The sequence below is a fragment of the Pseudomonas yangonensis genome (assembly GCF_009932725.1).
GTDB classification, from domain to species: domain Bacteria; phylum Pseudomonadota; class Gammaproteobacteria; order Pseudomonadales; family Pseudomonadaceae; genus Aquipseudomonas; species Aquipseudomonas yangonensis.
The window spans coordinates 1-56,240 of sequence record NZ_BLJU01000012.1; the positions used below are offsets into that span (position 1 = coordinate 1).

The 56,240-nt window shown below is 63.6% G+C and carries 52 protein-coding genes and 1 pseudogene (1 of these 53 running past the window's edge); 41 read left to right on the forward strand and 12 right to left on the reverse strand.

What is annotated here, in order from left to right:
- Positions 1 to 84 precede the first annotated feature (84 nt).
- Entirely contained in the window at positions 85 to 561 is a 477-nt protein-coding gene (gene tadA / locus GYB81_RS14715) for a tRNA adenosine(34) deaminase TadA (RefSeq protein WP_161868058.1), read from the forward strand.
- 33 nt (positions 562 to 594) lie between these two features.
- Positions 595 to 1,050, forward strand: coding sequence for a hypothetical protein (locus GYB81_RS14720; protein ID WP_161868059.1), 456 nt, complete (start codon positions 595 to 597; stop codon positions 1,048 to 1,050).
- 4 nt (positions 1,051 to 1,054) lie between these two features.
- Here the strand turns inward: GYB81_RS14720 and mltF are convergent, their stop codons facing one another.
- On the reverse strand, positions 1,055 to 2,521 hold the full coding sequence (gene mltF, locus GYB81_RS14725; RefSeq protein WP_161897868.1) for a membrane-bound lytic murein transglycosylase MltF: 1,467 nt from the start codon (positions 2,519 to 2,521) through the stop codon (positions 1,055 to 1,057).
- Positions 2,522 to 2,688: 167 nt separating this feature from the next.
- Here mltF and purL point away from each other — a divergent pair, with 167 nt between their 5' ends.
- The 3 genes from purL to GYB81_RS14740 all read left to right on the forward strand — a co-directional run bounded on the left by purL (position 2,689) and on the right by GYB81_RS14740 (position 7,611).
- Positions 2,689 to 6,585 (forward strand): phosphoribosylformylglycinamidine synthase, encoded by a 3,897-nt coding sequence (purL, locus tag GYB81_RS14730; protein ID WP_161897869.1) that lies wholly within the window; start codon positions 2,689 to 2,691, stop codon positions 6,583 to 6,585.
- 376 nt (positions 6,586 to 6,961) lie between these two features.
- Positions 6,962 to 7,138: a CDGSH iron-sulfur domain-containing protein gene (locus tag GYB81_RS14735; protein ID WP_233787598.1), complete on the forward strand. Its 177-nt coding sequence runs from the start codon at positions 6,962 to 6,964 to the stop codon at positions 7,136 to 7,138.
- 155 nt (positions 7,139 to 7,293) lie between these two features.
- Entirely contained in the window at positions 7,294 to 7,611 is a 318-nt protein-coding gene (locus GYB81_RS14740; RefSeq protein WP_161867909.1) for a YqfO family protein, read from the forward strand.
- A 122-nt stretch (positions 7,612 to 7,733) separates the two neighbouring features.
- On the opposite strand, the gene GYB81_RS14745 is transcribed toward GYB81_RS14740, so the two are convergent.
- Both GYB81_RS14745 and GYB81_RS14750 read right to left on the reverse strand, forming a co-directional pair.
- Positions 7,734 to 8,237 (reverse strand): L,D-transpeptidase family protein, encoded by a 504-nt coding sequence (locus GYB81_RS14745; protein ID WP_161867908.1) that lies wholly within the window; start codon positions 8,235 to 8,237, stop codon positions 7,734 to 7,736.
- An 18-nt stretch (positions 8,238 to 8,255) separates the two neighbouring features.
- Positions 8,256 to 8,810 carry an NUDIX hydrolase gene (locus GYB81_RS14750; RefSeq protein ID WP_161897870.1) on the reverse strand — a complete coding sequence of 185 codons (555 nt, stop codon included), beginning with the start codon at positions 8,808 to 8,810 and terminating at the stop codon, positions 8,256 to 8,258.
- A gap of 150 nt (positions 8,811 to 8,960) precedes the next feature.
- On the opposite strand from GYB81_RS14750, the gene GYB81_RS14755 reads away from it, so the two are divergent.
- From GYB81_RS14755 to GYB81_RS14775, 5 genes are read left to right on the forward strand one after another with little or no spacing between them, the layout of a single operon-like run.
- Entirely contained in the window at positions 8,961 to 9,566 is a 606-nt protein-coding gene (locus GYB81_RS14755) for a CoA pyrophosphatase (RefSeq protein WP_161867917.1), read from the forward strand.
- A gap of 21 nt (positions 9,567 to 9,587) precedes the next feature.
- Positions 9,588 to 10,112, forward strand: a complete 525-nt coding sequence (locus tag GYB81_RS14760) for a gamma carbonic anhydrase family protein (RefSeq protein WP_161867915.1) — start codon at positions 9,588 to 9,590, stop codon at positions 10,110 to 10,112.
- Positions 10,105 to 10,302 carry a DUF1289 domain-containing protein gene (locus tag GYB81_RS14765; RefSeq protein WP_161867916.1) on the forward strand — a complete coding sequence of 66 codons (198 nt, stop codon included), beginning with the start codon at positions 10,105 to 10,107 and terminating at the stop codon, positions 10,300 to 10,302. The genes GYB81_RS14760 and GYB81_RS14765 overlap by 8 nt, the downstream gene beginning before the upstream one ends.
- A 22-nt stretch (positions 10,303 to 10,324) precedes the next feature.
- Positions 10,325 to 11,506, forward strand: a complete 1,182-nt coding sequence (purT, locus tag GYB81_RS14770; protein WP_161897871.1) for a formate-dependent phosphoribosylglycinamide formyltransferase — start codon at positions 10,325 to 10,327, stop codon at positions 11,504 to 11,506.
- Positions 11,503 to 12,237 carry an SGNH/GDSL hydrolase family protein gene (locus GYB81_RS14775; RefSeq protein WP_161897872.1) on the forward strand — a complete coding sequence of 245 codons (735 nt, stop codon included), beginning with the start codon at positions 11,503 to 11,505 and terminating at the stop codon, positions 12,235 to 12,237. The genes purT and GYB81_RS14775 overlap by 4 nt, the downstream gene beginning before the upstream one ends.
- On the opposite strand, the gene GYB81_RS14780 is transcribed toward GYB81_RS14775, so the two are convergent.
- Complete coding sequence (locus tag GYB81_RS14780; RefSeq protein WP_161897873.1) at positions 12,209 to 13,495, reverse strand: HlyC/CorC family transporter; 1,287 nt, start codon at positions 13,493 to 13,495, stop codon at positions 12,209 to 12,211. The genes GYB81_RS14775 and GYB81_RS14780 overlap by 29 nt on opposite strands.
- Before the next feature lie 10 nt (positions 13,496 to 13,505).
- Positions 13,506 to 14,306, reverse strand: a complete 801-nt coding sequence (locus tag GYB81_RS14785) for a cytochrome C assembly family protein (protein WP_161897874.1) — start codon at positions 14,304 to 14,306, stop codon at positions 13,506 to 13,508.
- Positions 14,307 to 14,463: 157 nt separating this feature from the next.
- Between GYB81_RS14785 and ffh the strand changes: the two genes are divergently transcribed.
- From ffh to GYB81_RS14815, 6 genes and pseudogenes are all read left to right on the forward strand, one after another.
- A complete protein-coding gene (ffh, locus tag GYB81_RS14790; RefSeq protein WP_161897875.1) occupies positions 14,464 to 15,843 on the forward strand; it encodes a signal recognition particle protein in 1,380 nt (459 codons plus the stop codon).
- A gap of 142 nt (positions 15,844 to 15,985) precedes the next feature.
- Positions 15,986 to 16,237 (forward strand): 30S ribosomal protein S16, encoded by a 252-nt coding sequence (gene rpsP / locus GYB81_RS14795; RefSeq protein WP_017363869.1) that lies wholly within the window; start codon positions 15,986 to 15,988, stop codon positions 16,235 to 16,237.
- A 9-nt stretch (positions 16,238 to 16,246) separates the two neighbouring features.
- The gene (gene rimM / locus GYB81_RS14800) at positions 16,247 to 16,783 is read left to right on the forward strand and encodes a ribosome maturation factor RimM (RefSeq protein ID WP_161897876.1); all 537 of its coding nucleotides are present in this window, start codon (positions 16,247 to 16,249) and stop codon (positions 16,781 to 16,783) included.
- Between the two features lie 5 nt (positions 16,784 to 16,788).
- On the forward strand, positions 16,789 to 17,532 hold the full coding sequence (trmD, locus tag GYB81_RS14805; RefSeq protein WP_161868072.1) for a tRNA (guanosine(37)-N1)-methyltransferase TrmD: 744 nt from the start codon (positions 16,789 to 16,791) through the stop codon (positions 17,530 to 17,532).
- 42 nt (positions 17,533 to 17,574) lie between these two features.
- Positions 17,575 to 17,925, forward strand: a complete 351-nt coding sequence (rplS, locus tag GYB81_RS14810; RefSeq protein WP_003246155.1) for a 50S ribosomal protein L19 — start codon at positions 17,575 to 17,577, stop codon at positions 17,923 to 17,925.
- Positions 17,926 to 18,006: 81 nt separating this feature from the next.
- Positions 18,007 to 18,418, forward strand: a pseudogene (locus tag GYB81_RS14815) (acyl-CoA thioesterase).
- 5 nt (positions 18,419 to 18,423) lie between these two features.
- Here the strand turns inward: GYB81_RS14815 and GYB81_RS14820 are convergent.
- Positions 18,424 to 19,104, reverse strand: coding sequence for a cyclic di-GMP-binding domain-containing protein, MshE-related (locus GYB81_RS14820; protein ID WP_161897877.1), 681 nt, complete (start codon positions 19,102 to 19,104; stop codon positions 18,424 to 18,426).
- A gap of 232 nt (positions 19,105 to 19,336) precedes the next feature.
- On the opposite strand from GYB81_RS14820, the gene xerD reads away from it, so the two are divergent.
- Positions 19,337 to 20,233 (forward strand): site-specific tyrosine recombinase XerD, encoded by an 897-nt coding sequence (xerD, locus tag GYB81_RS14825; protein ID WP_161897878.1) that lies wholly within the window; start codon positions 19,337 to 19,339, stop codon positions 20,231 to 20,233.
- Positions 20,234 to 20,324: 91 nt separating this feature from the next.
- Here the strand turns inward: xerD and GYB81_RS14830 are convergent, their stop codons facing one another.
- Positions 20,325 to 20,585, reverse strand: a complete 261-nt coding sequence (locus tag GYB81_RS14830; protein ID WP_161897879.1) for a DUF2790 domain-containing protein — start codon at positions 20,583 to 20,585, stop codon at positions 20,325 to 20,327.
- 58 nt (positions 20,586 to 20,643) lie between these two features.
- Positions 20,644 to 21,069, reverse strand: a complete 426-nt coding sequence (locus GYB81_RS14835) for an organic hydroperoxide resistance protein (protein WP_090336184.1) — start codon at positions 21,067 to 21,069, stop codon at positions 20,644 to 20,646.
- Positions 21,070 to 21,371: 302 nt separating this feature from the next.
- On the opposite strand from GYB81_RS14835, the gene GYB81_RS14840 reads away from it, so the two are divergent.
- The 3 genes from GYB81_RS14840 to thrC all read left to right on the forward strand — a co-directional run bounded on the left by GYB81_RS14840 (position 21,372) and on the right by thrC (position 25,152).
- A complete protein-coding gene (locus tag GYB81_RS14840) occupies positions 21,372 to 22,097 on the forward strand; it encodes a thioredoxin fold domain-containing protein (protein WP_161865250.1) in 726 nt (241 codons plus the stop codon).
- Positions 22,098 to 22,345: 248 nt separating this feature from the next.
- Positions 22,346 to 23,650 (forward strand): homoserine dehydrogenase, encoded by a 1,305-nt coding sequence (locus GYB81_RS14845; protein WP_161865249.1) that lies wholly within the window; start codon positions 22,346 to 22,348, stop codon positions 23,648 to 23,650.
- 92 nt (positions 23,651 to 23,742) lie between these two features.
- A complete protein-coding gene (thrC, locus tag GYB81_RS14850; RefSeq protein WP_161865248.1) occupies positions 23,743 to 25,152 on the forward strand; it encodes a threonine synthase in 1,410 nt (469 codons plus the stop codon).
- A 46-nt stretch (positions 25,153 to 25,198) separates the two neighbouring features.
- Here thrC and GYB81_RS14855 read toward each other — a convergent pair whose 3' ends face one another.
- Positions 25,199 to 25,450, reverse strand: coding sequence for a hypothetical protein (locus GYB81_RS14855; protein WP_161865247.1), 252 nt, complete (start codon positions 25,448 to 25,450; stop codon positions 25,199 to 25,201).
- A gap of 292 nt (positions 25,451 to 25,742) precedes the next feature.
- Between GYB81_RS14855 and bacA the strand changes: the two genes are divergently transcribed.
- The 9 genes from bacA to GYB81_RS14900 all read left to right on the forward strand — a co-directional run bounded on the left by bacA (position 25,743) and on the right by GYB81_RS14900 (position 39,543).
- Positions 25,743 to 26,363 carry a biofilm formation regulator BacA gene (bacA, locus tag GYB81_RS14860; protein ID WP_161865246.1) on the forward strand — a complete coding sequence of 207 codons (621 nt, stop codon included), beginning with the start codon at positions 25,743 to 25,745 and terminating at the stop codon, positions 26,361 to 26,363.
- A gap of 14 nt (positions 26,364 to 26,377) precedes the next feature.
- Positions 26,378 to 27,073, forward strand: coding sequence for a PspA/IM30 family protein (locus GYB81_RS14865; protein ID WP_161865245.1), 696 nt, complete (start codon positions 26,378 to 26,380; stop codon positions 27,071 to 27,073).
- 50 nt (positions 27,074 to 27,123) lie between these two features.
- Positions 27,124 to 27,765: an OB-fold-containig protein gene (locus tag GYB81_RS14870; RefSeq protein WP_161865244.1), complete on the forward strand. Its 642-nt coding sequence runs from the start codon at positions 27,124 to 27,126 to the stop codon at positions 27,763 to 27,765.
- Positions 27,766 to 27,843: 78 nt separating this feature from the next.
- On the forward strand, positions 27,844 to 29,889 hold the full coding sequence (locus GYB81_RS14875) for a flotillin family protein (RefSeq protein WP_161865243.1): 2,046 nt from the start codon (positions 27,844 to 27,846) through the stop codon (positions 29,887 to 29,889).
- Between the two features lie 68 nt (positions 29,890 to 29,957).
- The gene (locus GYB81_RS14880) at positions 29,958 to 30,197 is read left to right on the forward strand and encodes a hypothetical protein (RefSeq protein ID WP_161865242.1); all 240 of its coding nucleotides are present in this window, start codon (positions 29,958 to 29,960) and stop codon (positions 30,195 to 30,197) included.
- Between the two features lie 143 nt (positions 30,198 to 30,340).
- Entirely contained in the window at positions 30,341 to 35,581 is a 5,241-nt protein-coding gene (locus tag GYB81_RS14885; RefSeq protein ID WP_161865241.1) for a DNA repair ATPase, read from the forward strand.
- Positions 35,578 to 36,129, forward strand: coding sequence for a rhomboid family intramembrane serine protease (locus tag GYB81_RS14890; protein WP_161865240.1), 552 nt, complete (start codon positions 35,578 to 35,580; stop codon positions 36,127 to 36,129). Before GYB81_RS14885 ends, GYB81_RS14890 begins: the two co-directional genes overlap by 4 nt.
- A 13-nt stretch (positions 36,130 to 36,142) precedes the next feature.
- Entirely contained in the window at positions 36,143 to 36,832 is a 690-nt protein-coding gene (locus tag GYB81_RS14895) for a phospholipase D-like domain-containing protein (protein WP_161865239.1), read from the forward strand.
- Positions 36,832 to 39,543, forward strand: a complete 2,712-nt coding sequence (locus GYB81_RS14900; protein ID WP_233787590.1) for a DEAD/DEAH box helicase — start codon at positions 36,832 to 36,834, stop codon at positions 39,541 to 39,543. The genes GYB81_RS14895 and GYB81_RS14900 overlap by 1 nt, the downstream gene beginning before the upstream one ends.
- Here GYB81_RS14900 and GYB81_RS14905 read toward each other — a convergent pair.
- Positions 39,540 to 41,294: a tetratricopeptide repeat protein gene (locus tag GYB81_RS14905; protein WP_161865238.1), complete on the reverse strand. Its 1,755-nt coding sequence runs from the start codon at positions 41,292 to 41,294 to the stop codon at positions 39,540 to 39,542. The genes GYB81_RS14900 and GYB81_RS14905 overlap by 4 nt on opposite strands.
- 192 nt (positions 41,295 to 41,486) lie before the next feature.
- Between GYB81_RS14905 and GYB81_RS14910 the strand changes: the two genes are divergently transcribed.
- A complete protein-coding gene (locus tag GYB81_RS14910; protein ID WP_161865237.1) occupies positions 41,487 to 42,026 on the forward strand; it encodes a YaeQ family protein in 540 nt (179 codons plus the stop codon).
- Positions 42,027 to 42,218: 192 nt separating this feature from the next.
- Positions 42,219 to 43,928, forward strand: coding sequence for a single-stranded-DNA-specific exonuclease RecJ (recJ, locus tag GYB81_RS14915; protein WP_161865236.1), 1,710 nt, complete (start codon positions 42,219 to 42,221; stop codon positions 43,926 to 43,928).
- On the opposite strand, the gene dapA is transcribed toward recJ, so the two are convergent.
- The gene (gene dapA, locus GYB81_RS14920) at positions 43,925 to 44,794 is read right to left on the reverse strand and encodes a 4-hydroxy-tetrahydrodipicolinate synthase (RefSeq protein ID WP_161865235.1); all 870 of its coding nucleotides are present in this window, start codon (positions 44,792 to 44,794) and stop codon (positions 43,925 to 43,927) included. The two genes, recJ and dapA, sit on opposite strands and share 4 nt — an antisense overlap.
- Before the next feature lie 383 nt (positions 44,795 to 45,177).
- Here dapA and GYB81_RS14925 point away from each other — a divergent pair, with 383 nt between their 5' ends.
- The 10 genes from GYB81_RS14925 to GYB81_RS14970 all read left to right on the forward strand — a co-directional run bounded on the left by GYB81_RS14925 (position 45,178) and on the right by GYB81_RS14970 (position 55,320).
- Positions 45,178 to 45,912: a tellurite resistance TerB family protein gene (locus GYB81_RS14925; protein WP_161865234.1), complete on the forward strand. Its 735-nt coding sequence runs from the start codon at positions 45,178 to 45,180 to the stop codon at positions 45,910 to 45,912.
- Positions 45,913 to 45,994: 82 nt separating this feature from the next.
- Positions 45,995 to 47,668, forward strand: a complete 1,674-nt coding sequence (locus tag GYB81_RS14930) for a GMC family oxidoreductase (protein WP_161865233.1) — start codon at positions 45,995 to 45,997, stop codon at positions 47,666 to 47,668.
- A gap of 193 nt (positions 47,669 to 47,861) precedes the next feature.
- Positions 47,862 to 48,957, forward strand: a protein-coding gene (gene prfB, locus GYB81_RS14935) for a peptide chain release factor 2 (RefSeq protein WP_161865232.1) whose coding sequence is annotated in 2 segments (ribosomal slippage) — positions 47,862 to 47,933 and positions 47,935 to 48,957 — 1,095 coding nt in all. Because the reading frame shifts where the segments join, the coding sequence is not laid out codon by codon here.
- Positions 48,958 to 49,037: 80 nt separating this feature from the next.
- Complete coding sequence (gene lysS / locus GYB81_RS14940; protein ID WP_161865231.1) at positions 49,038 to 50,540, forward strand: lysine--tRNA ligase; 1,503 nt, start codon at positions 49,038 to 49,040, stop codon at positions 50,538 to 50,540.
- Between the two features lie 166 nt (positions 50,541 to 50,706).
- Positions 50,707 to 51,420 (forward strand): TetR/AcrR family transcriptional regulator, encoded by a 714-nt coding sequence (locus GYB81_RS14945; RefSeq protein WP_161897880.1) that lies wholly within the window; start codon positions 50,707 to 50,709, stop codon positions 51,418 to 51,420.
- Positions 51,421 to 51,462: 42 nt separating this feature from the next.
- Entirely contained in the window at positions 51,463 to 52,014 is a 552-nt protein-coding gene (locus GYB81_RS14950; protein ID WP_013716785.1) for a hypothetical protein, read from the forward strand.
- Between the two features lie 8 nt (positions 52,015 to 52,022).
- Positions 52,023 to 53,312: a flavohemoglobin expression-modulating QEGLA motif protein gene (locus tag GYB81_RS14955; RefSeq protein ID WP_161865229.1), complete on the forward strand. Its 1,290-nt coding sequence runs from the start codon at positions 52,023 to 52,025 to the stop codon at positions 53,310 to 53,312.
- A 58-nt stretch (positions 53,313 to 53,370) separates the two neighbouring features.
- Positions 53,371 to 54,117: a TIGR00266 family protein gene (locus tag GYB81_RS14960; RefSeq protein ID WP_013716783.1), complete on the forward strand. Its 747-nt coding sequence runs from the start codon at positions 53,371 to 53,373 to the stop codon at positions 54,115 to 54,117.
- Positions 54,107 to 55,000, forward strand: coding sequence for an alpha/beta hydrolase (locus GYB81_RS14965; RefSeq protein WP_161865228.1), 894 nt, complete (start codon positions 54,107 to 54,109; stop codon positions 54,998 to 55,000). Before GYB81_RS14960 ends, GYB81_RS14965 begins: the two co-directional genes overlap by 11 nt.
- The gene (locus GYB81_RS14970) at positions 54,997 to 55,320 is read left to right on the forward strand and encodes a PA3694 family proteiin (protein WP_161865227.1); all 324 of its coding nucleotides are present in this window, start codon (positions 54,997 to 54,999) and stop codon (positions 55,318 to 55,320) included. Before GYB81_RS14965 ends, GYB81_RS14970 begins: the two co-directional genes overlap by 4 nt.
- 202 nt (positions 55,321 to 55,522) lie before the next feature.
- Here the strand turns inward: GYB81_RS14970 and lptF are convergent, their stop codons facing one another.
- Positions 55,523 to 56,240: the 3' portion of a lipotoxin F family OmpA-related lipoprotein LptF gene (gene lptF / locus GYB81_RS14975; protein WP_161865226.1), read on the reverse strand. Its footprint extends 68 nt past the window's final position; only the last 718 of its 786 coding nucleotides appear in the window; the start codon falls outside the window, past its right edge — the gene reads right to left on this strand; its stop codon occupies positions 55,523 to 55,525.

Sequence of the window (56,240 nt, forward strand, 5' to 3'; positions counted from 1 at the left end):
CTGAAGCCTGAAGCCTGAAGCCTGAAGCCTGAAGCCTGAAGCCTGAAGCCTGAAGCCTGAAGCCTGAAGCCTGAAGCCTGAATTATGAAAAGACCGCAGATCATCGACCGCTCGCATGACGAGCACTTCATGCGCCTGGCGCTGGCGCAGGCGCGCCTGGGCGCTGAGCAGGGTGAAGTGCCGGTCGGTGCCGTACTGGTGCAGGATGGTGAAGTGGTGGGCGAGGGTTTCAATTGCCCGATTCTGCGTCACGACCCAAGCGCTCATGCCGAAATGGTGGCGATCCGCGCGGCGGCGCAAGGCGTGCAGAACTATCGGCTGCCCGGTAGCACGCTGTACGTCACCCTGGAGCCTTGCAGCATGTGCGCCGGCCTGATCGTGCATGCCCGTATCGCTCGGGTGGTATTCGCCGCCAGTGAGCCGCGCGCTGGCGTGGCGATCAGCCAGGGGCAGTTCTTCGACCAGGGCTTTCTCAATCACCGCGTGCTGGTGGAGGGCGGGTTGCTGGCCGAGGAGAGCGGGGCGCTGTTAAAAGATTTCTTCAAGGCTCGGCGTGGCTGAGCGTCCTGACAAGGAGCGATCATGAACAAAGGGATGCTGGGCCTGCTCATGCTGTTGGGCTCGCCGCTTGCCGCAGCGCAGCCTGAGGTGTACCTGGTCGCCAGCGTGCAGTTGGGCGGCTCGAATCTGGCGCAGAGCATTTTTCTGCACGAGCCTCAGATCACCACGCTGGAGGAGTGCCAGGAGGCCGTACGTATCGGTCAGCGTGATCGCGACTGGCAGCGCTATCACCACATCTTCATGCGTGATCGCTTTCAGGGCTTTACCGGCCATCTGGACTACCGCTGCGTATTCGCCACTCAGCGTTTCAGCGGCTGGAACGACCGCGCACGCTACAACCATCCCTACCTGATCAGTGTCGATGCGCAGTCCAATCTGCAGGTCGAGCGGATGCAGAGTCAGGCGCAGTGCGCGACGCGCTTGAAAGGGCTGCCGCCGGCGCGCCAGGCGATCAGCCGCTGCGCGGCGGGTAATCAGAACCTGTTGTAGCGCGTTACAGCGGCGGGGTTTCTTCTTCGGGTTTGCGCTTGTCGATGCCGGGCAGGTGGATACCGCTCTCGGCCACTTGCGTGCCTTCCAGCTGCGGTTGGGTCACCCAGGTGAGAATGTCGTAGTAGCGGCGGATGTTGCGTACGAAATGTACCGGCTCGCCGCCGCGGGCATAGCCGTAACGGGTCTTGCTGTACCACTGCTTCTGCGCCAGGCGCGGCAGGATCTTCTGCACGTCGGCCCACTTGTTCGGGTCCAGTCCTTCTGCTTCGGTCAGCTTGCGCGCGTCTTCCAGATGACCGCCGCCGACGTTGTAGGCGGCCAGGGCGAACCAGGTGCGGTCCGGCTCGGCGATGCTTTCCGGCAGTTGCTGGTGAATCTGGATGAAATAACGCGCCCCGCCCTCGATGCTCTGCTTGGGATCCAGCCGGTTGGACACGCCGACCGACTGAGCGGTGCGCTGGGTCAGCATCATCAGGCCGCGCACGCCGGTCTTGGAGGTGGCGTTGGGCTGCCACAATGATTCCTGATAACCCATGGCTGCCAGCAGGCGCCAGTCCACCTGGTGGGTATGGCCGGCCTGGCGGAACATTTTCTCGTAACGCGGCAGGCGCTGCTGCAGGTGCTGGGCGAAGGTGTAGGCGCCGACGTAGCCAAGCACGTCGACATGGCCGTAGTAGCGTTCCTTGAGGCGCTGCAGGGTACCGTTGGCCTCGGAGCGCTCGAGGAAGGCGTCGATTTCTACCAGTAGGCTGTCGTCGTCACCGGCAGCCACCGCCCAGCGCATGGTATTGGTGTCGCCCAGGTCGAAGGCGACCCGCACGTTGGGAAAGTACACCTGGTTCATCGCCAGTTCGTTGGAGTCCACCAGGGTCAGATCGATCTGCCCTTCGTCGACCATGCGCAGCAGGTCGACCACCTCGACGGCGTCGGAGACTTCGAACTCCAGTTCCGGCTGTTCCAGCTTGAGGGCTTCCAGCTGTTCGGCGTGGCTGCTGCCTGCCAGTACGAGAATGCGTTTGCCGACCAGATCTTCAGGCTTGGTCGGGCGGGTTTCGCCCTGGCGATAGATGATCTGAGGCGTGACCTCCAGATAGGGAATCGAGAAGCGCGCCTGACGTTGGCGCTGTGGCGTGTCAACCAGGCCGGCTGCAGCCATGACCGGGCCATTGACGCGTCCCAGGCTGGCAAACAGATTGTCGAGGTTGTCCGCGGTTTCGATCTTCAGTTCCAGACCCAGATCGGTAGCGAAGCGCTTGGCCAGTTCGTATTCGAATCCGGTGGCGCCGTTGCGGTCCTGGAAGTAGGTGGCGGGGCTGTTACGAGTGACCACGCGCAGCTCACCCTCCGCCTTTGCCTGCTCGAGAACGCTGGGTTTGGCTTCTTCGCCACAGCCAGCAAGCATCAGGAGGGTTCCAATCGCCAACAGCCTTGTGGCGCAACGCATGCGTATCGCAGGTCGTGCAAACATCGGCGCAGTATACGCAAAGCGCAGGCAGCGCCATATCTCGACAGCGCTTCGCTTCTCTGCTAGCGCGCGTTCGTCCTTTAAGCGCCTGGCTACAGGTGCCGCAGGCCGCCACTTTAGGATAGAATGCCCGGCCTCCAGCACACCCCTTCCCAGAGGCTGTTCCGACGATGTTGATCCTGCGCGGCGCTCCCGCCCTTTCCGCTTTCCGCCATGGCAAATTGCTTGAGCAACTGACCAGCAAGGTGCCGGCCGTGACCGGGCTGTACGCCGAGTTCGCGCATTTTGCCGACGTGACGGGCGTGCTCAGCGCCGATGAGGAACAAGTGCTGGCGCGACTGCTCAAGTACGGCCCGAGCGTGCCGGTGCAGGAGCCCAGCGGCAAACTGTTTCTGACCATTCCGCGTTTCGGCACCATTTCGCCCTGGTCGAGCAAGGCCAGCGACATCGCGCGCAACTGCGGTCTGGCCAAGATTCAGCGCCTGGAGCGCGGCATCGCCTATTACGTCGGCGGCGAGCTGAGCGAGGCTGACAGCGCTGCCGTCGCCGCCCTGCTGCATGACCGCATGACCCAGCTGGTGCTGAGCAACCTTGAAGATGCCGCAGCCCTGTTCAGCCATGCCCAGCCCAAGCCGCTGACCGCCGTGGACGTACTTGGCGGTGGTCGCGCCGCGCTGGAACAGGCCAACCAGGATCTGGGCCTGGCCCTGGCCGAGGACGAAATCGATTACCTGGTCAAGAGCTTCAACGACCTGGGGCGCAATCCGCACGACATCGAACTGATGATGTTCGCCCAGGCCAACTCCGAACACTGCCGCCACAAGATCTTCAATGCCAGCTGGGACATCGATGGCGAGAGCCAGGACAAGTCGCTGTTCGGCATGATCAAGAACACCTACCAGATGCACAGCGAAGGCGTGCTGTCCGCTTACAAGGACAACGCTTCGGTTATTGTCGGCAACACCGCCGGGCGCTTCTTCCCCAATCCTGAAACCCGCCAGTACGGCGCGGTGCAGGAGCCGGTGCATATCCTGATGAAGGTGGAGACGCACAACCACCCGACCGCCATCGCACCGTTCCCGGGCGCCTCCACCGGCTCCGGCGGCGAGATTCGTGACGAAGGCGCGACCGGGCGTGGCGCCAAGCCCAAGGCCGGCCTGACCGGTTTCTCGGTTTCCAACCTGCGCATCCCCGACTTCCTCCAGCCCTGGGAAAAGCCCTACGGCAAGCCGGAGCGCATCGTCAGCGCCCTGGACATCATGATCGAAGGCCCGCTGGGCGGCGCCGCGTTCAACAACGAATTCGGTCGCCCCGCGCTCAACGGCTATTTCCGCACCTTCGAGCAGGCCGTCAGCAGCCCGCGCGGTGAAGAAGTGCGCGGCTACCACAAGCCGATCATGCTTGCCGGTGGTCTGGGCAACATCCGCGAAGACCACGTGCAGAAGGGCGAGATCTCGGTCGGGGCCAAGCTGATCGTGCTCGGTGGCCCGGCCATGCTCATCGGTCTGGGTGGCGGCGCCGCTTCCTCGATGGCCACCGGTGCCAGCTCGGCCGACCTGGACTTCGCCTCGGTGCAGCGCGAGAACCCGGAAATGGAACGTCGCTGCCAGGAGGTCATCGACCGCTGCTGGCAGCTGGGCGAAGCCAACCCGATCAAGTTCATCCACGACGTCGGTGCCGGCGGTATCTCCAACGCCCTGCCGGAGCTGATCAACGACGGCGGCCGTGGCGGTCGCTTCGAACTGCGCAAGGTGCCCAACGACGAGCCGGGCATGGCCCCGCACGAGATCTGGTGCAACGAGTCGCAGGAGCGCTACGTGCTGTCGGTCGATGCAGCCGACTTCGAGCGCTTCCAGGCCATCTGCGAACGCGAGCGCTGCCCCTTCGCCGTGGTCGGCGAGGCCACTGCCGAGCCGCACCTGACCGTCACCGACAGTCACTTCAATAACACCCCGGTGGACATGCCGCTGGAAGTGCTGCTGGGCAAACCGCCGCGCATGCACCGCAGCGTGGCTCGCGAGGCGGAGCAGGGCGATGACTTCAACGCCGCCAGCGTCGACATCGAAGAAGCGCTGGGCCGCGTGCTGCGTCACCCGGCCGTGGCCAGCAAGAGCTTTTTGATCACCATCGGCGACCGCAGCATCACCGGCCTGGTGGCGCGCGACCAGATGGTCGGCCCCTGGCAGGTGCCGGTGGCCGACTGCGCCGTTACCGCCACCAGCTTCGACGTCTATACCGGCGAAGCCATGGCCATGGGCGAGCGCACGCCGTTGGCGCTGCTGGATGCGCCTGCGTCGGGCCGTATGGCCGTCGGCGAGACCATCACCAACCTGGCCGCGGCGCGTATCGGCAAGCTGTCCGACATCAAGCTGTCGGCCAACTGGATGGCCGCTGCCGGCCATCCGGGCGAAGACGCCCGCCTGTACGACACCGTCAAGGCCGTGGGCATGGAGCTGTGCCCGCAGCTGGGCATCACCATCCCGGTGGGCAAGGACTCCATGTCCATGAAGACCCGCTGGCAGGAAGAGGGTGTCGACAAGAGCGTGACCGCGCCGCTGTCGCTGGTCATCTCCGGCTTCGCCCCGGTGCAGGACATCCGTCAGACCCTGACCCCGCAACTGCGCATGGACAAGGGCGAGACCGATCTGATCCTGATCGACCTCGGCCGCGGCCAGAACCGCATGGGTGCCTCGATCCTGGCGCAGGTCTACGCGCAGATCGGCCAGCAGGTGCCGGACCTCGACGACGCCGAAGACCTCAAGGCCTTCTTCGCCGTGATCCAGGGCCTCAACGCCGACGGCCACCTGCTGGCCTACCACGACCGTTCCGATGGCGGTCTGCTGACCACCGTGCTGGAAATGGCCTTTGCCGGCCACTGCGGTCTGGCGCTGAACCTCGACGCGCTGGCTGATGACGCCTCCGAGCTGCCGGCCGTGCTGTTCAACGAGGAGCTGGGCGTGGTGATCCAGGTGCGCCAGGACGCCACCCCGGAAGTGCTGGCGCAATTCAGCGCCGCCGGTCTGGACGACTGCGTCGCCGTGATCGGCCAGGCCGTGAACAACGGCGAGGTCAGCATCAGCTTCAATGGCGAGCCGGTGTTCGCCGGCGAGCGTCGCCTGCTGCAGCGCCAGTGGGCCGAGACCAGCTACCGCATCCAGCGCCTGCGCGACAACGCCCAGGGCGCCGACCAGGAGTTCGACCAGCTGCTGGAGGAGGACAACCCCGGCCTGTCGGTCAAGCTCGGCTTCGACGTCAACCAGGACATCGCCGCGCCCTACATCAAGAAGGGCGTGCGTCCGCAGGTGGCGATCCTGCGTGAGCAGGGCGTCAACGGCCAGGTGGAAATGGCCGCCGCGTTCGACCGCGCCGGTTTCGCCGCCATCGACGTGCATATGAGCGACATCCTGGCTGGCCGCGTTAGCCTGGAAGAATTCAAGGGCCTGGTGGCCTGCGGCGGCTTCTCCTACGGCGACGTGCTGGGCGCCGGCGAGGGCTGGGCCAAGTCGATTCTGTTCAACGCCCGTGCCCGCGACGGCTTCCAGGCCTTCTTCGAGCGCAAGGACAGCTTCGCCCTCGGTGTGTGCAACGGCTGCCAGATGATGAGCAACCTGCACGAGCTGATTCCGGGCACCGAGTTCTGGCCGCACTTCGTACGCAACCGCTCCGAGCAGTTCGAAGCGCGCGTGGCCATGGTACAGGTCCAGGAATCGGCGTCGATCTTCCTGCAGGGCATGGCCGGCTCGCGCATGCCGATCGCCATCGCCCACGGTGAAGGTCATGCCGAGTTCGAAAGCGAGGAGGCGCTGCTGGAGGCCGATCTGTCCGGCACCGTGGCCCTGCGCTACGTCGATAACCACGGCAAGGTCACCGAAGCCTACCCGGCCAACCCCAACGGGTCGCCGCGCGGGATCACCGGTCTGACCAGCCGCGACGGCCGCGTGACCATCATGATGCCGCACCCGGAGCGGGTGTTCCGTGCCGTGCAGAACTCCTGGCGTCCGGAAGACTGGCAGGAAGACGGCGGCTGGATGCGCATGTTCCGCAACGCCCGCGTGTGGGTGGACTAAAAGCGGCCGCGCAGCGGCCTTCTGATGACCCTCTCCCATTTATGGGAGAGGGTGCCCGAAGGGCGGGAGAGGGAAAGCGGCCGCGCTCCGATCCAGCTTGAGCTTGTGAGTATTAGCGTCGGGGCTGGAGATGGCGTTATGGCCAACATCAAACCCTCTCCCCAGCCCTCTCCCATAGATGGGAGAGGGAGTCGATCGTGGAATAGTCCGTAGCCCGGATACAATCCGGGAAACTGCAGTCACGCCTCTCCCCGGATTCCATCCGGGCTACATGGGCCCAACGATGGCCGATGATCCTCTACACATCGTCCCCGAAGTTCGCCTGGTCAGACCCGATGAGACTCACCACCTGTGCGGCTGTGGTCACTCCCCTGACATGCCCAACTGCCCACCCGAGTGCGCCCAAACCCTGATCCTGCGCCCAAAGCGCGAGCAGCGTCTGCTGCTGTGCCGCTGTGGCCGTTCTGCAAGTCTGCCTTACTGCGATGGCAGCCATAATCCGCCAGCGCCGGGCGTGGCCGACAAGTGGCGACGTTTTTTCGGCGGTAGCTGAGAACGCAGTGCCTCAGGCCGGGGTCGAAACTGCGTGTCGCTGGGCGCAGCGTGTGGATTTGTGCGGGCGATCTCAAGACAATTAAGTGGCGTAATGACATCATATTGGCGTCATGGCTTGTCTGTTGTTCGGTTGCCCATTTTGCGGAGAACTTGATGTACAAACTGTGTTTCTACGTGCCGGAAGCCCATCTGGAACCGGTGAAGAAGGCGGTGTTCGCCGCCGGCGGCGGGCGCATCGGGCACTACGACAGCTGCTGTTGGCAGGTCCTCGGGCATGGTCAGTTCCGTGCTCTGGAAGGTAGCCAGCCGTTCATAGGGCAGGTTGGCAGCGTCGAGCAGGTTGCCGAATGGAAGGTGGAAATGGTCGTCGCCGACGAGCTGATCCACGACGCAGTCAAGGCGCTGAAGAAGACCCATCCTTACGAAACGCCGGCTTTCGACGTCTGGCGGTTGTCCGATCTGCAGTTCTGAATCGCTTCAGATAAGGCCTTCAACGCGGTCTTTGTAGGAGCCCCGCCCCGGGGCGAAGCAGTTCGGTGCTGCGCCGCCCGGTTCGCGGCGGGGCGCCGCTCCTACAGGTTGAATGCTTGGGTTCAGGGTCTGATTTCGATCAGCGTTCCATCCTTGACCAGGCTCCATACCTCGCGCATGTCGTCGTTCTTCATGGCGATGCAGCCCTCGGTCCAATCGAGGGTATGGAAGAACCACTCCGGGTATTCCTCGTCCAGCGGCGTGCCGTGGATCATGATCATGCTGCCCGGTGGTACGCCGGCTTCCTTGGCGCGAGCCAGGTCGCGGGCGTTGGGGTAGGAGATGTGCAGCGACAGCTGGTATTTGTCGCTCGGCTTGCGCCAGTCGATCCAGTAGAAGCCTTCCGGCGTGCGCAGGTCGCCTTCGCGCTGCTTGGCGCCATCGGGCTGCTTGCCGAGGGAGATGCGGTAGGACTTGATGGTTTCGCCGCGCTGCTGCAGGTGCAGTTTGCGTTCGGACTTGAGCACCAGCACCTTGTCCACGGTGCGGCTGCTTGGCGCTGGCGTGGCGCTGGCCAGGGCGTTGAAGCTGAGGGTCAGGCAAAGCAGGGGCAACAGCCAGCGCATCGGGATCGTCCGCAAGGGTCAACGGGGTGTGTAGTGTGCACGCAGCGCTTCGAGTGGCTCATTGCGTACCGGGAAGGCATTCTGCCGACGGTCGGCGAAGAAGCATTCTAAGGTACGGCCTATGGTCGGGAAAGCCAGTTCCGACCAGGGAATCTGCGATTCCTCGAACAGGCGTACTTCCAGGCTCTCTTCGCCGACGGCGAAGTCCAGGTCGACCAGTTCGGCGCGAAACATCATGTACACCTGGCTGATGTGCGGCAGGTCGAACAGCGTATAGAGGCTCAGGTCACGCACCCGCGCGCAGGCTTCTTCGAGAGTTTCACGCGCTGCGGCCTGTTCGATGGTCTCGCCGTTTTCCATGAAGCCGGCCGGCAATGTCCAGTAGCCGCGGCGCGGCTCGATGGCGCGGCGGCACAGCAGCACCTGGTCGCGCCATACGGGCAGGCAGCCGGCAACGATACGCGGGTTTTCATAATGCACGGTGGCGCAGTGACCGCAAACATGGCGCATGCGGTTGTCGCCGGCCGGGATCATGCGGGTGACGGGGTTGCCGCACTGATTGCAGAATTTCATGCCCGCTCCTCTTGGTTCTGACGCTATCTTGGCGGTCCGTATGACGGTCGGCAAGCCTGCCACTGTGGCCGGTTAGTGCTGTCGCCGGGGTTGGGCGGCCGCCTGCTTTCATGCCATGATGCCAGGCAAAACAAGACTCCGAGTATGCCCATGCTGGACGAGTTGCTCCATCGCGTGCGCGGCTACAGCCCGCGCCCTCTGGAGACCGAGCGCAGCTTCCCCGAGGCGGCGGTGCTGGTCCCGATTACCCGCAGTGATGAACCTGAGCTGGTGCTGACCCTGCGCGCCAGCGGTTTGTCGACTCACGGTGGCGAGGTCGCCTTCCCCGGAGGCCGGCGTGATCCGGAAGACCGCGATCTGGTGGATACCGCACTGCGCGAGGCTGAAGAGGAGATCGGCCTGCCGCCGGGGCTGGTCGAGGTGGTCGGGCCGCTCAGCAGCCTGGTGTCACGCCACGGCATCCAGGTCACGCCTTATGTCGGAGTGGTGCCGGATTACGTCGAGTACAAGGCCAACGATGCCGAGATCGCCGCGGTGTTCTCGGTGCCGCTGGAGTTCTTCCGCAGCGACCCACGCGAGATAACCCACCGTATCGATTACCTCGGGCGCAGTTGGTACGTGCCGTCCTACACCTATGGCGAGTTCCGCATCTGGGGGCTCACGGCGATCATGGTGGTGGAACTGGTCAACCTGATCTTCGACGACGCGCAGATCGCCCTGCACCAGCCGCCCGAACACTTCATACACCTGCGCTGATAGCGCCGAGGACTGACGAGCATGAAATACCGTCTGGGAAGCTCCCGTGTCGATGCCCATCCCGATAGCTGGGTCGCGCCAAGTGCCGACCTCATCGGCAAGGTCCGCCTGGAGGCCGGTGCCAGCGTCTGGTTCGGCGCCGTGCTGCGCGGCGACAACGAACTGATCCATATCGGTGAGAACAGCAACGTTCAGGACGGCAGCGTCATGCACACCGACATGGGCTTTGCGCTGACCCTGGGCAAGGGCGTCACCGTCGGTCACAACGTGATGATGCACGGTTGCACGGTGGACGATTACAGCCTGATCGGCATCAACGCGGTGATCCTCAACGGCGCCAAGATCGGCAAGTACTGCATCATCGGCGCCAATAGCCTGATTCCCGAAGGCAAGGTGATCCCCGATGGTAGCCTGGTCATGGGCAGCCCGGGCAAGGTGGTGCGCGAACTGACCGAGCAGCAGAAGAAGATGCTCGAAGCCAGTGCCGCCCACTACGTTCATAATGCGCAACGCTATGCCCGAGAGCTGGTTGTTGACGATGAATGACGAGAAACCCGTGCGCTCGCCCTGCGTACATGTCTGTGCGCTGGACGAGCAGGACATCTGCATCGGTTGTCAGCGCACGGCTGACGAAATCACCCGCTGGAGCCGCATGGACAATGCCGAGCGTCGCGAGGTGCTGCAACTTTGCCTGGAGCGCGCCCGCGCCTGCGGCCTGCTACTGACGCCTTCCTGATTCACTGTTCGAGGAAACCCTCATGCCCCGTATTGGAACCCCTCTGTCGCCCTCTGCGACCCGCGTACTGCTGTGTGGCTGCGGCGAGCTCGGCAAGGAAGTGGTGATCGAGCTGCAGCGCCTGGGCTGCGAAGTCATCGGCGTGGATCGCTACGCCAATGCCCCTGCCATGCAGGTGGCGCACCGCAGTCACGTGATCGACATGCTCGACGGCGCGGCCCTGCGCGCAGTGATCGAGAAGGAGCAGCCGCACTACATCGTTCCTGAGATCGAGGCCATCGCCACCGCTACCCTGGTCGAGCTGGAGGCCGAAGGTTTCAACGTGGTGCCGACCGCGCGCGCCGCGCAACTGACCATGAACCGCGAAGGCATTCGTCGCCTGGCGGCCGAGACGCTCGGTCTGCCCACCTCGCCGTACCACTTCTCCGATACCTTCGAGGACTACGCCGCCGCGGTGAAGTCCGTCGGCTACCCCTGCGTGGTCAAACCGATCATGAGCTCCTCCGGCAAGGGCCAGAGCGTGCTCAAGAGCGATGCCGATCTGCAGCGCGCCTGGGATTACGCCCAGGAAGGCGGTCGTGCCGGCAAGGGGCGGGTGATCGTTGAGGGCTTCATCGATTTCGATTACGAAATTACCCTGCTGACCGTGCGTCACGCGGGTGGCACCAGCTTCTGCGCGCCGATCGGCCATCGTCAGGAGAACGGCGACTATCAGGAGTCCTGGCAGCCGCAGCCGATGAGCCCGAAGGCGCTGGCCGAGTCCGAACGCGTCGCCCTGGCAGTGACCGAGGCGCTGGGCGGGCGGGGTCTGTTCGGTGTCGAACTGTTCGTCAAGGGCGATCAGGTGTGGTTCAGCGAAGTCTCACCGCGCCCGCATGACACCGGTCTGGTGACGCTGATCTCCCAGGAGCTTTCCGAGTTCGCCCTGCATGCGCGCGCCATTCTCGGCCTGCCGATTCCCGTGATTCGCCAGATGGGGCCGTCGGCGTCGGCGGTAATTCTGGTTGAAGGCAATTCGCAGCAGGCCAGTTTCGCCAACCTCGGTGCTGCGCTGAGCGAGGAAGACACCGCGTTGCGTCTGTTCGGCAAGCCCGAAGTCAAAGGCCAGCGGCGCATGGGCGTGGCGCTGGCACGTGACGAGTCCATCGAAGCGGCGCGCGCCAAGGCGCTGCGCAGCGCGCAAGCGGTTCGCGTCCAGCTGTGAGCCGGCATGCGCTGTGGTGGCTGGCGACCTTGCCGCTGCTGCCATTGGCGCTGCCTCTGGCGGTGCACACCCGGCGCACCGCGTTGCGTCTGCCGGTTGCGCAGGGCGAGCCTGCCGGCGTTGCCGGAACGGGCTTGCCAGGTGAGCCATTGCGCCTGCTGCTGATCGGTGAATCCACCGTGGCAGGTGTCGGTGTCACGACTTTCGATCAGTCCCTGGCGAGTTGCCTGGCCGCTGCCCTGGCCGAGCGTGTGGGGCGGCCGGTGCGTTGGCGTGCCTGTGGCGAAAACGGCATCACCGCAGCTCAGGCGCAGGAGCGTCTGTTGCCGCTGGGGCTGGCGGAGCCTGCCGATCTGGCGCTGCTGGTATTCGGCGTCAATGACACCACGCACCTTACGGCGAGCAGACGCTGGCTGCAGGCACTTGCTGCCATGGCCGATGCGCTGGCAGCGCGAAGTTGTCGCGTGGCGTTCAGCGCGGTACCGCCGTTGCAGCATTTCAGCGCCTTGCCCTGGCTGTTGCGGCAGTTGATGGGCTGGCGTGCCAGCCTGCTGGATCGCGAGCTGCAGAGCCTGGCGCAACACCTGGGTGCGCTGCATTGCGCGCTGGACCTGCCGTTCGAGGCGCACTACCTGGCCGAGGATGGCTATCACCCGTCGGCCCTGGGTTACAGGCAGTGGGCGGCGGGTCTTGCCGATCGCCTCACTCCGTCTCTGCAGCGTCCGGTTTGATCTTTTCCACCTGCCAGACGCGCACGCTCTTTACCCGATTTTCCGCGGCCTGGAGGATCTCCAGGCGATAGGGCCCGATCTTCAGGCAGACGCTGCTGTCAGGGATGGTTTCCAGCGCTTCGGTGATCAGGCCGTTGAGGGTCTTGGGCCCGTCGCTGGGCAGGTGCCAGCCGAGGGTCTTGTTCACTTCGCGAATGTAGGCGGCGCCATCGATCACCAGCGTGCCGTCTTCCTGGGGGTGGATGTCGGGGCTGCGCAGGCTGTCCTGATTGCTGAAATCGCCGACGATCTCTTCGAGAATGTCTTCCAGAGTGACGATACCGATCACGTCGCCGTACTCGTCGACGACGATGCCGATGCGCCGCTTCTGCTTCTGGAAGTTGATCAGCTGGGTCGCCAGTGGGGTGTTTTCCGGAATGAAATAGGGTTCGTTGCAGGCCGCCAGCAGTGCGTCCCTGGTCAACTGGTTATGCGTCAGCAGGCGCGCGATCTGGCGCATGTGCACCACGCCCTCGATCTGGTTGATGTCGCCGCGAAACACCGGCAGGCGCGTATGTGGCGTGCTGCGTAACTGGCCGACTATGACTTCCAGGTCGTCGTCGAGGTTGATGCCGGCCACCTCGTTGCGCGGGATCATGATGTCGTCGACCGTGACCCGCTCCAGGTCGAGGATGCCGAGTAGCATGCTCTGGCGGTTCAGCGGCAGCTCCGAGCCGGACTCGCGCACCACGCTGCGCAGCTCTTCGGTGGACAGGCTGTCGCTGGCGCGCTGCGCCGGGTCGACACCGATCAGGCGCAACAGCCCGTTGCTGATCGCACCGGTCAGCCAGACCACGGGGTAGAGCATGCGCTGCAGCAGGCTCAGCACGCGGCTGGCGGGGAATGCCACCAGCTCCGGGCGCAAGGCCGCCAGAGTCTTGGGCGTGATTTCGCCGAAGATCAGCACGATGATGGTCAGGCCGGCGGTGGCGATGGCGATGCCGGCTTCGCCCCACATGTCCACGGCCAGTACGGTGGCGATGGAGGCGGCGAGAATGTTGACCACATTGTTGCCGACCAGGATGGTGCCGAGCAGGCGGTCCGGGCGGTCGAGCAGGCGGGTCACGCGTTTGGCGCCGCTGTGTCCTTCCTTGGCCAGATGCTTGAGCCGGTAGCGGTTGAGGCTGAGCATGCCGGTCTCGGAGCTGGAGAAGAACGCCGAGCACAGAATGAGAAAAATCAGCAGGCCGAGCAGGTAGCTCGAATGAAGGTCGTCCACGACGTCTGCCTCAGATGTGCAGGATGAATTCGCGCACCAGCTTGCTGCCGAAGTAGGCCAGCATCAGCAGGCAGAACCCGGCGAGGGTCCAGCGAATGGCCTTGTGACCGCGCCAGCCGAGCTGGTGGCGGCCCCACAGCAGCACCGCGAATACCACCCAGGCAAAGCACGACAGGATGGTCTTGTGCACCAGGTGCTGGGCGAACAGATCATCGATGTACAGCGCGCCGGACAGCAACGACAGCGACAGCAGCACCCAGCCGGCGAAGAGGAAGCCGAACAGCAGGCTTTCCATGGTCTGCAGCGGTGGGAAATTGCGGATCAGTCCGGACGGATGCTTGTGCTTGAGCTGGTAGTCCTGCAACAGCAACAGCACCGACTGGAACACGGCGATGGTCAGCATGCCGTAGGCCAATACCGAGAGCAGGATATGGGCGAGGATGCCGGGGTGTTCGTCGATCGGGTTGATCGTACCGCTGGGCATGAACTCGGCTGCCAGGACCGTCAGCGTGCCGAGCGGAAACAGCAACAGCAGCAGATTCTCCACCGGTATGCGCGCGCAGGCCAGCAGGATCAGGCCGATCACCGCACAGGCAATCAGGCTGGCGGCATTGAAGAAGTCCAGGTTGAGGCCGTGTACGTCGTACAGCTGGAAGAACAGGCTGACGACATGCAGGCACAGGGCGAACACGCCCAGCGACGCCAGCAGGCGTTTGTCGGGAATGCTGCGCTGCGTCAGGCGCAGACCTTGGTAAGCGGCGGCGCCGGCATAAAGGAGGGCGGCGGCGAGGCTGGGCAACAGAGGGTGCATAAATCCGTGTAAGGCGAGCCCGAAAGGCGCTGAGTGTGGCACAGAAGGGCGTCAGCACGAAAGACTACCGGCGGTGTCGGCAGCTCGGTGACTCCGCTATAATCCGCCGCCTGTCGTACACCCGGCGCGCCGGGTCGCACCTATCAAAGGAACGCGCATGTTCGAAAATCTTACCGATCGCCTGTCCCAGACGCTGCGTAACGTCACGGGCAAGGCCAAGCTCACCGAAGACAACATCAAGGATACGCTGCGCGAAGTGCGCATGGCCCTGCTCGAGGCCGACGTGGCCCTGCCGGTGGTCAAGGACTTCGTCGGCAAGGTCAAGGAACGTGCCGTCGGCACTGAAGTGTCCAAGAGCCTGACGCCGGGCCAGGCGTTCGTGAAGATCGTTCGCGCCGAGCTGGAAGAGCTGATGGGCGCGGCCAACGAGGACCTGGCGCTCAATGCTGCGCCGCCTGCCGTGGTGCTGATGGCCGGCCTGCAAGGCGCGGGCAAGACCACCACCGCCGGCAAGCTGGCCAAGTTCCTCAAGGAGCGCAAGAAGAAGTCGGTGCTGCTGGTGTCCGCCGACGTCTATCGCCCGGCGGCGATCAAGCAGCTGGAAACTCTGGCCGGTGACCTGGGTGTCACCTTCTTCCCCTCCGATGCCAGCCAGAAGCCCGTGGATATCGCCAATGCGGCGATCCGCGAGGCCAAGCTGAAGTTCATCGACGTGGTCATCCTCGATACCGCCGGTCGCCTGGCCGTGGATGCCGAGATGATGGCCGAGATCCAGGCCCTGCATGCGGCGGTCAAACCGGTCGAAACCCTGTTCGTGGTCGACGCCATGACCGGTCAGGACGCCGCCAACACCGCCAAGGCGTTCAGCGACGCGCTGCCGCTGACCGGTGTGGTGCTGACCAAGGTCGACGGCGATGCCCGTGGCGGTGCCGCGCTGTCGGTGCGTCATACCACCGGCAAGCCGATCAAGTTCATCGGTATGGGCGAGAAGAGCGATGCGCTCGAGCCCTTCCATCCGGATCGTATCGCCTCGCGCATCCTCGGCATGGGCGACGTGCTCAGCCTGATCGAGCAGGCCGAGCAGACCCTGGATCGCGAAAAGGCCGAGAAGCTCACCAAGAAACTGAAGAAGGGCAAGGGCTTCGACCTCGAAGACTTCCGCGACCAGCTGCAGCAGATGAAGAACATGGGCGGGCTCGGCGGCCTGATGGACAAGCTGCCGTCCATCGGTGGCGTCAACCTGTCGCAGATGGGCAACGCTCAGGGCGCGGCCGAAAAGCAGTTCAAGCAGATGGAAGCGATCATCAACTCGATGACCCCGGCCGAGCGTCGCGATCCGGACATCATCAGCGGCTCGCGCAAACGCCGCATTGCGCTGGGCTCCGGCACTCAGGTGCAGGACATCGGGCGTCTGATCAAGCAGCACAAGCAGATGCAGAAGATGATGAAGAAATTCACCGCCAAGGGCGGCATGGCCAAGATGATGCGCGGCATGGGTGGAATGCTCCCCGGCGGCGGCGGAATGCCGAAATTCTGAAGGCCTGCGCCCCGGTCGATGGCCGCGCGGAAAAAGAGATTTGCAAACCGCCGCATAATCCTTAAAATATGCGGCCTTTCGGGCCTAGGCCCATTTTTGATGTGTGCCTCAAGTTAGCACCGACTACAGGAACGATGTTCTCATGGTAACTATTCGTCTCGCTCGCGGCGGCTCCAAAAAGCGCCCCTTCTACCACCTGACCGTGACCAACAGCCGCAATGCGCGCGACGGTCGCTTCGTAGAGCGTATCGGTTTCTTCAACCCGATCGCCTCGGGTGCTGAAGTCAAGCTGTCCGTAAACCAAGAGCGCGCTAACTACTGGCTCGGCCAGGGCGCTCAGCCGTCTGAGCGTGTTGCTCAGCTGCTCAAGGAAGCTGCCAAGGCTGCTGCCTAAGCATCTTCTATGAGTACGACGCCGGCCGTCGCCGAGGATCTGATCATTCTCGGCAAGATTGTTTCGGTGCACGGCGTCAGGGGTGAAGTGAAGGTGTATTCCTTTACCGATCCCATCGATAACGTGCTCGATTACCAAAACTGGACGCTCAGGCGTGACGGTGAGGTAAAGAAAGTGGAACTGGCCAGCGGCCGCCTGCAAGGCAAGGTGCTGGTAGCCAAACTGAAAGGTCTGGATGATCGCGAAATTGCGCGTACCTACGCCGGTTTCGAGATCTGCGTGCCGCGCAGCGAGCTGCCGGACCTGGAAGAGGGCGAGTTCTACTGGTACCAGTTGCAGGGCTTGAAGGTCATCGATCAGGCGGGGCAGTTGCTCGGTGTGGTCGACCATCTGTTCGAGACCGGTGCCAACGATGTGATGGTGGTCAAGGCATGCGCAGGCAGCCTGGATGATCGCGAGCGTCTGCTGCCCTACACGGACCAGTGCGTGCTCTCGATCGACCTGGCAACTGGCGAGATGCGGGTCGACTGGGATGCGGATTTCTAAGGCTCATGCGCGTAGAAGTCATCACCCTGTTCCCGGAGATGTTCGCCGCCATCGGCGAGTACGGCATCACCAGTCGTGCGGTCAGGCAGGAGCTGCTCAAGCTCAATTGCTGGAACCCGCGGGACTATACGACGGATCGCCACCATACGGTGGATGACCGCCCCTTCGGCGGTGGTCCGGGGATGGTGATGAAGATCAAGCCTCTCGAGGATGCCCTGGCCAGCGCCAGGCAGGCCGCGGGGGAGACGGCGAAGGTGATCTACCTGTCGCCGCAGGGGCGCCGCCTGAATCAGGCTGCGGTCCGCGAGCTGGCGCAGGAGGAGGCACTGATCCTGATCGCCGGTCGTTATGAAGGCATCGACGAGCGTTTCATCGAGACGCATGTCGATGAGGAATGGTCGATTGGCGACTACGTCCTGTCCGGCGGTGAGCTGCCGGCCATGGTGCTGATCGATGCGGTAACGCGCCTTTTGCCTGGTGCATTGGGTCATGCCGATTCGGCCGAGGAGGACTCCTTTACGGATGGCCTGCTCGACTGCCCGCACTACACCCGCCCGGAGGTGTATGCGGATAAACGTGTTCCCGAAGTGTTGCTTAGTGGCAACCACGAACACATCCGGCGCTGGCGTTTGCAGCAGTCCCTTGGTCGGACCTGGGAACGCCGCGCTGATCTTCTGGATAGCCGCTCGCTTTCTGGAGAAGAGAAGAAGCTGCTGGAGGAATACATCCGCCAGCGGGACGATAGTTAACGTATCGATGGCAGGCCGGGAGGCTTGTCTTAGGAGCGCAGCATGACCAACAAGATTATCCAGATGCTCGAAGCCGAGCAGATGAACAAAGAAATCCCGACTTTCGCCCCGGGCGACACCGTTGTCGTGCAAGTGAAAGTGAAGGAAGGCGACCGTCAGCGTCTGCAGGCCTTCGAAGGCGTCGTGATCGCCAAGCGTAACCGTGGCCTGAACAGTGCCTTCACCGTGCGCAAGATCTCCAGCGGTGTTGGCGTCGAGCGTACCTTCCAGACCTACTCGCCGCTGGTTGACAGCCTGAGCGTCAAGCGTCGCGGTGACGTACGCAAGGCCAAGCTGTACTACCTGCGCGACCTGTCCGGCAAAGCCGCGCGCATCAAGGAAAAGCTGTCCTAAGTTCGGACGCTTCTCTGGAAAAAGCAGCCTACGGGCTGCTTTTTTCGTTTCTGGCGTCCAGCAATCATGAGTAGCAGTGGCATGACCCCAAGAGAGCAAGAGATTCAGCGGCGTATCGCGCTGTCGGAAACGCGCGTGACCAAGGCGGTGTTTCCACCGACCACCAATCACCACAACACGCTATTCGGCGGCACGGCGCTGGCCTGGATGGACGAGGTGTCATTCATCGCCGCAACGCGCTTCTGCCGTCTGCCGCTGGTAACGGTGTCCAGCGATCGCATCGACTTCAAGCATGCGATACCGGCCGGCTCTATCGTCGAACTGATCGGGCGGGTGCAAGGTCGGCAATACCAGCCTCAAGGTGGAGGTCGAGGTCTTCGTCGAGGGGCTGTATCAGGAGGGGCGCGAGCGGGCTATCAGCGGTAGCTTCAGTTTCGTTGCCGTCGATGATCGGCAAAAGCCCGTGCCGGTGCTGCCGGGCTTCGCTCGGTGATCGCTTCAGGGGCGCAGGCTGATTTTCAGGCTGGCCTGCGACAGATCGATGTTGTGCAGGCTCAGGTTGCCGAAGCTCTGGCCGGCCGGCGCATCCTTGATGCGGAGATTGTCGAAGCTCAGGTCGCCGATGGAGCTGGGCAGGTTGACGTTGAATGAGCCGTCGTTGCTCAGCGTCGAGCGCAGCTTACCGGTGTCATAGCGCACGTCACGCAGGCTGGTTTCGGCATCCAGATTGTCGAGTGCCGGCATCACCAGCTTGGCCAGTTGCTTGATCGTGTCCAGGTCATCACCGCTTTCTGCGCGCAGCAGCAAGCCTTGCAGGGCTTCGTCCAGGCCCTGAGCGCTGACCGAGCTCATTTCGCTATCGCTGAGCGACTGCATGCCACGGGGTGTTTCGTCCTGACTGATGGTGCTTGGCGGCTGCAGCCGCTGAATGTCGGCGCCGGCCATCTGGAAAGGGGTCATCAGCGCCGCCACCAATGTGGCGGCCAGGCGCAGGGTGCTTTGTTTCTTCAGTGCCTTGCTCAGTTGCTTCTGGGTGAGCAGGCCCTGTTCTACGAGCACCTCGCCGAGGCGTTTGTGGCTGGTCAGTTGTGCCTTGATCGCCGCATCCAGTTGCGTGCTGGTAATGAGTCCCTTGTTGATCAGAATCTGGCCGAGACGCGAGTTTAGGTGTTGGGACATGAAGGTCTACCGGAGGGTGATGGCATGGTGAAATCATCGGCTCGTGATCACTGGCTGTCACCCAACCAAAGGCAGGGTTTCGCAAGGCGCCGGGTTGTGAGTCGAGACGTTTTTGCACAGCCCTTGCCCGTGCTGTTTCCTCTCTTCACATCGAGATTGGGCCGGGTGGTGTACTGGTACGTCAGTGACGGGCTGTGGAACACTTGCCGCTCGTGTTGCCGAAGGTCAATCGATGTCTACCTTGAATCATCCTCTTATCGAGCGCTTTCTCGAGGCGCTGTGGCTGGAAAAGGGGCTCTCCGCCCACACTCAGGCTGCCTATCGCAGCGATCTGGAGCACTTCAATGCCTGGCTCGATGCGCGTGGCCTGGCGCTGCAGCACATCGGTCGCGACGCCATTCTCGATCATCTGGCCTGGCGGCTTGAACAGGGTTATCAGGCGCGCTCCACTGCGCGCTTTCTCTCGGGGTTGCGCGGTTTCTACCGTTTCCTGCTGCGTGAAATGCTGATCAGCGAAGATCCGAGCTTGCAGGTCGAGTTGCCGCAGATCGGTCGGCCACTGCCCAAGTCGTTGTCCGAAGCCGATGTCGAGGCGCTGCTGCAGGCGCCGGATCTGGATGACCCCATTGGTCTGCGTGATCGCGCGATGCTCGAAGTGCTGTATGCCTGCGGTTTGCGCGTCAGCGAGCTGGTCGGTTTGACGCTGGAGCAGGTCAATCTGCGTCAGGGCGTGTTGCGGGTGTTCGGCAAGGGTAGCAAGGAGCGTCTGGTGCCGCTGGGCGAGGAGGCCATCGCCTGGATCGAGCGTTACATGCGCGAGGCGCGCCCGTTGTTGCTGGGTGGTAAACCCAGCGATGTGCTGTTCCCCAGCCTGCGCGGCGAGCAGATGACCCGGCAGACCTTCTGGCATCGCATCAAGCACCAGGCGCAGGTCGCCGGTATCAGCAAGGCGCTGTCGCCGCATACCTTGCGCCATGCCTTCGCCACGCATCTGCTCAATCATGGCGCCGACCTGCGCGTGGTGCAGATGCTGCTGGGCCACAGCGACCTGTCTACCACGCAGATCTATACCCATATCGCCCGCGCCCGCCTGCAGGAGTTGCATGCGCAGCACCACCCGCGCGGCTGATTTTTCATAAACGAAACCCCGCCACCGTTGCCGGTGTCGGGGTTCGTTCTTTCCAGTCGCTTTTCGTCCTCCTGCCGGCGAGCCGGGATCATCAGCTCTGGCTGGTGCAGGCATCGGACAGCTGTTCGTAATCGAGAACTTCCACCTCACCCGCACTGTTGCGGTAGGTCATCTTCGCCGTGACCACTTCGCATTGACCGCTGGTGGGCACGTCGATGGAGATCACCTTGGCGATATCCAGGTTCTGGCCGTAGCGGTAGGGCGTGGCTTCGGCGCTGTGGGCGAGGCTGGTGAGCGACGCGCTGAGTGCGAGGGCGGTCAGGGCGGTGGCGAACAGGGTGCGGGTTTTCATGGTGGTTCTCCTCTTGGGCCGTGCTCGGGCTATGGCCGCGAGCGCCGGCTGCTGTCTGTCAGACGATGGTCAGGGTGACGTCGATGTTGCCGCGGGTGGCGTTGGAGTACGGGCAGACGATGTGCGCGCGATCCACCAGGGTTTGTGCGGCGTCGCGCTCGAGGCCCGGCAGGCTGATGCGCAGTTCCACTTCGATGCCGAAACCGGTGGGGATGGCGCCGATGCCGACGGTGCCTTCGATGAAGGTGTCAGCCGGGATGCTCAGCTTGTCGCGGGCGGCGACGAACTTCAGGGCGCCGAGGAAGCAGGCGGAGTAGCCGGCGGCGAAGAGTTGTTCCGGGTTGGTGCCGTTGCCGCCGGCGCCACCGAGTTCTTTCGGGGTGGTCAGGGCGATGTCCAGGATGCCGTCGGAGGAAACGGCGCGGCCTTCACGGCCACCGAAGGCTTCAGCGGTTGCACGGTAGAGAACGTTTTCGATAGTCATGGTGGTGATCCTCGTCGGTAAGTGAATGATGGATTGGCTTGCTAAACGTTTGTGCGCTAACCGTTTCCATGGGAATAAATGTATTGCGATAAACATTAGTGCGCAAGATAAATGTATGGATCGTTTCGCTATATGCATTGGCGCGGTTGGAATAAGTCTTGCGAGATCGCGTTTCGGTTGAGGAGCAGGCGGTTACTCGTGGCGTGGGCTTGTACGCTATGTGCTACCTGTTCGGCTGTCTGCGGCGCCATCTGTGGTAGGCTGTAGCGATTTCACCGGTCCGTCGTTCGACAGGAGTGTTCATGTCCCTGACCCGTATTTCCATTGCTCTGGCGCTCGCGCTGGGCAGTAGCGTCACGCTGGCTGCCGACCCCGATCAGGTCATCCGTCAGTCGCTCAAGTCGCTCGACGCCAACCTGCCGATCGAGGCCATTGCCGAGAGTCCGATGACCGGTATCTACCAGGTGCAACTGGAAGGTGGTCGTCAGCTCTATACCAGCGCAGATGGTCAGTTCCTGCTGCAGGGCTACCTGTTCCAGGTCAAGGATGGCAAGGCCGTGAACCTTACCGAGATCGAGGAAAGCCGCGCCGTGGCCAAGCAGATCAACGCCATTCCGGCCAAGGAAATGGTGGTGTTCGCGCCCAAGGCACCGAAGACCCATATCACCGTGTTCACCGATACCGACTGCGGCTATTGCCAGAAGCTGCACAGCGAAGTGCCGGAGCTCAACCGTCTGGGCGTGGAAGTGCGTTATGTCGCTTTCCCGCGCCAGGGGCTGAACAGCCCGGCAGCCAAGGAGCTGGTCAATGTCTGGTGCGCCAAGGATCAGCAGGAAGCCATGAATCGCGCCAAGACTCGCCAGAGCGTCGCCGATGCGACCTGTGACAATCCGGTGGCCAAGCAGTATCAGCTGGGCCAGATGATCGGGGTCAACGGTACGCCGGCCATCGTGCTGGCCAACGGCAAGATGATTCCGGGCTATCAGCCGGCGCCGCAGTTAGCCAAGATTGCCCTGGAGTCTAACTAAGAACCTGTCCACGACCTGCTGCGCGTCGGCTCTGCTGCGTTAAAAACAGGCTCGGAATGCTCATTTACACTTCGTAAACTGCGCTTCCTCGCCTGTTTTTGCCTTGCATAGCTCTAGCTCGCGAGCTCGTGAAAAGGTTCTGTGAGCCGTGGATTGACTAACAAACAGCCGCTTCGTAAGGTGCGGCTCTTTATCTGCGGCCGGAGCATGCTCCGGCCGTTTCGTGCAGTGCTGATGGGGAATTGAGTGTGAAGCCGGTCAAAGTGGGCATCTGTGGGTTGGGCACCGTCGGTGGCGGTACGTTGAATGTACTCAAGCGCAATGCCGAGGAGATTACTCGGCGCGCTGGTCGCGGCATCGAGATTGCCCAGATCGCCATTCGCTCGCCCAAGCCGCAGTACGACACCACCGGCATTGCCATGACCAGCGACGTGTTCGAGCTGGTCAACAACCCCGAGATCGATATCGTCATCGAGCTGATCGGGGGCTACACCCTGGCCAAGGAACTGGTGCTCAAGGCCATCGACAACGGCAAGCATGTAGTCACTGCGAACAAGGCGCTGATCGCCGTGCATGGTAACGAGATCTTCGCCAAGGCGCGCGAGAAGGGCGTTATCGTCGCTTTCGAAGCTGCCGTCGCTGGCGGTATTCCAGTGATTAAGGCCATTCGCGAAGGTCTGTCTGCCAACCGCATCAACTGGCTGGCCGGCATCATCAACGGCACCGGCAACTTCATTCTTACCGAAATGCGCGAGAAGGGCCGTGCCTTCGAAGATGTACTCAAGGAAGCGCAGGCGCTGGGTTACGCCGAAGCCGATCCGACCTTCGATGTCGAAGGTATCGATGCCGCGCATAAGCTGACTATCCTGGCGTCCATCGCCTTCGGCATTCCGCTGCAGTTCGACAAGGCCTACACCGAAGGCATCACCAAGCTGACCACGGCCGATGTGAACTACGCCGAGGCGTTGGGCTATCGCATCAAGCACCTGGGCGTGGCTCGTCGTACCGATGCCGGTATCGAGCTGCGCGTGCATCCGACGCTGATCCCGGCCGACCGCCTGATCGCCAATGTCAACGGCGTGATGAATGCGGTGATGGTCAATGGCGATGCGGTTGGCAGCACGCTGTATTACGGCGCCGGTGCCGGGATGGAACCTACCGCTTCGGCAGTGGTGGCCGACCTGGTGGACGTGGTCCGTGCGCTGACTACCGACCCGACCAACCGCGTGCCGCACCTGGCCTTCCAGCCGGATTCGCTGTCCGATCACCCGATCCTGCCCATCGAGGCTTGCGAGAGCGCCTATTACCTGCGCATCCAGGCCAAGGATCATCCGGGTGTGTTGGCGCAGGTGGCGAGCATCCTCTCCGAGCGCGGTATCAACATCGAGTCGATCATGCAGAAGGAAGCCGAGGAGCAGGACGGCCTGGTGCCGATGATTCTCGTGACCCATCGTGTGGTCGAGGCGCGTATCATCGAGGCCATCGCCGCCATGGAGGCGCTGGATGGCGTGACCTCGCCGGTCATGCGTCTGCGCGTCGAACAGCTCAATTAACTCGGGCTGCAGGCTACAGGCTGCAGGCCGCAGGCGAACTTGCCTGGAGCCTGAGGCCTGGAGCCTGAAGCCAAAACCGAAGGTTTTGAACAATGCGCTATATCAGTACCCGCGGCCAGGCGCCGGCCCTGAACTTCGAAGACGTGCTGCTCGCTGGTCTGGCCAGCGATGGTGGTCTCTACGTGCCGGAGAATCTGCCGCGTTTTACCGTCGAGGAGATCGCTTCCTGGGCCGGGTTGCCTTACCACGAGCTGGCCTTCCGCGTGATGCGTCCGTTCGTCGCCGGCTCCATCGCCGATGCCGACTTCAAGAGGATCCTCGAAGAAACCTACGGTGTGTTCGAGCACAACGCCGTGGCGCCGCTGCGTCAGCTCAACGGCAACGAATGGGTGCTGGAGTTGTTCCACGGCCCGACCCTGGCGTTCAAGGACTTCGCCCTGCAGCTGCTTGGCCGCCTGCTCGATCACGTGCTGGCCAAGCGCGGCGAGCGTGTGGTGATCATGGGCGCCACCTCCGGGGATACCGGTTCGGCGGCCATCGAAGGCTGCAAGGCCTGCGACAACGTCGACATCTTCATCATGCACCCGCACAACCGTGTCTCCGAGGTGCAGCGTCGGCAGATGACCACCATTCTCGGCGACAACATCCATAACATCGCCATCGAAGGCAACTTCGACGACTGCCAGGAGATGGTCAAGGCCAGCTTCGCCGACCAGGGTTTCCTCAAGGGCACCCGTCTGGTTGCGGTCAACTCGATCAACTGGGCGCGGATCATGGCCCAGATCGTCTACTACTTCCACGCCGCGCTGCAGCTTGGTGGTCCGGCGCGCTCGGTAGCTTTCTCGGTGCCGACCGGCAACTTCGGCGACATCTTTGCCGGCTACCTGGCGCGCAACATGGGCCTGCCGGTCAGCCAGCTGATCGTCGCCACCAACCGTAACGACATCCTGCACCGCTTCATGAGCGGCAATCAGTACGTCAAGGAAACCCTGCATCCGACCCTGTCGCCGTCGATGGACATCATGGTGTCGTCCAACTTCGAGCGCCTGCTGTTCGACCTGCACGGCCGTAATGGCGCGGCCATTGCCAGCCTGATGGACAGCTTCAAGCAGGGCGGTGGTTTCAGTGTCGAGGAAGATCGCTGGACCGAGGCGCGCAAACTGTTCGACTCGCTGGCCGTCAACGACGAGCAGACCTGCGAGACCATCACCGAGGTGTACAAGGAGTGTGGCGAGCTGCTTGACCCGCACACGGCCATCGGCGTACGCGCCGCGCGTGAATGCCGTCGCAGCCTGGCCACGCCCATGGTTGTGCTGGGCACGGCGCACCCGGTCAAGTTCCCCGAGGCGGTGGAGAAGGCGGGTATCGACGCCGTTGCGACATTACCCGCGCATCTGACCGACCTGTTCCAGCGTGAAGAGCGTTGCACGGTGCTGGCCAACGATCTGAAGGCGGTGCAGCAGTTCGTTGCCGCTCACGGCAATCGCGGCAAGCCGCTCTGAGGCTTTTGCTCTGATAAAACCGGCGCCCTCGTGGCGCCGGTTTCGTTTACAGGGCGAAGAACAGGCCGGCTAGCGCCATCAGAATGATCAGCGTCAGCCAGATCAGCGCGTTCAGGCGGCTGGCGCGTACGACGCCGGCGCCGCGCAGATGCACCGGCGGGTCGTTCTCCAGGTACTGGTCGATGCGGCGTTCGGCCTCTTGCTGGTCGTTTGCCAGGTACTCGCTCAGCAGGTCGATGGCGGCCTGGCGTTGGCCGGCATGCACCAGCTGGCGTACCGCGGGTGGTAGTTCATTCATGGTGCTGGCTGTCTCCCTGTTGACGGGTTCTGGGTCATAACTGCGACCCGGTTAGCGCTTTTTCCCGTGCGCAACGCAAGCGTCTGCGGTTTAATTCGACACTTCGCGAATGGAAGCGTTTTGCTCGAATCATGGATGAGTCTGGGTGCCTGCCTCTCTTCTTTCCCATTCCTGTGCAGTCTTCGGCGTTTCCTGCCGAGGATGACTCCTGCGCGCTGATCTGACGAACGGCATCACATTTATTACATGTAATCACTTTACGACTTACATGTAAGGGTCTAGGCTGCGATTCATGGACAGCAAATCATCAGCCCATTACCAACGTCTTTATCGTCAGCGCCTGCGCGAACAGGGGTTGGTGAAAAAGGAAGTCTGGATATTGCCCGAGCATGCGCCGCTTCTGGTCGCGTTCGAGCGCAAACTGCGCCAGCCACAGTCGCTGCTGGCTTCGATGGAGAAGGAGGAGGGTATGAACATGCCTCAGGTTTGGACCGCTCAGGCGCTGCACGAAGCTCTGGCGGCAACGGAACTGTTCCAAAGCGGTCAGGCCGGCATCGAGCTGATCCAAGGCGCTGACGCCAGCCTGCACATCACCATGCGCGAATACGGCGACCTGCCGCTGTTCATCGCCGTATTCGGCGAGCAGATCATCGTCGAGGCGCTGCTCTGGCCGGCCAGCGACGTGAGTGATGCCGCGGCCTTCAATGAAGAGGTGCTGCGCACCCACAAGCTGTTCCCGTTATCGTCCATCGGCCTGGAGAAGATGGTCGACGGGCGTGATTGCTACACCATGTTCGGTGCGCTGAGTTCCTATTCCAGCCTGTCGGACGTGGTGTTCGAGATCGAGCTGCTGGCGGACAACGTGATCAAGGCCACCGAAGCCTATGAAGGCTTCCTCAAGACTGGCGCCTGAAAGGAGAAAACGCGATGAATGTCTGGAGCAAACTGCTGACGGCGCTGCGTGGCGGTGCCAATGAAATGGGCGAAGCGGTGGTCGACAGCCAGGCGCTGCGCATCCTCGATCAGGAAATCCGCGACGCCGATGTCGAGTTGCGCAAATCCAAGGAAGCGCTGGCCGAGATCATGGCCAAGCACAAGCTCGCCAGCGACAAGGTGAACAAGAGCGCGGCCAGCATCGCCGAGTACGAACAGTACGCGCTCAAGGCGCTGGAAGCCGGCAATGAAACCCTGGCCAAGGAAGTGGCCGAGAAGATCGCCAACCTGGAAATCGAACAGGCCAGCGAGCGCGAACAGGCCGAAGGTTTCGCTGCCAGCGTGGCGCAACTGCGCAAGGCGGTGACCCAGGCCGAGGGCAATATCAAGCGTCTCAAGCAGCAGGTGGATACGGTCAAGGCCACCGAAAGCGTGCAGAAGGCGCAGATGGCCGTGGCGCAGCGTTATGGTGGTTCGCAGGCCAAGCTGCAGACTGCGGTCGAGTCGCTCGAGCGCATCAAGCAGAAGCAGGCCGAGCGCGCGGCGAAGATGGAGGCCTCGGCCGAACTGGCCGCCACCAGCGCGCCGGACGATTCGCTGGAAGCCAAGCTGCGTGCCGCCGGCATCAAGGCCGACAACGCCAGTGCCGACAGCGTGCTGGCGCGCCTGAAGGACAAGTCCAAGGCTTGAACGATGCGGGGCGTTCGCGCCCCGTTTCCCTACTCCAGGGAAAGGAAAAAATGGAACTCTTCCTGCAGACAGCGCTGTCATTCCCCACCGCCATCTACAGCTTCCTGCTGTGCGTGGCGGTCATCTACTGGCTGGTGGTCGCCGCTGGCCTGCTCGAGGTCGACCTGCTCGATCTCGAGGCCGACTCGATGATGGAGGGCAGCGGCCAGACCGAGGGTCTTGCCGGTCTGCTCTACAAGCTCAAGCTTGACGGCGTGCCGGTCACCCTGGTGCTGACGCTGCTGTTCTTCTTCGGCTGGTTCATCTGCTACTTCGTCGAACTATGGCTGCTACGCCATCTGCCGCTGGGCATTCTGCGCTACCCGCTGGGGCTGGTGGTCATCGCTGGCGCATTCGTCGTGGCGGCACCCTTGTGCGCGGCAGTCTGCCGGCCGCTACGCCCCTTGTTTCACAAGGTCGAGGCTGTCAGCAGCAAATCGGTGCTGGGTCAGGTGGCGGTGGTGCGCAGCGGTCGCGTCACGGCCAACCATGGCGAGGCGGTGCTGGAAGATGGTGGCGCCGGGCTCATCCTGCGGGTGCGCGCCGACGAGGCGCAGGGCTTCAAGCGCGGCGACCGTGTCGTGCTGCTGGAATACCTGGCCGCCGAACACGCCTATCGCATCATCACCGAAGAAGAGTTTCGTGGCGTCTAGCCGACCACCCATACGTAACAGAGGGCAGGCAGGGTATGCCGTACCTGCCTGCACAATTAGCAAAGGAGTAAAGCTGTAATGGAAAACCTCATCCCCTTCATCGTCGGGGCAGGGCTGGTCGTCCTTTTCGTGATCGCCCTGATCGCCCTGTTCAAGGCCTTCTATATCAAGGTTCCGCAGGGCACTGCGCTGATCGTCAACGACATGAGCTCGACGCCCAAGGTGCACTTCACCGGCTCCCTGGTGTACCCGGTGATCCACCTTAAGGAGTTCATGAAGATCTCCCTGATCACCCTGGAGGTGGACCGCCGCGCCAAGGACGGTCTGATCTGCCGCGACAACATGCGTGCCGACATCACCGTGGCCTTTTACCTGCGCGTCAACGAGACCCAGGAAGACGTGCTCAAGGTGGCCAAGGCCATCGGCGTAGAGCGCGCCTCCGACCGTGCGGCGGTCAACGAGCTGTTCAATGCCAAGTTCTCCGAAGCGCTGAAGACCGTCGGCAAGCAGTTCGATTTCGTCCAGTTGTTCGAGAATCGCCAGGAATTCCGTGATCGTATCGTCGAGGTGATCGGCAACGACCTCAACGGCTACGTGCTGGAAGACGTGGCCATCGACTACCTGGAACAGACGGCCAAGCATTCGCTAGACCCGAGCAACATTCTCGATGCCGAAGGTATCCGCAAGATCACCGAGCTGACCGCTGCGCAGAACGTCATCACCAACGAGCTGGAGCGCAACGAAGAGCTGGCGATCAAGAAGAAGAACGTCGAAACCCGCGAGGCGACCCTGGCTCTGGAGCGTCAGCAGGCCGATGCCGAGGCGCGTCAGAAGCGTGAGATCGAAACCATCCAGGCTCGTGAGCAGGCCGAGACGCTGAAGGTCAAGGAAGAAGAGCGTCTGAAGGCCGAGCAGGCACGTATCCAGACCCAGGAGCAGATCGACATTCGTGAGGAAAATGCCTCTCGCGAAGTCGAAGTGGCAGAGCAGAACCGCGAGCGTGCGGTCACGATCGAGAAGGAAAAGGTCGTGCGCGCCCAGCAACTGGAAATCGTTGCCCGCGAGCGTGAAGTCGAGCTGCAGCGCATCGAGAAGGAAAAGGCGCTGGAAGAAGAGCGCAAGAACATCGCCGGTGTGATCCGCGAGCGGGTGGCGGTCGAGAAGACCGTCGCTCAGGAAGAAGAGCGCATCAAGGAAGTGCGTGAAGTGTCCGAGGCCGAGCGCCTCAAGCAGGTCACCGTGCTCAATGCCCAGGCCGAAGCCGAGCAGGAGCTGGTGCGCCAGGTCAAGCAGGCCGAAGCCGACGAGACACGTTCCAAGCACAAGGCCGTGGAGATCAACACTCTGGCCCAGGCCGAGCTGGAAGCGGCTGCCAAGAGCGCCGAGGCCAAGAAGAAGCTGGCCGAAGGCATCGAAGCCGAGCGCGCTGCACCTGGCCTGGCCGATGCGCGTGTGCGTGAAGTCACCGCCGCGGCCAAGGAGAAGGAAGGCCTGGCCGAGGCTCGCGTGCAGGCCGAGCGTCTGATCGCCGAGGCCAAGGGCGAGCAGGAGAAAGGTCTGGCGCAGGCGCGTGTCATCGAAGCGCAAGCCGCTGCCAAGGAAAAAGACGGCCTGGCCGACGCCAAGGTGCTGGAAGAGAAGCTGGGCGCCCAGGCACGCGGCGAAGAGCAACTCGGTACCGCCAAGGCCAAGGCGACCCAGGACCTGGGTATGGCCGAAGCACAGGTGCTGCTGGAGCGTCTGAACGCCGAAGCGGAAGGTCTGGGCAAGAAGTTCGGTGCGCTGGATTCGCTCAGCGACAACGCGCGCGCCCACGAAGAGTTCCGCATGCAGCTGGAAAAGAGCTTCGAGGAGGCCATGGCCGCCATCGCTGCGAACAAGGATATCGCCAAGGATCAGGCCGAGGTGCTGGCTACCGCGCTGGCCAAGGCGAAGATCGAGATCGTCGGTGGCGAGGGCGACTTCTTCAACTCCTTCGCCAAGTCGCTGTCGGTGGGCAAGGCCATCGAAGGCGTTGTCGGCAAGAGCCCGGTGGTGCAGGACGTGCTGTCGCGTCTGCTGAACGGCAAGGCCGCCGCTGCCGCGCCGGTGAACGCGCCGAGCGCAGGCCCGGAGCAGGCCTGAGGCCTTAATCATGGGCGGCTGAAGTGCCGCCCACGCTGTCTACCTTTCGATCAACCGGGGAATATGCGATGGCAGAGTCAAGAGACTATCTGGAGATGACCTTCCGCTCGATCCAGTGCTTCAGCAACGATGGTCGTCTGGATGCGCAGGAGCTCAAGAGCCTGCTGGAGATCGCCGAGCGCGACGGCGTGATCGACGACAACGAAGTACGGGTGCTGCGCAAGATCATTGCCCAGGTTCGCCCCGAAGAGATCGACGCGGCGCTGCGCGACAAGATCGCCATCGTCGAGAAGAAGATCGGCGCCTGACTTGCCGGGTGGGGTCGCCCATCCGCCGCACACCAGATTGCCGCGGCCCGATCTTCGCCGCGCAAGCGCCACCCGCATTCCCAGTCCCCTTGCCTGGCTGAACAGGCGCGGGGGCTGAAGGCCGCCTATCCAGGAAGAACACGATGTCGGACGCACAAACACAGGACGTATTGGACAAGGCCGTCGCCGAAGGCGGCGCCTACGAGGTGCTGCACAAGCGCCTGCAGGAGCAGGGCCAGCGCCTGCGCGGGCTGACCGAAGCGCTCAACGGCCAGCGTCTGGCCGAGTTTGGCAGCAGCCATATGGAAGCCATCGGTCGGGTGCGCATCCGCACCGAGAACAACTGCATCGCCCGCGATATCGTCCAGGTCGGTGAATGCCTGCTGTTCGGCTACAACGTGTTCATCGGCCTGAAGAAGGAAACCAGCGTCGCCGATGTGTTCTCCCTCTACCGCCTGGTCGAGGGGCCTGAAGGCTATGACGCCGAGCCGGTGCCGCTGGAGGGCAGCTTTCTTGCCCAGGCCAGTTTCGTCGCCGACTTCAACGAGCTGTACACCTACTACAAGAACACCCGCCTGCTGCAGCTGGCCATCCGCGATGGCAAGCTGCTGGCGAGTTTCCAGATTGGCGAGCGGGTCAGCGACATCCGCGTGTTCCGCTGGTCGATCTCCACGGACGGCAAGGACGTCCGCTACATCGACAACCGTGGCGAGCGCGATATCGCGCTGCCGGCGCCGTTCGACTTCGAGTGGCAGAAGACCTCGCGTGAAATGGTGGTCACCGGCCGCCACCCGCACATGAATATCCTCGACACGGTGTTCGTCGAAACCATCGGTGGCGACCTCACCATCAAGGTCGAGAACAACACCCAGGACGGTCAGGGCATCTACCGCGAAGCGGTGGTGGACAAGACCCAGTCGCTGGATGACGCGCAGATCGAATACGCCCGCCTGGGCAGCCTGATCCTGCTGAAGATACTGCCGTACCGCGAGGAGCAGTGGCGCTACCTGGTGTTCAACAGCCTGACCAACCAGGTCGAGCGCATCGACGCCATCGGCCTGGCCTGCGTACAGCTGCCGGAAGACCACGGCATCATCTTCCCTGGCGGTTATTACCTGCAGAGCGGGCAATACAAGACCTTCGAACAGCCCATGGGCGGCATGCGTTTCAAGCGTTCGGTGCGCTCGCCCAACGGCGAGGACGTGCAGTACATCTTCTACCACCCGGAAGAAGGTCGCTCGGCGCTGTTCACCTACAACATGATCAACCGCCAGCTGCACAACCCGATCTTCGGCCACGGTTACGCGCGTCTGGAAGACGGGCGCATGGTGATCTTCGCCGCCGAGGGCAGCGAGCCGACCCGCATCCATCCGATGCAGATCTGGCAGACGCCGTTCGAGAGCGACGATTACGCCGCTCGTCAGCCGGCGCGCAGCGGCTTCTTCGGGCGTATCGGCAATGCCGAACTGGTGCGCGGTGTGTCAGACCTGCTCAACCTCAGCCGTGAGATCGACAGCCGCGAAGTGTCGGTGGCGCGCTACACCCAGCTATGCCAGAACACCCGCCGCCTGTTCGACGTCTACCACTGGCTGGGCGACGACCAGTGCGCCGAGCTGGCGCCGCTGTTGCGTGAGATCGCCGCCACTGGCGAGCTGGTGCTTGACGAATTCGAGAAGGTCGAGAGCATCCGCCAACAATCGGCGCGCGCCATGGCCGAGGCCGAAACCCGGCAGAAGAGTCTGCTCTCCGGCCTGCTGGTCGACAGCTTTGACGAGGTGCAGCACTTCGTCGAGGCGCTGGGCGCCATCACCGCGCAGCGCGGCCAGTTGCTGACCATCCGCGACTACCGCTACATCGACGTGGCGCGCATCGACGCCATGGAAGCCGAACTGCTCGAGGCGCAGGAGCGCGTGGCCACGGCCACCTCCGCCTTCCTTGCCAGTGACGCCGCGCTGCAACCCTACGTGCAGCGCCTGGGCGAACTGGATGGCCTGGCGCAGAAGGCCGAGAGCGTCACCCAGCTGAATGAGCCGCTGGCCGAGATGCAGGCCATGGCCGGCAACCTGGACATGCTGTCGAGCCTTATGGCCGGGCTCAAGATCGACGACGCCACCCAGCGCACCGCCATCGTCGAGTCGATTTCCGAGGTCTACGCCCATCTCAACCAGGCCAAGGCGCGTGCCGAGCAGCGGCGCAAGGGCCTGGGCTCGGCCGAGACCGTGGCGCAGTTCGGCGCCCAGTTCAAACTGTTCAGTCAGGGCATCACCAACGCCCTGGCGCTGGCCCAGGACCCGGAGAAGTGCGACGAGCAGCTGTCGCGTCTGCTGGTGCAGCTCGAAGAACTGGAAAGCCAGTTCGGCGATCATGAGGAATTCCTCAGCGACATTCTCGGCAAGCGTGAAGAACTGCTGGAAACCTTCGAGTCGCACAAGCAGAGCCTGCTCGACGACCGCCAGCGACGCGCCCAGGGTGTGCTCGACGCCGCTCAGCGCATCCTCGACAGCCTGGGCCGGCGCACCGCGCGGCTGACCCAGATGGAGGAGCTCAACGCCTTCTTCGCCGCCGACCCGCTGATTCTCAAGTTGCGCGAGATGGCCGAGCGCCTGCGCGAACTGAAAGACAGCGTCAAGGCCGACGACGTCGAGGCGCGCCTCAAGGCCGCCCGCGACCAGGCGGTGCGTGCCCTGCGCGACAAGAGCGAGCTGTTCGAGGAGGGCGGCAACGTCATCAAGCTCGGCCCGCGTCACCGCTTCAGCGTCAACACCCAGGAACTCGACCTGACCCTGATGCCGCGCGGTGATCAGCTTTACCTGCACCTGACGGGCACCGATTTCCTCGAACCGCTGCACGATGAAACGCTGGAAAGCCTGCGTGATTACTGGCAGGTGTCGCTGGAGTCCGAATCGCCCTCGCTGTACCGCGCCGAATACCTCGCCGGCCTGGTGCTCGACGCCGCCGTGGCCGGCCGTGAAGGCCTCACCCTCGATCTGCTCAAGACCCACCTGGCGCAGCCGGAAACCCTGACTCGTTTGATTCGCGACTTCGCCGCGCCGCGCTACAAGGATGGCTTTGAAAAGGGCATCCACGACCACGACGCGGCGCTGATCCTCACTCAACTGCTGCCGCTGCGCGAAAGCGCCGGGCTGCTGCGCTACGCGCCGGCCGCGCGCGGTTTCGCCGCGCTGTTCTGGAACCGCTGGGGGCAGGACATCGAGGCCGAGCTGTGGCCCGAGCGCGCGCGCAGCAGCCTGCACCTGCGTCAGCTGTTCGGCAGCGAGAACGGCGTGCAGCGCCTGCGCGACGAGATCGACGCGGCCATGCAGCGCTTCCTCGCTCAGCATCCGTTGCCGGTGGACGCCGCGCAGCGTCAGGCGGCGGCCGCCTATCTGGTGGAGGAGCTGGCGGCCAAGCCGGTCGAATTCAGCTTCAGCAAGTACGCCCGGCAACTGCTCGACACCCTGCAGCAGCGCATGCAGGCCAGCCATGTGTGGGACGACTACCGCGCCGCGCTGGACAACCTGCGTGGCCGCCCGGTGCAGCGCTGGTCGCTGGCGCAGACCTGGTTCGACGGCCTGTGCGCGCAGGACGCGGCCATGAATGAGCTGGCCGACTACGTGCCCGAGGCGATCGCCGTCAGCCTGCTGGATGACGAATTTCCGCGGCGTTTCACCGAGGTCGATCTGCGTTTCACTGTCAGCGGCCTGCTTGGCGATCATCCGCGTGTGCCGAACGGTACGCTGCTGCTGGCCATCGACGATTATTTCGCGCGCCTGCAGCAACACCTGAATCATTTCGTGCCGCAGCTGCAGCGCTACCAGGCGCTGCGCCAGGAAGTCATCAACCGCGAGCGCGACGCGCTGCGCCTGAGCGAATTCAAACCGCGTCCGCTGTCGTCCTTCGTGCGCAACAAGCTGATCAACGACGTGTACCTGGGCTTCATCGGCGACAACCTGGCCAAGCAGATGGGCACCGCCGGCGAGAACAAGCGCACCGACCTGATGGGCCTGTTGATGCTCATCTCGCCGCCCGGCTACGGCAAGACCACGCTGATGGAATACGTGGCCCATCGCCTCGGCCTGATCTTCATGAAGGTCAACGGCCCGGCGCTCGGTCACGAAGTGCGTTCGGTGGATCCTGCGCAGGCGCCGGACGCCACCTCGCGTCAGGAGCTGGAAAAGCTCAACCTGGCGCTGGAGATGGGCAACAACGTGATGCTCTACGTCGACGACATCCAGCACACGCACCCCGAGTTCCTGCAGAAGTTCATCTCGCTGTGCGACGGCACGCGGCGCATCGAAGGCGTGTGGAAGGGCAAGACCAAGACCTACGACATGCGCGGCAAGAAGTTCTGCGTGGTGATGAGCGGCAACCCGTACACCGAGTCCGGCGACGTGTTCAAGATTCCCGACATGCTCGCCAACCGCGCCGACATCTACAACCTCGGCGACACTCTGGGCGGCATGCAGGAAGCCTTCGCGCTGTCCTACATCGAAAACAGCCTGACTTCCAACCCGGTGCTGGCGCCGCTGGCCACCCGTGACATGGCCGACGTCTACCGCTTCGTCGCCAAGGCCGAGGGCAAGCCGTTCTCCGCCAACGAGCTGAGCCACACCTACAGCGCCGCCGAGATCAACGAGATCACCGCCACCCTGCAGCGCCTGATGCAGGTGCGCGATGTGGTCGGCCGGGTCAACCAGCAGTACATCGTCAGCGCCGCCCAGGCCGACAGCTACCGCACCGAGCCGCCGTTCAAGCTGCAGGGCAGCTACCGCAACATGAACAAGATGGCCGAGAAGATCAGCTCGGTGATGAACGACGCCGAGCTGCTGCAACTGATCGCCGACCACTACCAGGGCGAGTCGCAACTGCTCACCACCGGCGCCGAGGAGAACCTGCTCAAGCTCGCCGAGCTGCGCGGCAACATGACGCCCGAGCAGGCCGAGCGCTGGGCGCAGATCAAGCGCGATTTCATGCGCAACAAGGCCATGGGCGGTAGCGATACGGATGTTGGTGGGCGCGTGGTGGCGCAGCTCAACGACCTGGTCGAGAGCGTGCGCGGCCTGGGCGCTGCCGGCAAGCCGGCCAGCGAGGCGCCGGGCATCCCCTGGGAGCAGTTGCTGGCCGGGCTGGATAATCTGGGCAGGCTGCGCCCGCAGGTGGAGGTGGTTGCGCCGCCACAGCCGGGCACGCAAAAATTGCTCGAAAGCCTGGCCGATAGCCTGGAAAACAGCTTCCTGCCGCTGATCAGAGCGATGGACAAGAAGATCGACATCGATTTGCGCACGCACAACCGCATGCTGGAAATCTCCACCCAGCTGCGTGATCTCGGCACGCTGCTCGGCCACGAGCAGCGCAGCGATGCCGCGGACGACGAGGCGCCGTGAGGCGAGGCTGGCTGGTCGAGTTACGCCCGCTGATCGTGATCAGCGGCGCGATGCTGCTGGTGCAACTGGTCAATGGCGCCCTCGGCGGCGCCTTGAATTTCTGGGGCCTGGTGCCCCGGCATATCGAGGCACTGCCGGGCATTTTCCTTGCGCCCTGGCTGCACGGCAGTTGGGCGCATCTGCTCGGCAACCTCAGCGGCCTGCTGGTGCTCGGTTCTCTGGTGCTGCTGCGCTCGCGCCGCGATTTCTTCTTCGCCAGTGCCTTCATCATCCTTGGCAGCGGGACGCTGGTCTGGCTGTTAGGTCGTACCGGCCTGCATGTCGGCGCCAGCGGCTGGCTGTTCGGCTTCTGGGGGCTGTTGCTGGCGCGGGCCTGGTTCGAGCGCAGCCTGCTCGACCTGTTGCTGGCGGTGCTGGTGTTCTTCCTCTACGGCGGCTGGTTCTTCGGCCTGCTGCCGCGTGCCGGCGTTTCCTTCGAATACCACTTGGCGGGAGCTTTCTGCGGTGTGCTGTACGCCGCGCTGACTCGTCGCCGCATTCAACGATGAAAAGGGACTTTTAATGGATTTCAACCGCCTCGATCAGCAACTGCGCGACAGCCTGGCCGACCTGCGTCTGAGCAACGAGGAACGCGACGAGCTGCGCCAGCTGGGCAGCGAGCTGAGCACTGACCAGGTGCGTTTCATGCGCAACCGCGCCTTCGCCCTGGCCCGTGAGCTGATGCGCGAGCCGGCCAACGTCGAACCGGTGCTGAAGTGGCTGGAGCAGGTGATCAAGACCCTCGACAGCGCCGGCAGCGCGCCGCGCGTGGAACATGCCAGCGCCCACTTCAGTCCGGGCGAGAGCTGCCGGCGCAAGATTCGCGAGCTGTGCCGCCAGGCGCGCAGCAGCGTGGATATCTGCGTCTACACCATCTCCGACGATCAACTCAGCGAGGAAGTGCTCGCCTGTCATCAGCGTGGTATCGCCGTGCGGGTGATCAGCGACAATGAAAAGCAGTTCGACGAAGGCAGCGACATTCAGTGGCTGCGCGACAAGGGCGTGCCGCTGCGCATCGACGCCGGCCCCTTCCACATGCACCACAAGTTCGCCCTGTTCGACGGGCGCCTGCTGCTCAACGGCAGCTTCAACTGGACGCGCAGTGCCACCACCAGCAACGAGGAAAACCTGCTGGTAATCGACCATCCGCAGCTGGTCGCGGCTTATTCCCGTGAATTCGACGCGCTCTGGGCGCGCTACGCAGGCAACTGATGGAGCACCCTCACGCGCGCCAGCTGCTCGGCTTCTATCGCAGTTGCTACCTGGCCGACAGCCGCGATCTGGATCTGGACAACCTGAGCAAGCTGCCCGCCAATCGCTGGGCCTGGCTCGATGGGCGCGAGGAGCTGGCCAGCGGCGGCATGCCGCTGCTGCCATTGGCGGCCGAGCTGGGCCGCAACCTGGCCGAGGCGCAGGCGCTCTATCAACGCGAACTGCAACTGGTCTACGGCGTGCTGCCGATCTGTGGCCGGCTGCAAGTGGAAAGCGGTGCTGCGCAGGCGATCTGCGGCCCGTTGTTCTATTACGAGGCCAGTCTGCAGGCGACGGCCGACGGGCAGAGCCAGATGCTCGCCATCGACGTGCAGCGCGCCCATGGCAACTGGCGGCTGCTGCGCCGTCTGTTCGATGAGAGCGGCAACGATAGCCTCGATGATCTGCCGCTGCCGGCCGGCATACTGGACGCTGCCTCGCTGGGGCAGCTGCTGGCCTGGGTAGAGCGCAATACGCAGGTGGGCGAGGTCAGCGAAGCCGCAGGCTTCCCGCTGTTGGCAGAGGCCGATACCTTGGCCAAGGCTCAGCGTCGCCGCAGCCTGTCGCTGCAGTCCGGTGCCTTCGTCGCCCTGGTGCCGCGCGGCAGCGGCAGTCGCGGTATCGCCCATGAGCTGCAGCTGCTGCAGGAGGCCGAGCAGCTTTCGCCGGCCTTGTTGCAGCTGCTCGGTGAAGTGCCTGCCTTGCAGTCCACGGGCTCGATCAGCGCGCCGCAGCGCCTGCCGGCGCAACTCAGCGCGGCCCAATGCCGGGCGTTGGCCAATGCCGCGCGCTATCCGCTGAGCCAGGTTTCCGGCCCGCCCGGTACCGGCAAGAGCTACAGCCTGGCGGCCCTGGCGCTGGATCGCTACCTGCAGGGCGAGAGCGTGCTGCTGGTCAGCCGCAGCGTACAGGCGGTGCGGGTCATCGCGCACAAACTGCGCGAGGATTTCGGCCTGCGTGACGGCGTGCTCGAAGGCGATGGCCAGAGCCTGCGCCAGGCCCTGCGCGAGCGTCTGCAGCGCATGCTGCAGGGCGAGATTCCGGAGGTCTCCGAGCAGCTCGAGGCGCGTCAGCGCAGCGAGCTGGAGGTGCTGACCCAGGCCGAGCGGCGCCTCTCGGCGGACTTCCGCAAGCGCTGCGAGCAGGCCGTGCGCTGGAGCCGTCTCTTGTTGCGCGCCGAACGCGGCAGCCTGGCCTTCTGGCAGCGCTGGCTGCAGGTGCCCTGGGTGCGCAAACGGGTTGGTGCCAGCGTACGCCCCTGGGCGTTGCTGGACGAGCTGCGCGATGGCCAGCGGCGCCGGCAGTTGCTCAGTCGCGAACACCTCAACAGCCATCGCAGCCTGGCGCTCAAACGTCTGTTGATGACCGACCGTGGGCTGTTCGTGCGCTACAACCAGGCCATTCGCGCGCGCAACTCGCAGCGCCAGTTGGCCTTGTTCGAGGATATCGACCCGGCGCGCCTGCTGGCCGCCTTCCCGATCTGGGTGGTGACGCTGGACGAGCTGCACCGGCTGTTGCCGCTGCGCCCGGAACTGTTCGACGTAATGGTGATGGACGAGGCGACCCAGTGCGACATCGCCTCGGCGCTGCCGGCCTTCCAGCGCTGCAAACGCGCCGTGGTCACCGGCGACGCGCGTCAGCTGCGGCACATTTCCTTTCTTTCCCGTGTACGCGAAACGCAACTGCTGCAGCGTGCCGGTCTGCAGGCCGAAGAGCGAGAGGCCTGGAGCTACCGAGACAATAGCGTGCTGGACCTGGTCGGCCTGCAACTGGCCAGCCAGGACGCCGTGGTGTTTCTCGACGAACACTTTCGCAGCCGCCCGGCGCTGATCCGTTTCAGCAACGAATTGTTCTACGACCGGCGTCTGCGAGTGATGAAGGAGCGCCCTGGCTTCGATGCCTGCGACAGCCTGCAGTTGCTGCGCATCGAGGGTCGGCGTGGGCGCAATGGTGTCAACGAGGCGGAAGTGGAGCGGGTGCTGGCACTGATCACGGCGCATCTGGCCGAGTACCTAGGCAGCCCGCTGAAACCCAGCATCGGCGTGCTGTCACCGTTTCGCGATCAGGTCGAACGCATCCGCGCGCGCATCGGCGAAACCCTGCCGCTGGAGCAATTGCGCGAGTTCCGCCTGCTGGTGGATACGCCCTATGGATTCCAGGGCGAGGAGCGCGACCTGATGATCCTCAGCTTCGCCATCGATAGCGAGTCGAGCCAGGCTGCGGCCTATCTGAATCGCGCCGACCTGTTCAACGTCGCCATCACCCGCGCCCGCGAGCGCCAGGTGTTGCTGTTCAGTGGCGACGAGCGCCACCTGCCGGCCACGCACCTGCTACGTCGTTATCTGGAGTACCTCGAGAAGCCCGGTGCGATCTGGCAACCCGGTGCCACCGACGCGGCGCGGCAGACGCTATGCGAAGCGCTGCAGGCCCGCGGCGTCAGCGTCTGGAACCACTATCCGCTGGCTGGCCAGGTACTGGACCTGTTCTGCCGCCGTGGCGACAAATGCCTGGCCATCGACCTGATCGGCTTTCCGGGGGAGGGCGAGGGCTTCCTCGAGCTGGAGCGCTATCTGGTGCTGACGCGCGCCGGTCTGGAAACCCTGCCGCTGAGCTACGGCCTCTGGCGCGAGGCCCCGCAGCAGGCGTTGGAGGCGATACTGGCGCGGCTTTAGATAGCGCACAGGGTCTCGTTGCGCTGGCCCTGGCTGATCAAGCCCCAGGTTTTCCAGGTCTTGTCGTCATCCAGGCGCTCGAGCAGGCGCTGCTGCAGCCGTTGGCTGCGTTGTTTGTCCTGCTCGGCGAGGGACAGGATACGTTGGTGTAGCGCGTTTATAGGGGCGTCAGCATGCCCGATGAGCGTTTTGAAGCTGATCAGCTCCACGGCTTCTTCCAGTCGGTCTGCTTCGACATGGGCCTGTAGCAACGGCTCTTCCTGCCAGTCGCTGGCCAGGCCTTCCTCGAGCAGTTTCCTGGCAGTGTCCAGCGCGCCGAGTCTGATCATGACGGTGACGAACTCATCGCAGTAGAAGCCCTGATCGTCCTCTTCCGGGAACTGCGCATCGCGCAGTTGTCGCTCGATCTCTTGCGCCAGCGTCCGAGCCTGCTCCGACTCACCCAGTGCCTGCAGCAGCTCACAATGATGAATTCGCTCGGACAGGGCGTCGTCGAACTCGAGTTGGGCGTGCAGCTTGGCGATCTCTTCCAGGTGGTTGCGGACCGTCCAGCTATCGCGCTGGCTCAGGGAGCGTCCGGTCTGTTCCTTGAGCAGGTGTTGCAGGTGCAGCAGGCGCATGAATGGCCACTCAGGCTGTCCCTTGCGGCTGCTCACCAGGCGATCGGACTGGCGTAGCAGGTCTGCGGTCCAATACGGCTGGCTTTGGAAGTGGCGTTGCGCCAGGTTGAGCAGAAGCCAGTTGAGCGTGGCGGGTTCCAGACGCGGTGTTTCCTTGTCCAGCAGTTTCTGCGCCTGTTGGGTGTCGCCTCGCCGGGCGTGCCAGTCCAGGTAGTGCTCCAGCAGAATCGAATGGGTGCTTCCGGTCGCGTTGGCCAGCAGCTCTTGTGCCAGGTCATGGCGCTGGTCCTGCAGCAACTGGTCGAGCAGCTTTTCGTAATCCAGCAGGTAGGCGGCCGACGAGTCGAGCGAACCAAGCAGGGCCAGACAGTGCTCGTACTGCCCCTGATCCAGCAACAGCTGGGCGATGAAGCGCTTGTCCTCCTCGCTTCGTTCGGCGAGTTGAAGCAGTTGCCCATAGCGCTGAAACTCGGCCAGCGCCTGCATGAAGGGCCGCCATTGGATAATCGAGCTCTGTTCTTCGGCATTCAATACGACTTCGGCCCTGGCAAGACTTGCCTGAGCCGCGTCGGGCATCTCGCAGCGCTGCTGCAGGCGAGCGAGATCGATTAGCTGGCTGGCGTCGAGGTGATCGCTCTGCGCCAGGGCAGCCAGCACGCTGCGTGCTTCGTCCGCTTTACCCTCGGCCAGCAGCAATTCTGCATCCAGCAGCGGCAGGCTGAGGCGTTGTGCAGGCAGGCGAGTTTTCATCTCGATAGCCTTGTCGACCTGGCCTTCGTCGATCAGGTGCTGCAGCATCTCTTCCAGTGCCTTTTGGGCATAGGGGGCCTCGAGGCTCGAGAGCAGTTTGAGCGCTTCCTCTTCCCTGCCCAGTTTCAGCAGTACGCTGCACAGAGACACGTGAGCGATTTGCCAGGCATCTCCCCACAGGCGCGAGGCGACCTGCAAGGCCAGCTCCGGTGCGCTGAGACTCAGGATGCTGATGCGATTGATCTTTGCGGCGTCTGTGGGGGTGATGCGGGCCGAGTGACCCGAGAAATCCAGGTGCACCTCTTCGTCTTCTTTGCTGAACGACTCGGCGAGTCTGAACGCGATGAGAACCAATAGCACCAGAATGATAAAAGCTTCCACGACACCTCCTTGTTTGATTCGCCCGCTGGCACCATCCGTCCAGGATGAGCTTTGCGTCGGGGTTATACGGATCCACTGCCATGCTGACAACCGCGTATCGGGGCAATTGCCAACCCGTTCATTGCTGCATCGGCATGGCGATGTTGATTCGCGGTAGACTTGCCGCCTTCCCGACCAGTCAAGAAGCCCGCCATGGCCCTGCCATCGACCACCTACAAGATCGAACTGAACCTCACCGACATGGATCGCAGCGTCTACGAGAACCTGCGCTTCACCGTTGCCCGCCATCCCTCGGAGACCGAAGAGCGCCTGGCCGCGCGGTTGATCGCCTACGCGTTGTTCTATCACGAGCAACTGGCGTTCGGTCGCGGACTGTCGGATGTCGATGAGCCTGCGTTGTGGGAAAAGAGTCTGGACGATCGCGTGCTGCACTGGATCGAGGTCGGGCAACCGGACAGCGAGCGCATCACCTGGTGCTCGCGGCGTACCGAGAAGTTCAGCCTGGTGGCCTACGGCAATCTGCGCGTGTGGCAGGGCAAGTGCCTCGACCCGGTGCGCAGCCTGAAGAACATCAACGTGGTCGCCCTGGGCCAGGAGGCACTGGCCGACCTCGCACAGGACCTCCCGCGTTCGCTGTCCTGGAGCGTGATGATCAGCGATGGCGAACTGTTCGTCACCGACGAGCGCGGCCAGCACGAGATTCCGCTGGAGTGGCTGGCCGGCGAGCGGTGAAGCCGTAGCCCGGATGCAATCCGGAAAAATGGTTTTGCACGCCTTGGATCGCAGTTCCCTCTCCCCTCGGGGAGAGGGCTAGGGAGAGGGGGACTTCGGTGGCTCGGTGTTGCTGGATTGACCCTCTCCCCCGGCCCCTCTCCCGCAAGCGGGAGAGGGGAGAAAAACCGTCCCAATTGAAATAGACCGAACATGCGTATCGAATCCCGTCCCTTACCCGCGCAACTGCCCGACCTGGGCAACCTGCCGCCGTTGCTCACCCGTCTCTACGCTGCCCGTGGCGTGCAGTCCGCCGAGGAGCTGGACAAGGGGCTGGCGCGGCTGATTCCGTACCGGCAACTGAAGGGCATCGACGCAGCTGTCGAGCTGCTGGTCGAGGCGCTGGCGCAGCGTCAGCGCATCCTTATCGTTGGCGACTTCGATGCCGATGGCGCCACCGCCAGCTCGGTCGGCGTGCTCGGCCTGCGTCTGCTCGGCGCTGCGCATGTGGATTATCTGGTGCCGAACCGCTTCGAGTACGGCTATGGCCTGACGCCGGAAATCGTCGCCGTGGCGCTGGAGCGTCAGCCCGACCTGCTGCTGACTGTGGACAACGGCATCTCCAGCGTCGACGGCGTGGCTGCTGCCAAGGCGGCGGGGCTCAAGGTGCTGGTCACCGACCATCACCTGCCAGGGCCGGAATTGCCCGCGGCCGATGCCATCGTCAACCCCAACCAGCCGGGCTGCGAGTTCCCGAGCAAGGCCATGGCCGGTGTCGGGGTTATGTTCTACGTGCTGCTGGCGCTGCGTGCGCGCCTGCGCGAGCTGGGCTGGTTCGCCAGCCGTGCGGAGCCGAACCTGGGCGAGCTGCTCGATCTGGTGGCCCTCGGCAGCGTCGCCGACGTGGTGCCGCTGGATGCCAACAACCGCATCCTGGTGCACCAGGGCCTGGCGCGCATTCGTGCCGGGCGCGCGCGGCCCGGGCTGCGCGCGATACTCGAAGTGGCCGGGCGCGACCACCGGCGCATCACTTCCACCGATCTCGGTTTCATCCTCGGCCCGCGACTGAATGCGGCCGGGCGTCTGGACGACATGAGCCTGGGCATCGAATGTCTGCTCTGCGACGACGAAGCGCTGGCCCGCGACATGGCGGTGCAGCTCGATCAGCTCAACCAGGACCGCAAGGCCATCGAACAGGGCATGCAGCGCGAGGCGCTGGCCCAGCTCAAGGACCTGCCGCTGCAGGACATGCCGTTCGGCCTGTGCCTGTTCGAACCGGACTGGCACCAAGGGGTGATCGGCATCCTCGCCTCGCGCCTGAAGGAACGCTATCACCGCCCGGCCATCGCCTTTGCCGATGCCGGTGAGGGCATGCTCAAGGGCTCGGCACGCTCGGTGCCGGGGCTGCATATCCGCGATGCGCTGGACGCCGTAGCGGCGCGCCATCCGGGGCTGATCAGCAAGTTCGGCGGGCACGCCATGGCTGCCGGCCTGTCGTTGCCGCAGGAAAACTTCGGCGCCTTCGCGGCTGCCTTCGACGCCGAGGTGCGCCGTCAGTTGTGCGAGGACGATTTGACCGGCCGCCTGCTGTCCGACGGCCAGCTCGACGCCACCGAATTCCACCTGGAACTGGCTCGCGCCCTGCGCAACGCCGGGCCCTGGGGCCAGCATTTCCCCGAGCCGCTGTTCCATGGCGTGTTCCAGATCGTGGGCCAGCGCATCGTCGGCGAGCGGCACCTGAAGCTGGTGCTCAAGACCGAATGCGGCAGCGTGCAGCTCGACGGCATCGCCTTCAACATCGACCGCGAGGTCTGGCCCAACCCGACGCTGCGTTGGGCCGAAGTGGCCTACAAGCTCGATCTCAACGAGTTCCGCGGCAACGAGAGCGTGCAGTTGATGGTGGCGCATATCGCCCCGCGCTAACTCGCGATGTGGGCCAATACCTCCTGCATGCGCTGACGCGTCTCGGCGGTGCAGGGCAGCAATGGTGCCCGCGGCGCTTCATCATCGATCAGCCCCTGCATCGCCAGCGCCGCCTTGATCGCCGAAGGGTTGGCTTCGGCGAAAGCCGCCTGCATCCAGGGCAAGAGGCGATAGTGCAACTGCCGAGCACCCTGTAGATCGCCTTGCTCCACACGTCGCTGCATCTCCACGTAAAGATCGGCGCGAATATGCGCTGACGCCGAGATGGCACCTGCGCCACCCAGGCACAGGGTATTGAAGATCTGCGTGTCCTCGCCGGCCAGCACCTGTACCTGGCCATCGGCGATCAGCGTCATGGTGGTTTCGGCATCGCCCGCGCAGTCCTTGATGGCCTGGATATTGGGATGGCGGACGATGCGTCGCAGGGTTTCGCGCTCGATGCGCACCCCTGTGCGGTAGGGGATGTCGTAGAGCACCAGCGGTGCCTCGGCGGCGTCGGCCAGTGTACTGAAGAAGTGCTCCAGCCCCGCTTGCGACGGGCGAATGTAGTAGGGCGCCGGTACCAGCAGGCCGGCCAGCGTGCGGCGCTGGATTTCCCGTTGCAGGTCGAGCAGCGCATTTAGCTGGTTACCGGCCAGGCCCATGATGACGCGGTCTGCGGGGACGCGCTGGAGCACGGCATCCAGCACCGCCAACTGCTCGGCCTGGCTCAGCGCGGCGGCTTCGCCGGTGGTGCCGCAGACCACCAAACCCGCGACACCGTCCCCCAGCAGCCTGACTGTCAGGCGGTCGAGGCTGGCGAAATCGATCTCGCCGTTGCGAAATGGGTTGACCAGCGCCACCCAGATACCCTGAAAAGCGGACATGCGAAAACTCCTTGCGACTGACCGTCTGGTCGCCGTCGGGGAGGGTGCGGGATACGAGCGGGAAGGGGATTGAACCTGGCGCTTGTCCTGTCAGCCCATCTGACGGGACAGCACGCCCCGGTCAAATGAGCGACTGTTTCTTGGATTTCTTGGCAACGACGACGCACGCGCACTGGCAGGTCATGGAACCTGGGAGCAGTGCTTGGTGGTCGAAGGTGGCGTACATGAAGAACAGCCCGTTGCGTGAATCGTCGGCACGATGGTGCTTGGACGTCTGCGCGGCTGTCAAGCGGCCCCGGCGGTAATATCTGGAAGCATTCAGACGGCTGCCGGGCCAATGGCCGAGGCCTACACTCGGCGAGATTTCCTCAGGAGAATGCGCGATGAATACCCGTGGCTTGCTCGATCAACTGCTCAAATCCGGTCAGGAGATGCTGCAACAGAAAGGTGCTGGTGGAGCCTCTTCCGGGCTGGGCGGCGCGCTGGGTGGCCTGCTCGGCGGTGGCGCGGGCAAGAGCGGTGGCAGCGATCTCGGCTCGATGCTCAAGGGCGCCGGCGGTGGTGCTGCGTTGGCCATGCTGCTGGGCAACAAACGGGTGCGCAAGGTCGGCGGCAAGGTGGCGGTCTATGGCGGCCTGGCTGCGCTTGGCGTGCTGGCCTACAAGGCCTACGGCAACTGGCAGGCGCAACAGGCCCAGCAGGGTGGTGCGCAGCCAGTCGAGCCGCAGACGCTCGATCGCCTGCCTGCGCCGCAGGCCGAGCAGCACAGCCGGGCCATCCTCAAGGCCCTGGTGGCGGCGGCCAAGGCCGATGGTCATGTCGATGATCGCGATCGGCAGTTGATCGAGGAGGAGCTCGGCAAGCTGGCGCAGGACGCCGAGCTGCAAGCCTGGCTGCACGCCGAGCTGAACAAGCCGCTGGACCCCGCCGATGTTGCGCGTGCCGCCAGCACGCCGGAAATGGCTGCGGAAATGTACCTGGCCAGCGTGCTGATGGTGGACGAGGAGCACTTCATGGAGCGTACCTACCTCGAAGAGCTGGCGCGCCAGCTGCAGTTGCCGCCGGCGCTGAAGAGCGAGTTGGAGGCACAGGTGCGGCTCGAGCTGCAGCGCGTCTGATCAGACCAAAAGATCATTCATCCTCGCGCCCGGCTTGTTTTAGGCTGAAGGCCAACGACAAGAACGACACGCGAGGATGCCCATGTCGCAAGCGCCCCTGGATGCCTATGACTACCTGATCGTCGGTGCCGGCCCGGCCGGCTGCCTGCTGGCCAATCGGCTGTCTGCCGACCCTGGCGTCAGCGTGCTGCTGATCGAGGCAGGCGGGCGCGACAACTACCCCTGGATCCATATTCCGGTCGGCTACCTCTACTGCATCGGCAACCCGCGTACCGACTGGTGCTACAGCACCGAGGCCGACCCCGGCCTGCACGGTCGCAGTCTCAAGTACCCGCGTGGGCGTGTGCTCGGCGGCTGTTCTTCGATCAACGGCATGATCTACATGCGTGGCCAGGCGGCGGATTACGATGGCTGGGCGGCGGCCGGCAATCCTGGCTGGGCCTGGCGCGACGTGCTGCCGCTGTTCAAACGTTCGGAAAATCACTTTGCCGGCGCCAGCGACCTGCATGGCGGCGACGGCGAGTGGCGGGTCGAGCGCCAGCGTCTGTCCTGGGACATTCTCGAGGCCTTTCGTGGGGCGGCGGCGCAGAGCGGCATTGCCAGCGTCGATGACTTCAATGGCGGCGACAACGAAGGCTGCAGCTACTTTCAGGTCAACCAGCGGCGCGGCGTACGCTGGAATGCGTCCAAGGCGTTTCTGCGAGACATACGCCAGCGTGCCAATCTGCAGGTGCTGACCGGCGCCGAAGCCGAGCGCCTGGAATTGCAGGGCGGCCGCGCCAGCACCTTGCATCTGCGTTGGCAGGGGCAAGCCCTGCGGGTCAGGGCACGCCGCGAGATCGTTCTCTGCGCTGGCGCCATCGGCTCGCCGGCCTTGCTGCAGCGTTCCGGTATCGGCCCACGGCCGCTGCTCGAACGGCTCGGCATCGGGGTGAAACATGAGCTGCCGGGCGTCGGCGAGAACCTGCAGGATCACCTGCAATTGCGCCTGATCTACCGCGTCGAGGGGGTGAAGACGCTCAATCGCATCGTCGCCACACCCTGGGGCAAGCTGGGCATGGGCCTGGAATACCTGCTCAAGCGCAGTGGGCCGCTGTCCATGGCGCCCAGTCAATTGGGCGCCTTCGCCAAATCCGACCCCGGCCAGGCGCGTGCCAACCTGCAGTATCACGTGCAGCCGCTGTCGCTGGAGCGCTTTGGCGAGCCCCTGCACGATTTCCCGGCCTTTACCGCCTCGGTGTGCAACCTGCGCCCGCACAGTCGTGGGCGTGTCGCGATCACTTCGGTTGATGCTGCCGTCGCGCCATCGATCCAGCCCAACTACCTGAGCGACGAGCGCGACCTGCAGGTGGCGGCCGATGCCATCCGCCTGACCCGGCGCATCGTTGCCGCGCCGGCATTGGCCGGCTACCGGCCGCAGGAGTACAAGCCCGGGCCGGATTACCAGAGCGAGGCCGATCTGCAGCGGGCAGCGGGGGAGATCGGCACCACCATCTTCCATCCGGTTGGCACCTGCGCCATGGGGCAGGGGCAGGGCGCTGTGGTCGATGCCCGCCTACGGGTGCACGGCATCGCCGGTTTGCGGGTGGTCGATGCCTCCATCATGCCGACCATCACCTCCGGCAATACCTGCTCGCCAGTGCTGATGATCGCGGAGAAGGCCGCGCAGATGATCGAGGAGGACGCGCTGCGTCCTGTGCTGCCGGCCGTGCAATTGCAGGTTCGCGGCGAGGCGCCGCTCCTACGGGAGGCGTGAGCTGCTTTGTGTAGGAGCCCCGCCTCGGGGCGAAGCTGTTGGCTTTGTGCTGTCCTTTGCGCGGGGGCGTGCCAAGAACTGCGCCGTTGATCCAGAGATCGCTGATCGATCAGCCTGAACGGGCTGCCAGGCCGTGGCGGCTCGGGTATAATCGCCGGCTTTTCCGTCCGATTTGCCGCGAGCGCCGACTACCATGGAAATCAATCCGATCCTCAACGCCATCAAGGACCTGTCCGAACGTACCCAGTCAATTAGGGGGTATCTTTGACTACGATCACAAGCATGATCGTCTGGTCGAAGTAAACCGCGAGCTGGAGGACGCCAGCGTCTGGAACAAGCCCGAGTACGCCCAGGCCCTGGGCCGTGAGCGCGCCATGCTGGCGCAGATCGTCGAAACCATCGACGACCTCACCGGCAGTCTGGCCGATTCCAGGGATCTGCTGGAAATGGCCGCCGAAGAGAACGACGAAGGTGCGGTCAGCGACATCGTCGCCGAAGTCGAGCGCCTGCGCGAAATCCTCGAGAAGCTGGAATTCCGCCGCATGTTCAGCGGCGAGATGGACCCGAACAACTGCTACCTGGATATCCAGGCCGGTTCCGGCGGCACCGAAGCCCAGGACTGGGCCAACATCCTGCTGCGCATGTACCTGCGCTGGGCCGACAAGCGCGGCTTCAGTGCCGAGATCGTCGAGCTGTCCGAAGGCGAAGTCGCCGGCATCAAGGGCGCCACCGTGCACATCAAGGGCGAGTACGCCTTCGGCTGGCTGCGTACCGAGATCGGCGTGCACCGCCTGGTGCGCAAGAGCCCGTTCGACTCCGGCGCGCGTCGCCACACCTCCTTCTCGGCGGTGTTCGTGTCCCCCGAAATCGACGACAAGGTGGACATCGAGATCAACCCGTCCGACCTGCGTATCGACACCTACCGCTCCTCCGGCGCCGGTGGTCAGCACGTAAACACCACCGATTCGGCGGTGCGTATCACCCACGTGCCGACCAACACCGTGGTGGCCTGCCAGAACGAACGTTCTCAGCACGCCAACAAGGACACCGCGATGAAGATGCTGCGGGCCAAGTTGTACGAGCTGGAGATGCAGAAGCGCAATGCGGCCTCGCAGGCGCTGGAAGACAGCAAGTCGGATATCGGCTGGGGCCATCAGATTCGCTCCTACGTGCTCGATGATTCGCGCATCAAGGACCTGCGTACCGGCGTCGAACGCAGCGACTGCCAGAAGGTGCTCGATGGCGACCTCGACGGCTATCTCGAGGCCAGCCTCAAGCAGGGCCTGTAAGCCCAGTAACCCATCCGTGGGCGCCGGTCAGCCGGCGCCTGCTCAAATTTTGTACGACACGCCAGGCAGATAAAGCGACCATGAGCGACCAACAACTCGACCACAACGAACTGCAACAGGAAGAAAACAAGCTGATTGCCCAGCGCAAGGAAAAGCTTGCTGCCGTCCGTGAGCAGGGCATTGCCTTCCCCAACGATTTCCGCCGTGACAGCCTGTGCGCCGACCTGCAGAAACAGTACGAGGGCAAGAGCAAGGAAGAGCTGGAGGCCGCTGCCATCCCGGTCAAGGTGGCCGGTCGTATCATGCTCAACCGTGGCGCCTTCATGGTGCTGCAGGACACCTCCGGGCGTCTGCAGGTCTATGTCAACCGCAAGACCCTGCCGGCCGAGCAACTGGAAGCGGTCAAGCACTTCGACCTGGGCGACATCATCGCTGCCGAGGGCACGCTGGCTCGTTCCGGCAAGGGCGACCTGTACGTCGACATGCACAACGTGCGTCTGCTGACCAAGTCGCTGCGCCCGCTGCCGGACAAGCACCATGGCCTGACCGACACCGAGCAGCGCTACCGCCAGCGTTACGTCGACCTGATCGTCAACGAAGAAGTGCGCCACACCTTCCGCGTGCGCTCGCAGGTGATCGCGCATATCCGTCGTTTCCTCAACGAGCGCGGTTTCCTCGAAGTGGAAACCCCGATGCTGCAGACCATCCCCGGCGGCGCGGCGGCCAAACCGTTCGAGACTCACCACAACGCGCTGGACATGGCCATGTTCCTGCGTATCGCCCCGGAGCTGTACCTCAAGCGTCTGGTGGTCGGTGGCTTCGAGAAAGTCTTCGAGATAAACCGCAACTTCCGTAACGAAGGCGTTTCGACCCGGCACAACCCCGAGTTCACCATGCTCGAGTTCTACCAGGCCTACGCCGACTACCGCGACAACATGGACCTGACCGAGGAGCTGTTCCGCGAACTGGCCCTGGCCGTGCTGGGCAGCACCGACGTGCCCTACGGCGACAAGGTGTTCCACTTCGGCGAGCCGTTCGTGCGCCTGTCTGTGTACGACTCGATCCTCAAGTACAACCCGGACATCACCGAGGCTGACCTGAACGACGTCGACAAGGCCCGCGCCATCGCCAAGAAGGCCGGCGCCAAGGTGCTCGGCCACGAAGGTCTGGGCAAGCTGCAGGTGATGATTTTCGAGGAACTGGTGGAGAGCAAGCTGGAGCAGCCGCACTTCATCACCGAGTATCCGTTCGAGGTCTCGCCGCTGGCCCGTCGCAATGACCAGAACCCCAACGTCACCGACCGCTTCGAGCTGTTCATCGGTGGCCGCGAGATCGCCAACGCCTACTCCGAGCTCAACGACGCCGAGGATCAGGCCGAGCGCTTCCTCGCCCAGGTGGCCGAGAAGGATGCCGGTGACGACGAGGCCATGCACTACGACGCCGACTTCGTGCGCGCCCTGGAGTACGGCATGCCGCCCACCGCCGGTGAAGGCATCGGCATCGACCGCCTGGTGATGCTGCTGACCAACTCGCCGTCGATCCGCGACGTCATCCTGTTCCCGCACATGCGCCCGCAGGCCTGACGGCAATACGGAAAGCCGCCCTCGGGCGGCTTTTTTCTGTCTGTGACTCCGGCATTCGGGGTGCTTTCTCCGGGTGGCGGGCTGGCAAGCGAAACGCGGCCTTTTGGTTGCCTGTCCAACCCATTACTCTCCTTGCCACAACCAGAGCGTAGAGGAACGATCTACCGTGAGCTCCGTACCTGCGTCCCCGAAAGCCTCCCATGCTGCCAATGCCGTTGCCGAAAGCGTCCAGTACCAGGGCCGCAAGGCCAGTCGCCAGGGCAGCGAGCAGCGCCGCCAGGCGATTCTCGATGCCGCCATGCGCATCGTCGTGCGTGAGGGCGTACGCGCCGTGCGCCATCGTGCGGTAGCCGCCGAGGCGCAGGTGCCATTGTCGGCCACGACCTACTATTTCAAGGACATCGATGACCTGATCACCGATACCTTTGCCCAGTTCGTCGAGCGCAGCGCTGCGCAGATGGCGGCTTTCTGGGCCAGTACCCAGGGTACGCTGGAGGAGATGGTCGGGCGCCTGGATGGCAGCGAGCAGGCACGCCGGCAACTGGCCGAGGAAATCGCCGAGCTGGCGGTGCAGTACGTGCAGCGCCAGTTGCGCGAGCGCCGCGATCATCTGATCGCCGAACAGGCGTTCCAGCAGGAGGCGCTGCTCAATCCGCGTCTGCGTGAGCTGGTGCGGGCCCATCGGCAGATTCTGCAGCAGGGTGTGACCCACTTCTTCGAAGTGCTTGGCTCGCGCCAGCCCGAGCAGGATGCCGTGCTGTTGACGGCCACCATCGTGCGGATGGAGTATCAGGGCCTGCTGGACGGCGTGGATCATCTGGACAGCCAGGGAATGCTGGCCATCCTTAAGCGTTACATGAATCTGGTTCTGGGGCTGTAAGCGTCGATCATCGGGTCGAACGGCCTGCACAAGGAGAGCGTAATGAAAGCCTGGCGCGTAATGGTCGCCCTGTCCTTCCTGCTATTGAGTGGTTGCCTGGTCACCTTCAAGGACCCGATCCCGGCCAACGAGGCCGCGCCCATCCCGCTGTTGGGCGAGTGGACCCGGCAGGACGAGTGGGGTGATCAGCTGTATCTGGAGATCACCCGCGCCGGCTCCAACCTCTATGAAGCGCGTATCTACGAAGGCAGCCCGGATAACGTGAGCAGCCTCGAAGAGTTCGGCTTTACCGTCGCCCACCATGGCCGCCGCTGGTATCTCTCGGCCGGCCTGCCGAAAAGCCTGGGTGCCAACTTTGCCATCGCCGGTTTCGAATTGACCCGTGACAACGAACTGGTGGTGTACAACCTCGATACCGAGCGCATCCTGCAGGACATGGACAAGGGCCTGCTGGAGGGGCAGACCGTCGCCATGCCCGAAGCTGACGGTGCACTGATCACCAGCCCGCTGGACAAGGTGTTCGCCTACCTCGACGACCCGGCCAATGCCGATCTGTTCGTCGAAGTCGCGCGTTACCAGCGAGTGGCCGAATAGGAATCGCAATGAACAGCCAGCAAAAACTGGACGACTATCAACTCTGCATTCGCGCCCTTAGCGACCGTATCGTTGAGGCGCAGACCCCCATCCGCGTGCTCGATGCGGTGAAGTGGGACGACGGCATCCGCGATGGCTTTCTCAAGGCCAAGGGCAAGCAGCCGCCGGCGGTGGACCGCGACTACTACCTGAGCCGGCCGCTGGCCTTCGATGCCGCGGCGAAGAAGCTGGAATTCCAGAACATCGAGCGCGACATCACCCGCCAGCTCGGCCAGTTCAACCCGGTCGGGCAGATCATGCGGCGCATGTGCAAGGAATACCGCATGGTCATCCGCATGCTCGAAGCACGCGGCACCGAGGATTTCGGCCTGATCAGTCAGGAGCTCTATGGCGCGGCTTCCGACGCCTTCCACGCCGGTGACCCGACTCTGGCCGATCTTGGCCTGATGCTTTCGGACTACCTCAACAACATCGCCGCACGTGGCGATCTGGAAGACGAGCCCAAGGTGCTTGGCGCCACCGACGCGGTGAATATCCTGCAGCAGCGCCTGGCGGGCGTGTTCGGCGACGACACCATTCGCGTGTTCGAGTCCGACGGCATCCTCGCCGACGCCGCGGCCGGTGCCGATTACATCAAGATTCGCAGCGATGCGCGCTTCAATGAACGCGACGTCAAAGCGCTGGAAGTGCACGAGGGTCTGGTGCACGTGGGTACCACGCTCAATGGTCTGAACCAGCCGATCTGTACCTTCCTGGCCAAGGGCCCGCCCTCGTCGACCGTGACCCAGGAAGGCCTGGCGATCCTCATGGAGGTGATCGCCTTCGCCTCGTACCCGACGCGTCTGCGCAAGCTGACCAACCGCACCCGTGCCATCCACATGGCCGAGGAGGGCGCGGATTTTCTCGAGGTCTTCGAATTCTTCCGCGAGCAGGGCTATGGGCTGGAGGGCGGCTACAGCAATGCCAGCCGGGTGTTCCGCGGCTCCTTGCCGAATGGCCTGCCGTTCACCAAGGACCTGTCGTACCTGAAGGGTTTCATCCTGATCTACAACTACATCCAGCTGGCGGTGCGCAAGGGCAAGCTGGAGCAGATTCCGCTGCTGTTCTGTGGCAAGACCACGCTGGAAGACATGCGCACCCTGCGCAAACTGGTGGACGAGGGCCTGGTGCTGCCGCCCAAGTACCTGCCGCCGCAGTTCCAGGACATGAACGCGCTGTCAGCCTGGATGTGTTTCTCCAACTTCCTCAATCACCTGAGCCTGGACCGCATCGAGGCGGACTACGCCAATATTCTCTAGCGGCAGCAGGCGGCAAGGTGTAGCCCGGATGAAATCCGGGAATTGCGGAGAGCAAAACGTGGCAAGCCATCAACTCGAATACGAAATCCTCGGTGCATCGGCGCAATCGGTGGAAATCATCCTCGACCCCGGCGAGACGGTGATCGCCGAGGCCGGGGCGATGAACTACATGACCGACGGTGTGCGCTTCGAAACGCGCATGGGCGATGGTTCGTCCAGTGGTCTGCTGGGCAAGCTGTGGAGCGTCGGCAAGCGCATGCTCACTGGCGAGTCGCTGTTCATGACCCACTTCAGCAACGCCGGCAAGCGCCAGGCAAGGGTCGCCTTCGCTGCGCCTTATCCGGGCACGGTTGTGCCCATCGATCTGGCGAAGATCGGCGGCCGGTTGGTCTGCCAGAAAGATGCCTTTCTCTGTGCCGCTCATGGCACCAGCATCGGCATCAGTTTCGCCAAGCGCCTGGGGGCGGGCTTTTTCGGTGGCGAGGGCTTCATCCTGCAGAAGCTCGAAGGCGATGGCCTGGCCTTCGTGCATGCCGGCGGCACGGTAATCCGCAAGGAACTGAACAACGAAACCCTGCGCCTGGACACCGGCTGCCTGGTGGCCTTCAGCAGCGGCATCGACTACGACATCGCCCTGGCCGGCGGGCTGAAAAGCATGCTGTTCGGCGGCGAAGGGATCCTGCTGACTACGCTCAAGGGCACCGGTACGGTTTGGATTCAGAGCCTGCCGTTCTCGCGTCTGGCGGAGCGCGTCTATGCGGCGACCGTACAGGCGCGCGAAGAGGTGCGTGCCGGTGGCAAGTAGCCTAAGGACGCTGGCGTTTGTGCTGGCCAGCCTGTGGCTGGCCGGTTGCAGCGCTCTGCTGTTCTATCCCGAGCCGGGGCTGCCGCTCACCCCGGAGCGTGCCGGCCTGGAGTACCGCGACATCGAACTGCTTGCCGCCGATGGCACCCGGCTGCACGCCTGGTGGTTGCCGGCCAGGTCTGGTGTTGCGGTAAAGGGCACGGTGCTGCACCTGCACGGCAATGGCGGCAACCTGGCCTGGCACCTGGGCGGAGTGCACTGGCTGCCGGAGCAGGGCTACCAGGTGCTGATGCTGGATTACCGTGGCTATGGTCTATCCGAGGGCAAGCCACGTTTGCCCGAGGTCTATCAGGATATCGACGCGGCTTTCACCTGGCTCGACCAGGCGCCGCAGGTCAGGGGCAAGCCGCTGTTCCTGCTGGGGCAGAGTCTTGGCGGTGCCCTCGGTGTGCATTACCTGGCGCAGCAACCCGAGCGCCAGTCGAGCTTGCAGGCCATCGCGCTCGATGGTGTGCCGGCAAGCTACCGCGACGTCGGCCGCTACGCGCTGAGCAAAAGCTGGCTGACCTGGCCGTTGCAGGTGCCGCTGTCCTGGCTGGTGCCGGACGGCGACAGCGCGATTCACAGCATCGATCGAATCCAGGGCACGCCCTTGCTGATCTATCACAGTGTTGACGATACGATCGTGCCGCTTTCCAATGGCCAGCGTTTGTATCAAGCTGCGCACCCGCCACGCGCCTTTCAGGCGACCCGTGGCCCGCACGTGCAAACCTTCGCCGAGCCCGCCTGGCGTCAATCGCTGCTGGCATTCCTCGCCGCGCCGCAGGCATACGTCGAACGGTCGGGGCCGGCTACCGAATCCGCAACAGAGAGTCCGCAATGACCGAACGCAATCCCATCCCTCTGATCCTCACGGGTGTCGCCAGCATCGTCGGCACCATCGGCGTGCTCTGGTACTACGGCTATGTGCATTTCGCCAAACCGGAAGATGCCCTGCTGCTGTCCGATTTCACCATGCTCAAGACCATCCCCGGCGAGGACTACAAGGTTTCGCTGAAGCCGGCCAACCAGGTGGCGCAGTGCATCGACGGCGTGCTGGTGCTGTTCGACCTGCAGCAGAAAGGGCTGACCGGCGTGCTGGTGGATAACAAGAAGCAGGCCGTGCGTTGCATGGGGCAAGAGACTCCGGCGCTGGAGCAGTAAGCTCAGGCGTCCAAAAAGAAACCCGCCATCACAGGCTGTGTGAAAACTACTGCGCTCGGCCATGCTGCGTTAAAAAACGGCTCAAAATGCTCATTTACAGCTCGTAAACTGCGCTTTTTCGCCGTTTTTTGCCTTGCCTGACCTTCGCTCGCTACGTTTTCACACGGTCTGATAGGCGGGTTTCTTCATTACAACGCTGCGATCAGGCGCCGGCAGAGGAGCGCGGAGCCACAGGCTGGTTGTCGTTGGAGATGGTCACCTCCACGCGACGGTTCTGCGCGCGACCGGAGTCGGTGGAGTTATCCGCAACCGGATACTCCTTGCCGTAGCCCTGAGCGACGATGCGCGTCGGCTCCACACCGGCACGGATCAATGCACGACGCACGGACTCGGCGCGGCGCTCGGACAGGCCCTGGTTGTAGCTGGCCGAGCCGACGCTGTCGGTGTAACCCTCGACGATCACCTGGCGCTCCGGGTTTTCCTGGAGGAACCGCGCCAGCTGGGTGATGTTGGGCAGCGCGCTGCTCTTGAGTTCGGCCTTGTTGAAGTCGAACAGAACGTCACCGAAGGTCACCAGAGTGCCGCGCTCGGTCTGCTTGGCATTGAGGCTTTCCTGCAGCTTGCGGATCTGGGCGTCGCGTGCATCGAGCAGGGCCTGGGCACGCTGCGCCGAGCTGTTCTTCAATTCGGCTTCGGCGGTACGCAGGGCGATGGTCTGTTTGGCCACCTCTACGCGCTTGTTGGTCAGATAGGCCAGTTGGTCGACCTTCTTCTCGTCTTCCTTGTCCAGGTAGGCCTTGTCGGCCTTGTCCAGCCATTCCTTGGCTTCCTTGGTTTCCAGCGCGGCGACCTTGCTCGCCTGCGGATCGCTCTGCAACGAGGAGAAGTTGCTGCGCGCCGACTCCAGGTTGGCGTTGGGT

What these genes read in the sequence shown, in the direction of transcription:
- mltF (WP_161897868.1), bottom strand. Translation starts at nt 2,521, where the DNA reads ATGTTTGCACGACCTGCGATACGCATGCGTTGCGCCACAAGGCTGTTG.
- GYB81_RS14735 (WP_233787598.1), top strand. Translation starts at nt 6,962, where the DNA reads ATGCCCAACTGCCCACCCGAGTGCGCCCAAACCCTGATCCTGCGCCCA.
- GYB81_RS14830 (WP_161897879.1), bottom strand. Translation starts at nt 20,585, where the DNA reads ATGAAAACCCGCACCCTGTTCGCCACCGCCCTGACCGCCCTCGCACTC.
- GYB81_RS14745 (WP_161867908.1), bottom strand. Translation starts at nt 8,237, where the DNA reads ATGCGCTGGCTGTTGCCCCTGCTTTGCCTGACCCTCAGCTTCAACGCC.
- bacA (WP_161865246.1), top strand. Translation starts at nt 25,743, where the DNA reads ATGGACAGCAAATCATCAGCCCATTACCAACGTCTTTATCGTCAGCGC.
- thrC (WP_161865248.1), top strand. Translation starts at nt 23,743, where the DNA reads ATGCGCTATATCAGTACCCGCGGCCAGGCGCCGGCCCTGAACTTCGAA.
- GYB81_RS14840 (WP_161865250.1), top strand. Translation starts at nt 21,372, where the DNA reads ATGTCCCTGACCCGTATTTCCATTGCTCTGGCGCTCGCGCTGGGCAGT.
- ffh (WP_161897875.1), top strand. Translation starts at nt 14,464, where the DNA reads ATGTTCGAAAATCTTACCGATCGCCTGTCCCAGACGCTGCGTAACGTC.
- rpsP (WP_017363869.1), top strand. Translation starts at nt 15,986, where the DNA reads ATGGTAACTATTCGTCTCGCTCGCGGCGGCTCCAAAAAGCGCCCCTTC.
- GYB81_RS14835 (WP_090336184.1), bottom strand. Translation starts at nt 21,069, where the DNA reads ATGACTATCGAAAACGTTCTCTACCGTGCAACCGCTGAAGCCTTCGGT.
- GYB81_RS14895 (WP_161865239.1), top strand. Translation starts at nt 36,143, where the DNA reads ATGGATTTCAACCGCCTCGATCAGCAACTGCGCGACAGCCTGGCCGAC.
- GYB81_RS14720 (WP_161868059.1), top strand. Translation starts at nt 595, where the DNA reads ATGCTGGGCCTGCTCATGCTGTTGGGCTCGCCGCTTGCCGCAGCGCAG.
- GYB81_RS14930 (WP_161865233.1), top strand. Translation starts at nt 45,995, where the DNA reads ATGTCGCAAGCGCCCCTGGATGCCTATGACTACCTGATCGTCGGTGCC.
- rplS (WP_003246155.1), top strand. Translation starts at nt 17,575, where the DNA reads ATGACCAACAAGATTATCCAGATGCTCGAAGCCGAGCAGATGAACAAA.
- GYB81_RS14900 (WP_233787590.1), top strand. Translation starts at nt 36,832, where the DNA reads ATGGAGCACCCTCACGCGCGCCAGCTGCTCGGCTTCTATCGCAGTTGC.
- purL (WP_161897869.1), top strand. Translation starts at nt 2,689, where the DNA reads ATGTTGATCCTGCGCGGCGCTCCCGCCCTTTCCGCTTTCCGCCATGGC.
- lysS (WP_161865231.1), top strand. Translation starts at nt 49,038, where the DNA reads ATGAGCGACCAACAACTCGACCACAACGAACTGCAACAGGAAGAAAAC.
- GYB81_RS14765 (WP_161867916.1), top strand. Translation starts at nt 10,105, where the DNA reads ATGAATGACGAGAAACCCGTGCGCTCGCCCTGCGTACATGTCTGTGCG.
- purT (WP_161897871.1), top strand. Translation starts at nt 10,325, where the DNA reads ATGCCCCGTATTGGAACCCCTCTGTCGCCCTCTGCGACCCGCGTACTG.
- GYB81_RS14875 (WP_161865243.1), top strand. Translation starts at nt 27,844, where the DNA reads ATGGAAAACCTCATCCCCTTCATCGTCGGGGCAGGGCTGGTCGTCCTT.
- GYB81_RS14870 (WP_161865244.1), top strand. Translation starts at nt 27,124, where the DNA reads ATGGAACTCTTCCTGCAGACAGCGCTGTCATTCCCCACCGCCATCTAC.
- GYB81_RS14740 (WP_161867909.1), top strand. Translation starts at nt 7,294, where the DNA reads ATGTACAAACTGTGTTTCTACGTGCCGGAAGCCCATCTGGAACCGGTG.
- GYB81_RS14750 (WP_161897870.1), bottom strand. Translation starts at nt 8,810, where the DNA reads ATGAAATTCTGCAATCAGTGCGGCAACCCCGTCACCCGCATGATCCCG.
- GYB81_RS14855 (WP_161865247.1), bottom strand. Translation starts at nt 25,450, where the DNA reads ATGAATGAACTACCACCCGCGGTACGCCAGCTGGTGCATGCCGGCCAA.
- GYB81_RS14910 (WP_161865237.1), top strand. Translation starts at nt 41,487, where the DNA reads ATGGCCCTGCCATCGACCACCTACAAGATCGAACTGAACCTCACCGAC.
- GYB81_RS14820 (WP_161897877.1), bottom strand. Translation starts at nt 19,104, where the DNA reads ATGTCCCAACACCTAAACTCGCGTCTCGGCCAGATTCTGATCAACAAG.
- GYB81_RS14760 (WP_161867915.1), top strand. Translation starts at nt 9,588, where the DNA reads ATGAAATACCGTCTGGGAAGCTCCCGTGTCGATGCCCATCCCGATAGC.
- rimM (WP_161897876.1), top strand. Translation starts at nt 16,247, where the DNA reads ATGAGTACGACGCCGGCCGTCGCCGAGGATCTGATCATTCTCGGCAAG.
- GYB81_RS14925 (WP_161865234.1), top strand. Translation starts at nt 45,178, where the DNA reads ATGAATACCCGTGGCTTGCTCGATCAACTGCTCAAATCCGGTCAGGAG.
- GYB81_RS14955 (WP_161865229.1), top strand. Translation starts at nt 52,023, where the DNA reads ATGAACAGCCAGCAAAAACTGGACGACTATCAACTCTGCATTCGCGCC.
- GYB81_RS14865 (WP_161865245.1), top strand. Translation starts at nt 26,378, where the DNA reads ATGAATGTCTGGAGCAAACTGCTGACGGCGCTGCGTGGCGGTGCCAAT.
- GYB81_RS14970 (WP_161865227.1), top strand. Translation starts at nt 54,997, where the DNA reads ATGACCGAACGCAATCCCATCCCTCTGATCCTCACGGGTGTCGCCAGC.
- GYB81_RS14755 (WP_161867917.1), top strand. Translation starts at nt 8,961, where the DNA reads ATGCTGGACGAGTTGCTCCATCGCGTGCGCGGCTACAGCCCGCGCCCT.
- recJ (WP_161865236.1), top strand. Translation starts at nt 42,219, where the DNA reads ATGCGTATCGAATCCCGTCCCTTACCCGCGCAACTGCCCGACCTGGGC.
- tadA (WP_161868058.1), top strand. Translation starts at nt 85, where the DNA reads ATGAAAAGACCGCAGATCATCGACCGCTCGCATGACGAGCACTTCATG.
- GYB81_RS14885 (WP_161865241.1), top strand. Translation starts at nt 30,341, where the DNA reads ATGTCGGACGCACAAACACAGGACGTATTGGACAAGGCCGTCGCCGAA.
- dapA (WP_161865235.1), bottom strand. Translation starts at nt 44,794, where the DNA reads ATGTCCGCTTTTCAGGGTATCTGGGTGGCGCTGGTCAACCCATTTCGC.
- trmD (WP_161868072.1), top strand. Translation starts at nt 16,789, where the DNA reads ATGCGCGTAGAAGTCATCACCCTGTTCCCGGAGATGTTCGCCGCCATC.
- GYB81_RS14785 (WP_161897874.1), bottom strand. Translation starts at nt 14,306, where the DNA reads ATGCACCCTCTGTTGCCCAGCCTCGCCGCCGCCCTCCTTTATGCCGGC.
- xerD (WP_161897878.1), top strand. Translation starts at nt 19,337, where the DNA reads ATGTCTACCTTGAATCATCCTCTTATCGAGCGCTTTCTCGAGGCGCTG.
- GYB81_RS14950 (WP_013716785.1), top strand. Translation starts at nt 51,463, where the DNA reads ATGAAAGCCTGGCGCGTAATGGTCGCCCTGTCCTTCCTGCTATTGAGT.
- GYB81_RS14880 (WP_161865242.1), top strand. Translation starts at nt 29,958, where the DNA reads ATGGCAGAGTCAAGAGACTATCTGGAGATGACCTTCCGCTCGATCCAG.